The organism is Psychrobacter proteolyticus (genome assembly GCF_003350005.1).
GTDB lineage: Bacteria > Pseudomonadota > Gammaproteobacteria > Pseudomonadales > Moraxellaceae > Psychrobacter > Psychrobacter proteolyticus.
This window is the reverse complement of sequence record NZ_QLKS01000001.1, coordinates 229946-287616: the sequence shown is the minus strand read 5'-3', so window position 1 is coordinate 287616 and position 57671 is coordinate 229946. Positions and strand designations below refer to the sequence as shown.

Below are 57671 nucleotides of genomic sequence, written 5' to 3'. Positions count from 1 at the left end.
CTTTCCAGCTTTCTATCCAAGCTTGGGCGCTTGATTCGATACGCTCGATCACTTCTTCGAAATCATCGTTATCGCCTTTATATGGATCTGGCACATCACTGCCGCAATAGGTAGGGTCTTCTTCACTGAACAGCGCTAGTGTTGCCAAATTATCTTCTGACTCTGTAATGCTGTCTTTGATAGCTTGCAGATCAGCTAAATTCTGTGAATCCATAGCTAAGATTAAATCAAAATCACGAAAGTCATTGGCACTGACTTGACGAGCGACCAGCTTATTGATTTTGTAGCCGTGTGACTTAGCATGACGTTGTGAGCGAGCATCAGGCGCACTGCCAACGTGCCAATCACTGGTGCCTGCTGAGTCTACTTTTATGGATAGTCCAGCAATCGCTGCTTGCTGACGGAAAACTTCTTCAGCAGTAGGGGAGCGGCAGATATTTCCTAAACATACCAATAATACAGACGAGGGAGTACAGGCTTTCATCAGCATAATATGACCTTCTATAACAAAAAAAACATGCTATAAGAGATCAGCATTGTTAATGCGGCTTTTATTAGCATGCAATCGATTGAATCAGCTGCTAGCGTAACGCTTAATGCTTGGAATGGCAAGGATAGAGACTAAACAATAGCGTCATTTAACAATGAAAATTTGGCCATATGATGCATGGCCAAAACGTGAGATAGTGAAACGGTTTTAATCTTGATTACTTTTAAAACGTTGTAGATCGCGGCGTTCTTTTTTGTTGGGTTTGTTGTCAGGGCGAGCAAGGTTGGCCAGTTTGCGCTGTTCGGCATAGTAAGCACGGCGGGTTTCGCTCTCTTTTGTCTCTGAATATAGTACCTCAGCGGCAGTCGCATTGCCACGCTGTGCAGATAGCGCCTCAACAACGACAGTCTTTTCGGTCATCGCGGTCGCTGAGCCTTGACGAATGGTTAGCTCATCTCCGACTGAAATCTCTTTACTGGTTTTTACCCGGCTACCGGCATAGTGTACGCGTCCACTTTCAATCGCTTGTTTGGCTAGGGTGCGTGTACGATAAAACCTAGCTGCCCATAGCCATTTATCGAGACGGATTTTCACCAAACCTTGGTTGTTGTTATCAGTATTTTTTTTCATAAGAGTCACTCTGCATTCGTTTTTATATTAAATCTAGTTTTATATAAACAATATTAGGGCAACTTTAATATTTGCAAATAGATTTGATGACTGTGAGTTAGCTTTGGGTTATATTATATTAAAAGCGACTAATCACATGAGAAGTCGCTTTTGATAGTAGATTCTATAGATGTAATATTAACGTGCTATCTCAAAAATAACTGATAGCCAATGTTGTCATTGACCGTGGCACAGTCATAACCAATATCTAAAAGCGCGTCTTGTAGCTGACGAGAATTGCCTTCAGAGGCTTGCAGGCCAACCAGTACACGACCTTCAGCAGCCCCATGGTTGCGGTAATGGAATAAGGTAATATTGAAGTCATCACCCAATTTCTCTAAGAAAGATAGTAGTGCGCCTGGACGCTCTGGGAATACCACTTGTAGCAATTGCTCGTTTTCGACATGAGCATGACCACCAATCAAATGACGGATATGCGATTTGGCGATATCATCATCAGTCAGGTCGTGGGCAGTATAGCCATCGTCTGACAATTGGTTACTGATGGTTTGACGCTCTTTTTCGCCCTCTTTTAGAGCGATGCCGACGAAGATTGAGGCAGGCTCCATTGAGTCTGGTGACTTTTTGCTGTCAGCACGGTAGTTAAACTCTGTGATATTACGGCCATGTAGACTACGGCAGAAATTTAAGAAAGCCCCTGTTTGTTCAGGAATAGTAACCCCAAAGATGGCTTCTTTTTTCTCACCAATTTCAGTACGCTCAGCGATATAACGTAGGCGGTCAAAATTCATATTGGCACCGCAAATGATGCCGACGCAGTTTTTATCTTGGATATTATTGGCTTCGATATATTTTTTCATACCAGCAACTGACAACGCACCAGCAGGCTCAACGATGCTGCGGTTTTCTTCAAAGATATCTTTAACAGCGGCACACACTTCATCATTGGTACAAGTGATCACTTCAGGCTCAACGATAGGACCTGAGTTATCGCTTTTTTGCGTACGGACGACGTCAAAAGGCAATTCGCCAATCTGCGCGACTGCCACCCCATCGACGAACAATCCTACTTGCTCGAGCTTGACACGCTCACCTGTTTCAAGCGCTGCTTTTAGGCAGGCTGACTGCTCGGCTTCTACCGCAATCACTTTGACATGCGGTGCAACTTCTCCTAAAAATGCGGCAACGCCTGAAATCAGGCCACCACCACCAACGGCAACAAATACATAGTCCATATTGCGCCACTGCTGGGTCAGCTCAAGACCGATAGTACCTTGTCCTGCGATGACCAGTTCATCGTCATAAGGCGGAATAAAGGTCAGTCCTTCGCGTTCAGCACGATCGATCGCATAGCGGTTTGCTTGATCAAAACTATCACCATGCAGATCTACATTGCCACCAAGTGCTCTTACCGCATCCACTTTGATATCAGGAGTCGTGGTTGGCATGACGATGATGTTATTTAATGATAATTTGCGTGCAGAGTAAGCCACGCCTTGGGCATGGTTCCCTGCTGAAGCACAAATCACACCGCGCGCTTTTTGCTCTTCGCTCAACTGACTGATACGGTTATAGGCACCGCGCAATTTAAATGATTTGACCGGTTGTAAGTCTTCACGCTTAAATCGAATGTCATTGGCAAAACGTTGGGTCAGCTTGGGTGCCGTTTCAAGTGGTGTTTGAATAGCAACGTCATAGACGGTGGCTTGTAAGATGGCTCGTACCCAGTGTGACAGCATAGTAATCCCTAAACAGAATGAATATAAAAAGTGTAGATGAATATAAAAAAGAAATAGATTAGCCTATGCCGATTTTTAGTATCTTGCAAGACTCAATTGCAGTTTTCTTAGGATTTCGTGCTTGAATTTACATGAAGTGCAGGTATTTGCCGAAGTTGAGTCTTAGGTAGGCACGATAGGACTCACAAATTAGCGTCATGATGCGCTAACATCCGTTAATATCATCGGTTATAATAGCCGCGCATTTTATCTGTTTTAGCCTTTTACTTTTTTTAAGACCATACGTTTATTTTCCAAGGATTTATGATGAGTGATCAGCAAGCACAAAAGCAAGCCGCGGCCAAAGCTGCTCTAAGCTATATCGAAGACGATATGATACTTGGGGTAGGGACAGGTAGTACGGTCAACTGTTTGATTGAGTTGTTGCCACAATTGAAGCTTGCTGGCGCTGTCGCTAGCTCACAGGTGACAGAAGACAAACTTCGTGCGCTTGGTATCGAAATAGTCGATTTGAACTTTGCTGGCACATTGGATGTTTATATCGATGGCGCTGATGAAGTCAATGAGCACCTGCAACTTATCAAAGGCGGCGGCGGTGCATTGACTCGCGAAAAGATTGTGGCTGCAGCTTCAAATAAGTTCGTCTGTATGGTCGATGATAGTAAAAGAGTTGATATCTTAGGTCGCGCGTTTCCAGTACCGATTGAAGTATTACCACAAGCACGCTCGTATGTGGCTCGCCAATTGGCCAAACTAGGCGGTGAGCCAGTATATCGTGAAGACTTTGTCACTGATTATGGCAATGTCATTCTAGACACCTATGACTTGGATGTGAGTAATCCAATCGCGCTCGAAAAAGAGCTAAATAATATCGTAGGTGTGGTCTGTAATGGTATCTTTGCGGCAAACCAAGCAGACGTTCTGCTAAAAGCAGGTGCTAATGGCGTGACAACGCTCACGCGTTAATCTATTTCTAAATTATTTGTACAACCAAAAAAGCCGTCCAGATCTGGACGGCTTTTTTATTTAGAAACTTATTTAGGAGTGTACTAGCAAGTTATCTTACTATTGATCTCACTGTCTTTTGATAGAATAGCCTAAGTTATGCAGGCAACTTGATTTTGTCTTTAAGTAAAAACTCCATCAATGCTTTTTGTGCATGTAAGCGGTTTTCCGCTTCATCCCAAACGACAGAGCGTGGGTCATTAAGCATGTCATGAGAGATTTCCTCGCCGCGATGGGCTGGCAAGCAATGCATAAACACCACTTCAGGGTCAGCTTTGTCTAATAGAGACGGCGTCACTTGATAAGGGGCAAAACGACGTGCACGCGTATTTTGCTCTGATTCTTGACCCATACTTGCCCACACATCGGTGACAATTAAGTTAGAATCTTTTGCCGCATCTTGTACGTTTTCTACCAAACTGACGCAATGTGAGAAACGTTCCATAAGTTTCGGATCAGGCTCAAAGCCATAAGGCGCTGCCACGCGTAGTTCAAAACCAAACTGATTAGCAGCTTGCATAAATGATGAACACATATTGTTGCCATCACCAACCCACGTGACGATCTTATTTTCGATACTACCGCGATGCTCGTAATAGGTTTGCATATCAGCAAGCAATTGGCAAGGATGATAGTCATCGGTCAACGCATTGATAATCGGTACACTGGAATATTCAGCAAAGGTTTCAACTTTTTCGTGCCCGAAGGTACGAATCATAATGATATCAACCATGCTAGAAATCACGCGTGCTGAATCTTCTAATGGCTCACCGCGACCGAGCTGCGTATCGTTTGGTGATAAAAATATGGCGTTACCACCAAATTGACCCATACCCGTCTCAAATGAGATACGGGTACGCGTTGAAGATTTTTCAAATATCATGCCAAGCGTACGACCAACAAAAGGCTGGTAGATCTCGCCTGCGTGCTGCATCTTACGCAATTCGCTTGCGCGTTTGATTAAGTTTTCTAGTTCTTGTTTGGTTAAATCAGATAAGGTTAAAAAATGGCGCAAACTCATAGTAATCCTAGCAGTCGATCGCAGTCAGTGAAACGTCATCAGTCTTCAATAGCATCGCGTCAGTGCGTATACTGGGTTGACAACAAACTTTTAGTATAGCGTATTTACTTTCAATGTAAACGTTCATTTTTATCAAGATCAAATGGCTTGCCAAATAGACCGAAATCACATTAGCAAGCCACCATAACTTGTACGCTAATGACTGTGCCGCTAATGATTATGCCTGTGTACGGTTTGGACGTATGCTAAGGCGACATAACAGCTCATAGCTAATCGTCCCAGCATGACCTGCAACTTCATCAACACGGGGCGCATCGCCCCAGAGCATGACCTTGCTATCTATAGCAAGACCCTCAGGTGCGCTACTGATATCAATGACAATCATATCCATTGCCACGCGTCCAATCACTGGGCAGCAGTAGTTTTGGCTGTCGTTAGCATCCATGACAGTGACATATGCATCATCCGTGACCACACGTGGATAGCCATCGCCATATCCAACGCTGACCAAAGCGGTTCTGGTGTCTTGCTGCGCACGCCAGCGGCTACCATAGCCGATCGCATCATTGGCGCTAACGGTTTGTAGAGCAATGATTTGAGCAGTAAACTCCATTACGGGCTGCAAGTCTAATTCTTGTGCGCTTTTATCGACGACAGGCGAGCTACCGTATAAGATAATACCTGGACGTACCCAGTCATAATGGTACTCTGGGAAGTTGACGATACCAGCAGAGTTGCATAATGAGCCTTGGATATCTGGGCTAATGGTGTCTTTCAAAGTCGCTAGCACGCTTGAGAAACGCTCAATCTGCATCGCATTTAATGGGTGGTCGTGGTCATCAGCATTGGCAAAATGCGTGGCTAGGATCAGCTGATAACCTGCTTCATTTAGGCGTTTTGCTGCTGATAGCACACCCTCAGCGTTAAAACCCAAACGGTTCATACCTGTATTGTATTTGAGCCAAGCCACTCTAGTTGCACTGCCAGCTGGCGGGATGTTTTGCAGGGCCCATTCTAGCTGTGGTCTGTGGTGAATCACGCAGCTAATCTCATGATCAATCGCTTGCTGCCACTCATCAGCGGTAAATGCACCTTCTACTAGACCGATGGTTTTCTCCCAACCTAACTGTCTAGCTTCTAGCGCTTCAGTCAACGTAGCGACACCGATACCATCTGCTTGCTGCAGGGCTGGCAAGACTGCCGCCACGCCGTGTCCATAAGCATTGGATTTGACCATAGCCAATACCTTAGATTGGGGTGCTCGTTGTTTGACTTGATTTAGGTTATGAGTAAGGGCTTTTGGTTTTATAGTGATTGTGCGCATAATCGCCTTCTGTATGAGTAGAATTATGAAGTTATAAAGCCAGTACTGCATCGATTGGGTTGATGCGGTACTGGCTATTGTATTAAAAACTGATTATATAAAATTATTCATTAACCTATAATTGAAACTGAGTCTATATAAGGCTTAGTCTTTGTTAGGGTTAAATTTTATAAGGTTAGTTACTCATCATTCTCAAAACTCACGCTTTGGTAGTACTCTGGCGTTAGATTGATAAAGCGGGTAAATTGACCTTCAAAGCCTAGACGAATAGTACCGATAGGACCGTTACGCTGTTTACCAATAATGATTTCCGCCACGCCTTTATGGTCCGAGTTTTCATTATAAACCTCATCACGATAGATGAACATAATCAAATCGGCATCCTGCTCAATCGCACCAGATTCACGTAGATCTGACATAATAGGGCGTTTATTCGGACGGTTTTCTAGACTACGGTTAAGCTGTGACAATGCAATCACGGGACATTCAAGCTCACGTGCGAGCGCCTTTAGACTACGAGAAATCTCAGAAATCTCGCCAACACGGTTACCATCTAGACTGGGTACTTTCATAAGCTGAAGATAATCGACCACGATTGCACCCAAACGACCATCATGGTTTTTGGCGATACGTCGGCAGCGAGAACGCATCTCAGACGGCGGTAGGGCAGTACTATCATCAATATATAGATGCTTTGATTGCAGATGTTGAATGGCGTTCATCATCTTTGCCCATTCATCTTCATTCATTTGCCCAGAACGCAGGTGCGTCTGGTTAATCGCGCCCCATGAGGATAGCAGACGCATGACGATAGATTCAGCAGGCATCTCCATCGAAAATACGACGACTGGCAAATCTTCATTAAATAAAATCCCTTCTGCCAAGTTCATCGCAAAAGTGGTTTTACCCATCGAAGGACGTGCAGCAACAATAATTAAGTCACCCGCTTGTAAGCCTTGAGTTTTGTTATTCAGCTCGGCAAATGGTGTCTGCAAACCAATCATGCCGTCAGGGTTGGATTTTAACTCTTGAATCTTATCGATAACATTGGTTAAGACCGAAGTAATACCGACAGGGCCACGCTGTTCCGCGCGCTTGTTGTGCTGCTCATTGATACTAAATATCTTGCCCTCGACATTGTCTAGAATGTCACTAACGCTTTGGTCTTTTGGATTATAGGCAAGCGTCAACATATCATTACCAGTGGTAATCAGTTGGCGTAGGGTTGATAGCTCACGCACACGCTGGGCGTAGGCAGTCAGGTTAAATAATGTTGCAGGACTTTGGCTCAAAATATCAGCCAAATAACTGTCACCACCTGCGCCTTTGAGTAACTTTTGCGCTTCTAACCAGTCGTGTACCATGACCGTATCATAAGGCTCATTCACTGCCGCCAAATGGGCAATGGCATCAAAAATATATTGATGTCGCCCAGCATAAAAGTCATCTTTGGTGACAATGTCGGCAATCTTGTCGTACGCCTCTTCGATACTCATCAAAGACGCGAGCAATGCCTTCTCAATATCAATATTGTGTGGCGGTGTCTGATTGAGTAAGTCGTCGGTTTTGTCGTTTTCTGCCATGAGTGCCTAATGAGTTAAAATGGGTATGAAAAAAGATGTCGATGATAGAGCAATACAAACGTAGCGCGCCTCTACGATAGAAGTACCAAAACGCGGTCTCAGGTTTGTCTGTAAATGCTACAATCAGATGCGAAAGTTTAACACATAATGTGGTTTTTTAGACTTGATAAAGAACTAAATCTGAAGTGATTGTTTTTTATGAAGTAAGAGATACCATACAATATCTAAGTATAAAAACTTATAATGTGAATTATAAATACAATAAAATCAATAATTTGAATAATATAAGGCTATTGTTATGACAAAAGAAAAACGACCGCTATTAATCACCACAGGTGAGCCTGCGGGTATTGGTATGGACGTAATACTAGGACTAGCAGCAGAGGGTAAGTTGCAAGATTTTGCTCGGCCAATTTGGGTGACTGCTGACGCTAAAGCCATGCAAACTCGCGCAGAGGAGTTGGTCGCGGCTGGCATGCTCAAAAGCATACCTAGTTGGCATACTATCAATACAGATATAAATGCCGATAACGTCGATGTTAACTTTTTAGAGCAGATATCGCAGCAAGATATAGACGCTGATAGTGCTTTTATTTTGCTTAATATCCCTTGTGCCGCACCAGTTGTCTGCGGGCAAATCAATATCGCTAACTCAGCTATGGTGGCTCAGCAGTTAGATATTGCTCATAAACTGGCAATAAATAATACAGTCGCTGCCATCGTCACTGGGCCATTGCAAAAATCAGCGTTGATAGATGCTGGTATCAAGCTGTTAGACGGGACGATGTTTAGTGGTCATACTGAATTTTTTATGCAGAAAAGTGGCTGTGAAAAAGTCGTCATGATGCTTGCTAATCAAGCGATGAAAGTAGCGCTTGTCACTACGCATTTGCCATTGAAAGACATCCCTGCTGCGATTACTGCGGATAACGTGCGTCAAACCGTACAAATTGTCATCGATGACATGCGAGAGAAGTTTGGTCTCACGCAGCCTCGTATTTTGGTCTGTGGTCTTAATCCACATGCAGGCGAGGGTGGGCACTTGGGGAGCGAGGAGATTGATATTATCAATCCAGTTCTGAGAGAGTTTATCGATGCAGGTGTCAATATATCAGAGGCGATGCCAGCCGATACGCTATTTACTACCAGACATTTGGCTAATTGCGATGCCGTCATTGCCATGTATCATGACCAAGGATTGCCTGTACTCAAATCACATGGTTTTGGCGATACGGTCAATCTAACTTTGGGCCTGCCTTATATTCGTACTTCTGTCGATCATGGTACGGCGTTAGACTTGGCAGGAAGCGGCGGTGCGAGTGCGACCAGCCTATATCAAGCACTAAATATGGCTAATGAGATGGCGGATAAATCCCTGAGCCATTAGTCACTGCCGATGAATCGCTATACTATTTTTAAAAACACAGTGGCTGAAAACACAGCCTAATTATGAGCTGTGGTATAATTTGCCATTATAAAGTCAGCATATCGCTGCCATTACATTATTATCGCCCATTTATCTTTTATACATTAAGACTCTTTTATGTCCAAAACTTCATTTGATGCTCAAACTATTTCTAACAGCTTACGTGCTGCCAAGCACCAGCCGCGTAAGCGCTTTGGCCAAAACTTCTTGCATGATACCAGCGTTATTCGCGAAATCGTCGAAAGTATTCGTCTAGAGCGCGATGACAATTTGATCGAGATTGGGCCTGGTATGGGCGCATTGACCGAGCCGTTATTGGCAGAAGTGGATGCGATGACCGTGGTGGAGCTGGATCGCGATTTGGCAGATAGCTTGCGTATTCGTATCGGTGCCAATAGCCATCCAAACTTTGAGATTATCAAAGACAACGCGATGCATGTGGACTACCGTGAGCTATATAGTGAAGAGCGCGGTAAGCTGCGCGTTGTGGGTAACCTGCCGTATAACATCTCAACGCCTATCTTATTTCATCTGCTTAGCTATGCCGATGTGATTCAAGATATGCATTTTATGTTGCAAAAAGAAGTGGTCGAGCGTATCACAGCTGATGTGGGTAGCAAGACTTATGGCCGCTTATCGGTCATCATGCAGTACCACTGTGATACAGATTATTTGCTGACCGTTCCTCGCGGTGCGTTTAATCCACCACCAAAGGTGACTAGTGCCGTCTTCCGTCTGACGCCGCATATTAACAAACCAGTAGTCGCAAATGACGAAGAGCATTTTGCCATTGTCGTACGTGAGACTTTTAACCATCGTCGCAAGACGCTACGTGCTATCTTTAAAAAATCAACGTTGCTGCCGACATTGAGCGAAGACGATTTTGCGGCTTGTGGTATCGATCCGCAGGCACGACCTGAGACATTAAGCGTCACAGACTTTGTAAACCTAAGCAATCATTCACAACAGCTAGACGTATAATGTATTTTTGATAAATAAAAGCATGCTACTAACCGTCAATTATAATGGCGGTTTTTTATGCTTTATTTTTGTGATTAGCGCTTAGGTATTTATTTCTTATCGAGCTGTCTTTAACTATCGTGTTTAAATCGTTGAGGTGTTATGAGTTTTCGCCATCAGTATGTTATCGGTGACTTGCAGGGTTGCTATGCTGCGTATCTACAATTGCTAAAAACACTGGATTTCGATCCTGCCCAAGACAAATTATGGTTTGCTGGTGATCTTGTAGCACGCGGCGAGGACTCATTGAACACGCTGCGCCATGTCAAAGCGTTGTGTGAGCAGGGCGCTGCGGCAACGGTATTGGGCAATCATGATCTTAATTTGATAGCAGTCTGGCGCGGGGCCGTCAAGCTTAAAAGTAAAGACAAAACCGCATCTATCTTTGCTGCGGATGACTGTGATGAGTTGCTCGAATGGTTACGCAGGCAGCCGATATTAGCCTATCCTGATGAGCATACTGTATTGGTACATGCGGGTATCCCACCGCATTGGAGTATTGAAACTGCCGCAGGATATGCGCAGCAATTGGAAGCTCAGCTGCAAAGTAATTTGGCGCAGCTCGACCAATTGCTGCCGAATCTATATAGCAAAGAAGCGGATGAATGGCATGCAGGTATCGAAGGATTTACTAAGATGCGGGCGATTGCTAATTACTTTACGCGTATGCGCTTGTGTAGGCAGGATGGATCGCTCGAGTTTAGCTTTTCAGCAGGTTTAGATGAGGCTATGCCAACCGATTTTTTACCTTGGTTTGAGTGGCAAGTACCGCGCACTCGTAAGATACTATTTGGTCATTGGGCTGCGCTAAAAGGCGAGATTGATTTGCCACATGCGCGCGCACTCGACGGTGGCTGCGTGTGGGGTAATTATCTATTGGCTTATAGATTGGGTGATGGCAAGGTAATAACCTCAAGCGCACAGTGCCCGAGCCCATAAAGAGGGTTATAAGCGTCTCAATATACAAGGCTAAATAAACAGTCTGTTATAAGTAGTTCCATTATAGCAGTCTGTTTTAGATGATCTGTTAATGGGTTTGTTGAGTGAAATAACTGGTTCTCTTGGGGTATACCTTAATAAAAATAAACCTAGGTTTTTCTGAAATGATAATCTCTCAAGTTAATATTTACGAATTTGACGGCAGGGGTCACGGTGAATTCTACTATGCTTCATAGAAGGTAACGATAGGTTCGAAAGAATCTCCTATAATTTCAACTATAAATCGTCTATCAGGATATTGCTTTATTAAGTAATACTCCCAATTATGTTTTATTAGCATAGAAATGTTCATTAATGTCTCATCAGTAGAGTTATCTAGATTGTTAAAAAAAATATTTCCAACATTAATACAGTTCCAATCTTTTTGTCTTTCACATTCCGATCGCTTTATAGGATCCTTTTTTTGATAAGCCTCTCTGACGAGAGGCTCACCATCACCGTCAATATCAAAAAATACTTTACCATCAATTTCAAATATCTTTGGCATTAATACTGTCATGAATATTTCTATGTCTTCTGGGTATATTTCCAAACTTCGGTAAATTCTCAAATTATATTCTGTGTCGTAAGGCGATTTTTTCATTTCGCCTTCCCATTTTATGTACTTCCAATTATCAGCATACTGCATCTTTTGGTCCTTTTTAACATATTGAAGTTCTTCAGGGCCTGCTGGACGAGGTTTTACTTTTCCACTAGGGCTATGTACTCTAATAGTGACCCCTGTTATCAAATACATATAACTAAACTTGCGAGATTTTACATAAGATAGCTTAATTACTCATACTATCAATTTTATGGTATGTAAATTTATACCTAATGTTAGTATTTCGATGCCTGTATAGCGCATCGATCAAGAGTACAATACATATGATAAGTACACTATGCAGTACACTGCTGTTAATTCAACAACTCGAACCATTGCTACCACTAGCCTACAGCCGTAGATTCAAGTCCTCACTAGGGAACCGTATCCTTAGGTTGAGCTAAACATATATTTTTGGGCGTACCGGATTTTTTGCCTTACCACCTCACTCTATAAAAAATTCAAATTTCATACTGCATGTCGATCGAATATTAGTTCGATTAGATTAAAAACTTCCTTCTCGTCTAAAATTAATCCATTGTAGAGCATAGGTTTTAATGGTTGTCTTATAGAGCTACCTGCTTTTAGATAGATAGTCAATATCCAGTGATTAGTATGACCGCGAGTTAAAGGGTGTAAATCTAACCTTTCGATATCCCGCCATAATATTAAGTGTTGCTGATTTGACTTAAACACATGAAAAAAAGAGACCCCAGCTTGTTCAATCGTTACTATTGGCTTTTTACCTAACCAAATATAAGATAAAAGTAAAAGACCAAAGCTACCACCTCCTATGAGCAACCATCCAATACTAACTATAATCCAATCTCCTTCTTGCTTAGCGATCGGAGCAACAAAGCAACCTAGCATAAATATAAATATCGAGCCAATTATATTCATGAAATGCTGTTTGACGGTATAAGTCAGTTTGATTGGATAAGGAACCAAGTTGTTACTAATTTTTATCCCCTTTTTGAAATGATTCATAATCTGTTTTAGTATCAACTCTACCTTCAAGTCCTTTTACTAAGTCTATCATCAAATCCTTATCCCCCTGCTAGTCAAAAAATCCAACAAATTGTCAGCTGTATATTCCTTTAAACCACCTACTGAGTCATTCTCTAAAGCATCCACAAGAGAAGCACCCAATAGTATTTTTTGCCGGGTCAGTTTCTTATCTAACTTCTGTTCCTCTTTTAAATCATTACTATCAAGTAAGCTCATATTTTTTCCTTGAATTAGCAAATCTATTTATTCTTATAACGGAAGTTATGGTAAATGACTTTATTATCAACAGTCGATCAAGCATAAAGCCACCGCAACTACCTATTTAACTAGGCAGCTTTGGTGGTTTTTTAGGTTTTGGTAGAGGTGTTTTTGCATCACCAGTTTGCTTGTCATCAGAGTCAGTATGGTGTGGCTCATCACTAACAACATCGCTATCAATCGCACTTATCGTTTTGGTGGCCTTATCGTATTGGATATCATCGGTATAAGGAACGCTGTTTAGTTCGTCATCGACTAATCCATCGTCCAGATCCATTACCTTTTCAGGAGAGCTGTACGGCTGCGTATGCTCATCTGTCGGCTGCTTTTCATAGTTGATGTCGGTGTTGGTCTGGGAATGTTGAGCATCAGCATGTTTAGATTCAGGCAGTATCCTGACATCAGACAGACGCCTTACCACATAATTACTTGGTATAGATTTGCCATTTTTTTGTGCTGAAGTATCATCAAATATCATGTGACCCTGACTATCGATGCGCGCATATTTCATTGGCTTATCACGTGGCCAGAAAAAGTCAGACGGATGGCTAATAATATGGCCAAATACCAGTTTTGTGAGGCGACTCCATTCAAAAAAGCGAACTTCTTTAGAACGTAGGGCGACAAACAGTGCCAGTGAAAAGCTAACGATTAAGTTGACCAGACCAATAAGGGCCACGCCAAGTATAGAAATTAGGATGAGGCTCCAGCTGATGTCATCAGCAGATATATTGAATAGTCCGTGTGCCAAGTTTGCTGAAGCAAAGGCAATGTGACGAATATCAATGGGTAAGCCGAAGATATAGCCGATAGTCGCGGTACTACCTAAGAACACCCCAAATAAGAAGTTACCCATGATAGCGCCCAAGTTGGCTTCTATAAAGCCGCCTAAACGCTGAAGCCATGAACTAGGCAATATGTATTTCAACAATCTGTGACGTTGTATACGTGCGCCTACGTTGTTATAAACTGCCAAGTTATCGTAGTAGCCGGCAATCAAACCAGATAAGAACAGATAAACCCCAGCAATGGCAGCATGGGGCAGTGCTAATGAGTGGAACGGGTCGAGATCATGTAGCAAGTGTCCTGCTTTCTCAGTATCGATCATTGGCGCGCCAGTATATTGCAACCAAGCAAAAGAGATAATCAAAGCGACGGGTACGGCTAACATGACGTTACCCATGATAGCGATAAACTGGGTGCGCAAAATATCGACGACCAATTCTGATAGCTTAGTTAACTGATGTGATTTTTTACCAGAGCCTTCAGAAATGGTGGAAGCGATTGCAGCTGCGGTCATGGCTGGCTGCTTGGTCGCGACTGTGCCGCGAATAACATGAATAAATACGAAGCCCAAACCATAGATCATACTGTTGATGAACGCGCGACCCATGGGCGCGAGCGCTAAGTGATACGCCAGTATTTTTATGGTTGCCATAAATGCGATGATAAAGCCACCGATAGAGGCTTTTTTGAGCATTTTTTGATAGCCAGCTTTATCGGTACTAATATAATGCTCACCGACGCGACTGGCATTTTCTGTGACTTTGCGAGAGAGTAGTTTGGTATTGTTATCAATCAAATAACCAATACTATAGCGCTGATTGGCCGTAGTGATGAGCGCCTGTATCAGTTCGATAACAGCGCGATCTCGCTTTTGATTATCGTCTGTGACCAGCTCAGTCAAAATCCGCATACGCTGCAAGCTTTGATCTAGACGCAGCATCATATTAGTCAAACGAATAGAGATACCAGTTTTATAAATCCGCTTGCGTACGGTAGCGACGATATCTTCGCACTGTTCAAGCATGACCAATAGGGGTGCAGGGTCGACTGCTTGCTCGGGCGTAATATCTGTCAAGGTATCAAGTTCATGTGCTTGACGATATTGATTGACGAAGAGTACGGCTTCTTGGTTTTGTGCAACAAAAGATGCTGAGTAGTTCAGTATTTGTGGATAGGACTCCATCAAATCAGGATGCAAGCCGATACCGCTGATGCGGTAAGATAAGATAATAATGGCGTTTAAAATACTGTTTTTTGCGGTAGCGACTAGGTTTAAATGTTTCTCTTCTACGCGAACCAGCTCAACCAGTTTGTCCCATTTTTCCTTTTCAATATTGGCAAGCCAGCGTTCATCAGAGCGTTTATTAAATAAGTAGCCCACCAGTTCAACGACAGAGTCATCTTGTGGTAATAATGGTAAAAACCGATGGCCAATCAACCGGCGTAAACTGTTAAAAAACCCTTGGTCGGACATGATACCAGTATCGGTATACAACGCAATTTGTCGATATTGGATAATCAGTTTTAGTACAAAACTAGACAGCCCATCTCCATATTCTGGATGCTGATGTATGATATCAATAAGGGATTGAATTTTTTCGTTGGCCAATGCAGGTTCTTTATCACTGACTCGTAGCTCATCAATCAAGCGTTTGAGTACCGCAGGATCTGGCACGTCGCTCAAGGCAGTAATCTGTTGTAAAATGCGTTTTAATTCTGACACGTCGCACCCTTTATCATGGTTGTTTCAATCGTTTTTATTATTTAAGTCGGTATAAGTGGTTGAGTAATGTTTACCAATCGTTCAATTGTAGTCGAGCGACATCTTGTCTTGCGTTATTTTAATCGGAACTGCCAATTGATATTGAATTATTTTGTTAGCAGTTATTTTGACAAAAAAAAGGACAGTAACACGACTGTCCTTTTAATCAAGGTATTTTAGGTGAGTTGTAAAGCTAGCTTAGCTTGCAGGAACGTCGAAATAAGCAAGATCAAAGTTCATCATTGGGTCACTACCAGCTTTGACCATTTGTGCATGAGCATCGATACGCGGTAAGACACGACCGACGAAATAATCCGCAAGCTTAGCTTTATTGGTATAAAACTCGCCTTCTTTGCCATTAGCAGCTTCTACCATCAACGCAAACATGTACGAGTAGGCGAGGTAGCCAAACGCATGCATGTAGTCAACCGCACAGCCATTGATTTCGTTTTTGCGTTCACCGATGTTGTTAAGCACAGTTGTGGTTAGCTCTTCGATGGTATCTGCTGCATTCAACGTAGCTTGTTTGATAGCGTGGTCTGCTTGCATATTGTTAACAAAGTCACGAATCTCACCCAAGAAATGAGTGACGTACTTACCGTTGTTACGAGCAACTTTACGACCTAGTAAGTCAAGCGCTTGAATACCATTAGTGCCTTCATAAATCTGAGCAATACGGGTATCACGAACGATCTGCTCCATACCCCATTCACGGATATAGCCATGACCACCAAAGACTTGCTGACAATCAACAGTGGCTTCCAGTGCTTTATCAGTCAAGAACGCTTTAGCAACTGGTGTCAGTAGGGCAACACGAGCTGCAGCCGCTTTGGCTGACTCAGGATCGGTACTAAATTTCTCTTCATCAAGGTTTTTGGCAACATACATCGCAAAACAGCGCGATGCTTCAGTGTTTACTTTGGCGTTCAATAGCATACGACGGACGTCAGCATGATGAATAATAGCGTCAGCAGGTTTTTCTGGGCTTTGTAGCTGAGTATCGCTACGGCCTTGACCACGGTCATTGGCATATAACGCTGCATTTTGATAGGCAAGCTCAGAACCACCAAGGCCTTGCAAGCCCATAGTGACACGCTCATAGTTCATCATGATGAACATTGATGATAGACCAGTATTTTCCGCGCCAACCATCCAGCCTTTGGCATTATCAAAGTTCATGACACAAGTCGCAGAGGCTTTGATACCCATTTTGTGTTCGATAGAACCGACGGCTAATGTATTGCGCTCACCTAAGCTACCATCTGCATTGACCAAGAATTTTGGTACGACAAATAGTGAGATGCCTTTTGAGCCTTCTGGTGCATTAGGTGTTTTTGCCAATACTAAATGAATGATATTGTCAGTAAGGTCATGCTCACCACCAGTGATAAAGATTTTGGTACCAGAAATATCATAGCTACCATCATCATTAGGCACGGCTTTGGTTTTGATAATACCCAAATCAGTACCAGCATGCGGCTCTGTCAAGCACATGGTGCCCGCCCATTCGCCGTTGTACATTTTTTCTAGATAAGTTTGCTTTTGCTCTTCAGAGCCAGCTGCATTTAAACAAAGCGTCGCACCGACTGTTAGGTTTGGATACAGAGCAAATGATTGGTTGGCAGTGAAAACCATTTCTTCAGTGAGCATGGTAACCATTTTAGGAAAGCCCTGACCGCCGTATTCAGCATTGCCGCTTAAGCCAACCCAGCCTGATTCAGCATATTGCTTATAGGCTTCTTTGAATCCTGTCGGTGTAGTGACGACGCCATCACCTTCGAAAGTTGCGCCTTCTTCATCACCGCTACGGTTAATAGGAAGTAGAATGTTTTTTGACAGTTTTCCCATTTCTTCTAAAATCATATCGACAGTTTCCATGTCGACATGAGCCAAGTTTTCGTTGTTTTGCCAAAACTCTGGCGCCTTGAATACGTCATTTAAGATAAAGCGCATGTCATTAAGAGGGGCATTGTAAACAGCCATAAACATTCCTTTGGTTCAAATAATTAAAATTGAAGTTGTTAAGATTATCAACTGTTCTCTTGGTATAACCTTAGCGATTAATAATCAAAGTTTAACAAATAAGCTTGTGAGCGAGTGTATTTCTTCGTGAATTGTGCGTACACCAAAAGTTAGCAGCGGCTATTGAAGTGCTTGTAGACACCTCACTGATAGCTACAATGTGAGAAGGTAGACAGGTCAGTACTTATAGACAGTTGCTATAGTCAAAACTATGTTGATAGTCGTCATAAGCACGCGCAAAATAAAGCGGCAACACACCGAAGTATATTGCCGCTCAGATTATACGATTGCAAAGTTTAGCGCTTTAATTAAAAGGCAAACTGATCAACGTCCATGCTCATGTATGGCTCTACACCAGTGCTGATACGCTGTACGTGCGTAGTCGTACGTGGCAATAGCTTAGCAAAGTAGAACTGAGCCGTTTTAACTTTAGCGTCATAGAATGCTTTTTCGCCAGTACCGTTTGCGATAGCAGTCTGAGCAACCAGTGCCATACGCGCCCATAAGTAGGCTAGGGTGACATAACCGCTGAAATACATATAGTCTACAGCAGCGCCGCCGACAGCATCTGGCGTTTCAGTTGCTTGCATGCCAATGCGTGCAGTCAAATCGCCCCATTCTTTAAGATGCTTGGCAAGTGGGCGAATGAACTGACCCATCTCGTCATTTTCTTTGTTTTCTTCACAGAATTCTTGGATAACGTTTACAAAGTTCGCAAGTAGCTTACCTTGTGAACCTAGGACTTTACGACCTAACAAGTCAAGCGCTTGAATCTCTGTGGTACCTTCGTATAAGCAAGAAATGCGCGTATCACGTACGTTCTGCTCCATACCCCATTCGCTAACGAAACCATGACCACCATAAACCTGAATACCGTGGTTAGCAGCTTCTAGACCTGTTTCAGTCAAGAACGCTTTAGCAATTGGTGTCAGTAGTGACAACATTTGATCAGCAAACTTCAACTCTTCGCCTTCGCCTTTTGCGACGGTATCTGCAAAGTGTGAGAGATAATACACTAGCGCACGACCACCTTCAGCAAAGGCTTTTTCCGTCAATAGCATGTTACGAACAGCTGGATGTACAATGATAGGATCAGCTGCTTTCTCTGGTGCTTTCGTACCTGATAGTGAACGCATCGCTAAGCGGTCTTTTGCATAAGTCAATGAACCTTGGAATGCATACTCTGCTGCAGTCAAACCTTGCACGGCAGTACCGATACGTGCCACGTTCATAAAGGTGAACATACACTGTAGGCCACGGTTTTCAGGTCCAATCAAGTAACCTGTTGCACCATCGAAGTTCATGACACAAGTTGCAGAGGCTTTGATACCCATTTTGTGTTCGATAGAGCCACAAACGACATTGTTGCTTTCGCCAACGCTACCATCTGCGTTGACCGTCATTTTTGGAACGATAAACAATGAGATACCTTTGGTACCAGCAGGTGCGCCTGGTAGACGAGCCAATACAATGTGGATGATGTTGCTGGTTAGGTCATGCTCACCGGCAGAGATGAAAATCTTTTGACCTGTGATGCTATAGCTACCATCTTCTTTAGGCTCAGCTTTGGTACGGATAATACCTAAGTCAGAACCCGCATGCGCTTCAGTTAGACACATGGTGCCTGACCATTCGCCAGTGACCATTTTTTCTAAGTAGGTTTGTTTTTGCTCGTCAGTACCATGATGCTCGATGGTTTGAATAGCACCATGTGATAGGCCAGGGTACATAGAGAATGACCAGTTAGCCGTACCAACCATTTCATTGATGACAGTAGACAATGAGAACGGCATGTTTTGACCGCCAAAATCTTCTTCAGCAGATAAAGCAGGGAAGCCAAGCTCACAATACGCGTCATAAGCTTCTTTAAAGCCTTTTGGCGTGGTGACCTTACCATTGTCAAACTTACAGCCTTCAGCATCACCGCTTTGGTTCAATGGTGATAGTTCGTTTTCAGCAAAGCTTGCAGCCATTTCAAACAGGCTGTCCATTAGCTCGCGGTCAGCTTCTTGGAACGCAGGCAAAGTTTTGTAGTGGCTTTCACTATCGAGTAGTTCATGCATAACGAATTGGATATCACGTAAGGGCGCTTTGTATTGCATAACTTCCTGTCCTTTTTGGAATGTAACCGATCATAGCCAATAATGAGCATATGGTTGCACTATCCTCTAGTGCGTTATTCTTACCTAGCCAATCTGAAAATCTAAATAAAAGATAAACAGTAAAGCAGGTCAACCATGCTATCGATTACATAAAATAGTGTTGAAAAGAGTGGTGATTGTCAGAGTCAATGAGAGATTAAATGTGCTCTAACAAATTCACTATAAAAGATAGGCTTTCATAGGTGATTATACAAGTTTGGTGACAGGACTGATAAGTCATGAACCTATCTTGCATCGGTTATGCAATCGACGTTAGGCGCTAGGAAACAGCAGCATTAAGCATATGAAAACCCTAACGTTACTAAGACAAATAGTCCTTTATATGATTAGTATTAACATGAAAAAACGACAGCCAAAAAAATAGCGTTCGCCATAAAGACAAACGCATCAGTATAAATTACAACACTATTTGGTAGAACTAAGCATGTAAGCAATGTCACATATATAAATGCGATAAACCGTAATAGGCGTTAAACGTGCTTATATGCTAGGAGTCTTAACATAGTAGCTTATAGCGAATAGCTTAGCGTTTACTCAGAAGCATTTTGTTTAATCAGCATCTCAGTGGCGACATCAGCAGCCACGGGTTTACTAAACCAATAACCCTGACCATTTTTGCAACCCATAGCTAACAACACATCACGCTGCTGCTCAGTTTCGATACCTTCAGCAACGACTTGCATGTCTAGAGCGACTGCTAAGTCTAAAATGGCTTTTACAATCGCGCGCTGGGTACGATCGGTTTCAATATTGGAAATAAAGCTCTTATCGATCTTGATAAAATCAAATGGGTATTCTTGCAAGTAGCTTAATGATGCATAACCAGTACCGAAGTCATCTAGCGCTAGACGCACGCCAAGCTCTCTGAGTGAGTTAAGCTGTTTTTTTACATTGTCATGGCGCTGAATCAAAGACGATTCAGTCACTTCTATATGCAATTGATGGGCAGCAATACTATTTTCTGTTAGCAGTGTGCTCACCATATCAAAGAAGTCAGGGTGGCTAAACTCAGCCGCATCGGCATTGATACAAACATGTTGATGAAACCCTTGCTGTTGCCAAACAGATAATTGTTTGACGATTTTAATGGCAAGTTGCGAAAACAAATCAAAGGATAGCTTGTGCGCGATAATGGCATTGATAAAATGAATAGGTTTGAGCAATCCACGAGTAGGGTGTTGCCAACGTACCAATGCTTCAAAGCCTGTGATAGCCCCAGTCTCTAATGAGAATTTTGGCTGATAATAAGGAACGAACTGGCCTTCAGTGGTAGCAGCTCTAAGCTCAGACTCTAGCTCTAAACTACCAGCAGTGGCGCTTTCAATAGCCTCATCATACCAACGAATATCGTCACCACCATGTTCTTTGACATACTGCAGAGCCTTTTCTGCTTTAGTCAATAAACCAGTTGCTTCGTTATCATCTTTAGGGAAGTAGCTTACACCGACAGAGACATGGTAATAAATACTTGGGTTTGTCACATGGGTTTTAGCAGTAGAAAAGGGACGTTCACACATTTGCATAAGTGTGTCTAATTGGTGGCGTACCATATTGCCATCTTTGCATTCAAAGAGTAGGGCAAAGTCATCACCACCAAAGTGAGAAAAAGAGCGCAAATTATCCAGTTTGAGCTTCTCAACCTCTTTTACAAAGTTTTTGATCAATTCGTTAGCACCGTCAGCTCCCAATAGGCTTGTAAGATTACGATAGCGATCAATATTTAATCGCACAAGGACAACCTCTTGATAGCTATCCAACAGCATATCACTTACTTGACTTAATAGTACTTTCCGATTGGGAAGCCCAGTAAGTTGATCGTAATTAAGCAAATGGGCGACCTGTTTTTGATCTTTAATAACTGCAGACATATCACGCAGCATACCAATATGATAAGCCATTTGATCTATATAAATTCTGCGATAAGTAATATGACAGTCAATATTCTGTCCATAACGGTTGGCCATCGAAAAATCAAGTTCATAAAAACCATGTTCGTTTAAGTTTTTCTTGATATCTTTTAAAATTACTTGCTCTGCTTCTGATAAAAATTCAGCAGCATATATACCAAGTGGACGACCGATTAAAAACTCTTCTTTGTAGCCAATCAAAAGCTCATAGCTAGGATTGACAGATAAATAACGTAGATTTTCGTCTAGTATAAATATGGCATCTTCAATTTTCTCACACAGTTCGGTCATTAACCGTTGCTTAATCGATGCTGGGATAGTGTCAAAATCGCTCATAATAATGGCTCACAAAATAATGGCTTATAAAAATAAAATAAATATGGTGATTCAACTTCTCAACATTGAGCTAAGATCACTTTTAAGTCTACAAAATATAAAACAAAAGTTCTACTTTTAAATTTATTAATGATAATGACTATTATTCTTGGTTATCGTTTCCAGCTATACAAGGCGGATATAGTAGACAAAGCAACCACTGGTGCGGACTCAGTGCGCAACACTCTTGTACCAATTTGCCACGGCATAAAGCCAACATTATTTGCTTGTTTACACTCATCACTACTTAAACCTCCTTCAGGTCCAATCAGTAGTTTAATATAAGGAGTTTGTTTTTTAAGCACATCAGGTAGAGCACTAGGCATGGCAGGTTGCCCTGCTGCTGGTACGCTCATTTGCATACACACATCTGCAAGACCGTCTAATATCTGGTAATAAGGATCTTGACTAAGCACAGAAACGATAGGGCTGACAGTCATCTCATTATGAGTAGAGTCAGTGTTGGTATTGCTTAGCCATTGGGTAATGGATTGTGGTGCAAAAATGAGAGGCGGACGATTAAGTCCGCACTGTTCGCAAGCTGCGATCGCCACTTGTTGCCAATGCAACAGTTTCTTCTCAATTTGTGCAGGTTTTAATGTAACTTCTCCGTGGTGGCTACTGAGTAACTGAATAGCAGTCACGCCAAGTTCGGTCGCCTTTTGTATCGCATAGTCCATACGCTCGCCTCGGCTCATTACTAAGCCGATTTGAGTGATAGTAGGTGCCGTACGATCATCGTCTATATGAGCAAGTAAAGTAGCAGTGGCATTTTTTTTACTAATAGCCTGTAGTTCTACTTTACACTCGCCGCCAAATCCATCAAACAAAATACCTTGGTCACCAATATTTGCACGTAGTACTCGGCACCAATGGTGGACAATATTGTCTGGCAGGTCTACTTGGCTACCTATAGGCAACTCTGTTAGCTTAGGTATTGATCGATTATCATTATTGTCATTGCTAATAGCATAAAAAAAACGTCGCACGTGGCTTTATTCCCATAATTTGATTAAGTGTAATTATTATTAGGGCAATAGAATATCATTTGATTTGGCTAATGGTATAGCTTTTATAAGAGTTCTTGTGCCACAACAGCATTTTTTCTGTAAATAACATTATTGCATAGTGAAGGAAGGATAAAAAATTAATTAAGATAGAGTGTGTTCTATGAGTTATCAGCGGTCAAAACGTATTTTCTGCCAATAAAAAACTGGCGCTCCTAGAAGCGCCAGTCATTAATAATGTATTCAGGAATGATGAAGGGGTATTTTAGAATGCTTACAAATTTAAGCAATCAATCCCAATGCTTCTACTAAGCGTTTGTTTGGCTCAACTTTGTTCATGCTATAAAAATGCATGGCAGGTACGCCCTCGGCAATCAAGCGTTCACACAAACGATAAACCACATCAAAGCCAAACTCACGAATAGCTTTACGATCATCACCAAAATCCGTCAACTGCTTACGTACATAGCGCGGAATATCGGCGCCACAGCTATCAGCAAAACGCAAGAGATTGCTTGAATTGGTAATTGGCATGATACCAGCGACCAAAGGCTGAGCTACTGTGTCAATACCGCGTTTCTCTAACTTATCACGCAAGTACAGATAGCTGTCAGCGTTGTAGAAAAACTGAGTAATCGACGCATTGGCACCAGCTTGGTATTTATTTACCAAGTTATCGATATCAAACTCAAAGCTACGCGCTTGTGGGTGCATTTCAGGGTAGGAGGCCACTTCGATATGGAAGTGATCACCCGAATGCTCACGAATGTACTTTACCAAATCTACCGCAAATGGTAGTTCACCCATGCCCACCTGACCTGATGGCAAGTCGCCGCGTAGCGCTACTAAACGTCTAATACCTAAAGTCTTATAATACTCGAGCAATTCAGCGATTTCACTTTTGTCATCGCCAATACAAGACATGTGCGGCGCGATTTCAGTGGTACCACGCGCACTTAGTGCCTGTACGATATCTAAGGTGCGGCTACGAGTTGAACCGCCCGCACCATAAGTTACCGAAAAATAAGCGGGTGACAACTTATTAAGCTCATCATAAGTGCTGAGAAGCTTTTCGTGACCTTGCTCGGTCTTTGCAGGAAAGAACTCAAAGGAGAAAGCAGGCTTACTCACAGTCAGGCTCCTTTTAGTATTTATAAGCGTCAGGCTTGAATGGACCTTCAACTGGCACACCCAAATACTCAGCTTGCTTTTCAGTTAGCTTGGTTAAAGTGCCGTTAAAGCCTGCAACCATCGCAGCGGCCACTTCTTCGTCTAATTTCTTAGGCAGTACTTTTACGTATAAGTTGTCAGTACGTTGGTCAGCTGGCAAATCAGCGAATTTTTCTTCGAACAGATACATTTGAGCTAATACTTGGTTGGCAAATGAGCCGTCCATAACGCGTGATGGGTGACCAGTAGCGTTACCTAGGTTTACTAGGCGACCTTCAGCAAGCAAGATCAAATAATCGTTCTCATCGTCTGAGCGGAAGATTTGATGAACTTGTGGCTTGATCTCAACCCAGCGCCAGTTATCACGCATAAACTGAGTGTCGATTTCGGTGTCAAAGTGACCGATGTTACATACAACAGCACCAGGCTTAAGGGCTGCTAACATATGTCTATCACAAACATGGTAGTTACCAGTAGTCGTGACGATCATGTCAGTATCTTCAAGCAGACGTTTGTTGATGCTGGCTGCGCCGCCCGTGTTGTCACCGTCGATGTATGGTGATAAGACTTCAAAGCCGTCCATACATGCCTGCATAGCACAGATAGGGTCAACTTCTGAAACACGTACGATCATGCCTTCTTGACGTAAGCTTTGTGTAGAGCCTTTACCTACATCGCCATAACCGATAACCAAAGCGCGACGGCCAGCAAGGAACATATCGGTAGCGCGTTTGATAGCATCGTTTAAGCTATGACGGCAGCCGTATTTGTTGTCATTTTTAGACTTAGTAACCGCATCATTGACGTTGATGGCTGGTACTTTAAGTGTACCTTTGGCAAGCATCTCAACCAGACGATGTACACCAGTAGTGGTCTCTTCTGAGATACCATGAATGCTATCAAGAAGCTCAGCATAATCATTATGAATCAAAGCAGTTAAGTCACCGCCGTCATCCAAAATTAGGTTGGCATCCCAAAGTTGGCCTGATGCTTCGCCGCCAACATGTACTTGCTGACGTAGGCACCATTCATACTCTTCTTCTGTTTCGCCTTTCCAAGCATAAACAGAGATACCAGCAGCAGCAATTGCAGCAGCAGCATGGTCTTGAGTTGAGAAGATGTTACATGATGTCCAGCGTACTTCAGCACCTAGCGCGACTAGTGTCTCGATAAGTACGGCAGTCTGAATAGTCATGTGGATACAGCCAGCGATTTTCGCGCCTTTAAGCGGCTGGTCTGCTTCGTAGCGACGACGCAAACCCATTAGGGCAGGCATTTCGGCTTCAGCAAGGGTAATTTCACGGCGGCCGTAATCAGCAAGGCTGATGTCAGCGACTTTATAGTCAGTGAAAGAGGGATCGATCGTATGGGCAGATGGTGTAGTAGACACTGCGTCCATAATATGCTCCTATCAGTGGTTAACGAATGATAAAAAGAATAAAAACGCAGGTGCCGTTGTTTGCGCTGTGAGCGACCAAAAATATGGTCTCTCGACAGTTAACCGAGCCTAACATAACCTGTGATTGCATAACTATAGAATGTTAATGCAGTAAATCACTGTTATGGCGCAACACCTCTCGGAGGTCGTTATTGTAATAGATGAGTGGTTAATTGTCACCTATTGACTGAGATAAATGATAAGCAGTCATGGCATAAGTACCTGTATGTTTTTCATAGGTATAAAAAAAAGGCCACCTTTAGATGACCTTTTATATTTAGTTAAGCGCTAGGTTTTTAATTGCTAAGTTAGCTTAAGCTTAGTACCAGTTATAAGTTAAAGAGGTGAAGAAGTTAGTGCCGTCAGTATCATAACCAATATCTGTTATATAATCTTCGTTAGTGATATTGTTTAGACGAGCTGTCATAGATAGGTTGTCAGTCAGTTCGTAGCTACCACTAATATTCAGTAACCCATAACTATCCACAGATTGAGCTTTAGTGTTAGCAACTCTGCTGTAATAGTCGCCCACATATTGATACTCAGCACGAATATCCAAACTTGGCAGACGGTACCCGACATATACTAAGCCTTTATGTTCAGGGCGATAAGGAAGGTAATTGCCATTATAATCGATGGTATTCTGATCAAAATCTACTCTACCAGTATAATCGCTCTTATCTTTAGCATCTTGATAGTCATAGCTGCCACCAAACAAATAGCTATTAATAATCCAGTCGGATGTTAACGACATACCTTTAATTTTGGCTTTATCTACGTTGACAGCTGTGCCTTCAGGAAAAGAAATCAAGTCTTCTACATCATTATAGTAGCCAGTTAGGCGTGTAGACTGTAAGGGCGTGCTGTATTCAACAAAGGCTTCATAGTTGTCACTGGTTTCAGGTTTTAGATCCGGGTTACCACCGTATCCAGGATATATATCATTGAAAGTAGGTGCGCGAAATCCTTTTGCATAGCTAGTACCAATACGCCAATTAGGGCTAATATGATAAGCACCGCCTAAGTTATAAGTCGTTTCATCACCGTATTGTGAGTTGTCATCATAACGTAGGTTCGCTTGGCCATCGAATTGGTTGATATCAACTATGTAGCCAAAAAATGCACTGGTTACATCACGATCATCGATTTCATATGCACTGCTGTCCAAACTCTGGTTAAGGTATTCGACCCCATAAAAACCTTGACCAATCGAGATCTGATGTTGACCGATTAAACTTATTTGGTCTTGCTTGGTATCAAATACCCCGCCATATTGACTAGAAGAGTCACTCTTATCAATTGAATGTCCATATTGTAGTTTCAATGAAGAACCTGGCATATACCTCCAGTCTACATAGGCTTGAGCACTACCGTTCTCTTGGTCAGCATGAGCATTATCATAATCACCATCATCAAAATCGGTAGTAGACTTGCTGTATAAAGCACTGGCGCCTGCTAGCCATTGATCGTTAATACGTTGATTTATAGCAATACTCATGTTGTCGCTTTCAAACCCGTCTTCATCTTTATTATAACCAGATGCATTGGGCAGTTTGGCGCTAATACCATCGCTTTCGTTATGACTGGCTGACAAGCTCAGTGTGGTACCAGTATCATTAGCAAACTGCGCACTCGCACCATATAAATATTGATCGTTTGAGCCAACGCCAGCAGTAACCGACATGCTGCTTTGATCTACATTGCCGCCTTTGGTGAATACTTGAATGACACCGCCCATCGCGTCTGCACCATATATACTAGAGCCTGATGCACCATATAAAATTTCGATACGGTCAATTTGATCGGCAGGCAATAAGTTAAGTGCTGCTCCACCATTACTAACAGAACTATAGCGAACACCATCAATCAAGACTAAGATTTGCTTGCTATCGTAACCGCGCATGTAAAAATTTGAAGCTGTACCCATGCCTCCGTTAGTATAATGACTGATACCAGGCTGCTGCTTAAGGACTTCAAAAGCACTTTGACCTTGATAGTGTTTTAGCTCTTCACTATTGACTACACGAGTTTGCGCAATCGTATTGCTAACTTTAGTAGGTGTACGAGTCGCTGTTACTACGATTTCGTCAAGCTCAACTTGTGGTAAGTTACTATCGTCAATTGAAGTGTTTTCAGAGGTGGCTGCCATTGCGGTATTTACTGCAAGTAAGCCAAGCGCGCTCAAAATACTTAAACGAAGATAGGTACGTGAAGATGCACGTGATACAGACATAGTCGATTCCAAAGTAATCAAATGAAAATGCAGAAATAAAAAGTAACTATTATGACGTAGTGGATGTCAAAAATTACAAAAAAAATCATATAAGTAAGACTGCGCTTATTATCTATAAAATCCTTTGATTTATAAACTACTTTAACCTAATGTTTATTCAGGATAGGCTGAATGTTATTCATGAGGATTTACCAAATAGTCAGTTAAAAATTATTTTATTTAATTAGGTTATGAATGTCTCGTCACTTTTATTAAAGATGTTTATAAATCAAGAAACCAAATGCCAATACAGTTAGCTACAAAATTGCGTAATCAAAAGTACTGCTGTTATAAATAATTGTTACTATAGTATGGACGTCATTCGTTATTTATCATGCCATTTCTAAATTAAGAGGTTTGTTTTGTCTATCAAGCATAATCTGACTCCCAGTCCTTCGCCTCATTCGTTCTATTATATTATTAAGATGCCATTTATAGTCGCAATGCTGTTACTGGCTATGCTATTAAGTATTGCCTTGCCAAATAGTGCTTATGCTGTTGAGGCGGGGGCTCTTGGAGTGGGTAATGATAGTAGTGGAGAGGCAGTAAGTACGCCATTGCCTGATTCATTCGGCCGAGATACACCGCGTCATACGGTACAAGGATTTATCAGTGCGCTGGGCGAAAATGACTATCTGCTGGCAAGTAATTATCTCAACTTATCTAAGTCTGACAACCCAACGACCGTTGTGCGACAGTTCAAACAGGCACTGGATGCAGGAGGGCGTTTTCAGCCGGATCTACAGATTAGCAATTCACCTGAGGGTAATCTAACCGATCAACTACCACCTAGCCAAGAAAATGTCGGTGTGATTAATATCGGAGAGCGAAGTGTTCCGTTACTACTCGAAAGGGTAGTTTCAAAACAAAACGAACAATATTGGCAATTCTCTAGCGATACGCTGACCTCAGTACCAGAAGTAATAGAGGACACTGAGCCGACTTTGGTATCGCGCTATACCGTTGATTCGCTAGACGGCAAAAAAGTTTTTGGTTATCAGTTAGCTGACTTAGTCGCTGCGCTGACCATGATTGTGACCAGTTTTGTACTCACTTATATCGCAGTATGGTTGCTGTACCATTTATTAAGAATTGTTTATCCATATTTGCGTGGTACGCCATTGCCATTACCCAATAAGGTGATATTGCCACTTTCTGTGGTCATCATGGCATTGATACTATCAGAGGTTATGGTTTATGCAGGCGTATCGGTGACGTTGCGTGAGCCAGTCAATCGCTTTACAGATATAGCCTCTTGGCTGGCCTTAACTTGGCTACTGTTAAGAGTTGTCGATGCGATATTTACCCGAGCGGTAAATCTTAGCTATAAGAAAAACTACACTGAGCGTGTTTCAATCTTGGGGTTGCTACGTAAGGTTGTCAAAGCGCTACTATTGATATTTGCAGTGATTGTCATTTTTGGCAATCTAGGTTTTGACTTGACTACTGGTATTGCGGCACTGGGTGTGGGTGGTTTGGCGTTAGCCCTTGGTGCGCAAAAGACGATTGAAAACTTAGTTGGTAGTGTCGTCGTCGTCGCAGATTCACCTGTGCGTATCGGTGACTACTGTAAATTTGGTACTTATGAAGGCACGGTTATCGACATTGGTATTCGCTCATCGCGTGTACGTACTTTGACGCGGACGATTGTTACAGTGCCAAACGGTGATTTTTCATCGATGCAAATTGAAAACTTTACTTCTCGTGATATGTTCCGTTTTTTCCATCAGCTATACCTGAAGCGCACCGCTGATATCGATGTCGTTTTCAAGATGGTAAAAGACTTAGATGAATTCTTAAATGAGCACTATTTAACAAACCAAGAATGGAATCAGGTCAATATTTTAGAGCTGCGTCAAGATTGTTATGTGATTCAGCTACAAGCATATATTAATGCCAATGACGTGATGGAATTTTATGATAAGCAAAACGTGGTATTCGTCGATGTATTAAATCAAGTGGCAAAATATAAGGTTGAGCACGCATTGCCAACTCAGCAGCTAATCGTCAATCAGGCTGAACTTGAACATCATATGGAAAATAACACGACTGAAACAGAGGAGGGTGGCCTAGACAGTAATAGCGATACAAATAATAATGAAACAAACGTCGGAATAGATAATGGTGACGGTGTTGATATCACTAAAAACGTTGGTACCACTAAAGACGAAGAAGACAATAGCAACGCTGCCAATGCACCAAGCCAGCATAATCCATCTCTGGCAACAGTAAGCCGAAGTGGGGCACTCAAAGCACTAAAACATAAAAGCCGTATGCTAAGAAAAAGTAAGTTTAAACATACCAAAAGAAAAATTGGATTTTCTATATGGAATCAGCCTTAGAAGAGACTCTTTTCTTATGAGTAGTGGTGAATAACACTGGCTATGTTTTTGCTCAATTAGTTATAAAGGTACTGCGGTTTTATCACGTAATGAGCCGTAGTACGACCAAAGCAATAGACTGGCAGCACTATGATAAGGTGACCAGTGCTGAGTTAAGTCTTTTAGCTGCTTGGGTGTTGGGGGCTCTGCTAAGCCTAACAACTCCATGGCTGCAACTTTAATGGCCAAATCATCGACAGCGAGTATGTCTGCACGTTTTAGCGAAAATAGTAAATACATCTCAGCTGTCCAACGTCCAATGCCTGTAACAGCGGTTAAATTTGTTATGACTTCTTCATTTGGCAAGGCTTCCAATACTGCAAAGTCTATATCATGATCCACTAAAGAGCGTACATAACGAGTTTTTTGCTTAGACAATCCTTGCTTCTTTAAGGTATCGTCTGTCGCTTCACGTATAGCTTGCGGGGTGATCAATTCTGCATCAACCAACCGTTTCCAAATACTAGCAGCGGCGGCAACTGATAACTGCTGACCGACCATCGCTCTCATCAACTGCTCAAACCCACCTGCGTTATGCCTAAGGTTAGGGGTACCAACCTGCTTATAGACAGGGGCGAACCTCGGTTCAAGTACGATCAACGCAGCAATCTGCCGTTCTAGTTCGTTAGTGTTTTCAATAGTCTGTATGCTCATAGTGATTTCGCTTTGCTAATTAGAAGGAGCTCAAGTCAATATATTAATGCAGAATGAGAAGCTAACATCAAATGGAATGTACATTAAAGAGAGCGTTCATTGAAGGAAGCATTGTTACAGTCCATGTCTGAGCCATGGATGATTGATAAAAAAAGGACTGCTTATTCGCAGTCCTTTTTATTTAATACCGTTGAATCAACAATAAAATCTATTCACCATCTGCTTTAGGTTTTTTGAGCAGTACCAATACAGCACCGTTACCACCATCTTTTGGTGGCGCAGAGCAAAAAGCTAATACTTCTGGCAATTGACGCAACCAGCCATTGATACAGGTTTTTAGAATTGCTTCACTACCTTTACCATGGACAATTTTTACCATAGTTTCGTTTTTCTGTTTGGCTTGGCTCAATAATTGAGTCATCGCTTCGCGTGCTTCTTCTATCGTACAGCCATGGATATCTACCGCATCATACCAACGCAGCTTGCCTTTCTTAAGTTGATCAAAGATTTTATTTTGCAGTGTAGGCTGCTTATAAGACAAATAAGCTTCAGCAGCGACTGGGTTTAGTAGTGCTTGCATATCAGACAAGCCTGCGCCTAGATCACTGGCTTCACTACCTTGGGCTGCGGCACGTTTTGATAGTGTCGCTGCATCAGGTTTGCCTGCTCTAACTGCGCTGGCAGGTGAGCGGACATTTTTGTCTTCTAGCTGATTGACACCGTGCATGGCTTGCATAAACAGAACTTTATCGTCATCGATATGTTCACTATCTAGCTGCTTAACTGTCTTTTTTACTTGCTTTTGAGTCGGTAGCGACACCGGCTCAGTTGGCTTTTGATTCTCACCTTCAGGTGAATTGGTATCACGGCCCTTGCTCAGCTGGCCTTTGAGTTCTTTGAGCTGGTCTTGCATTTCTTTTGAAAACAGAGAGTTTGACATAAAAGTTAACGTATCGTTGATTGATGAATGGTTGATTGAACAATGTATATAGCATAGACATTGTTCAAGCTATTGAGCATTTATTGAAGCATAAATTATTGAGTTACTTTACCCGTCTGCTGCGACGCCCGCAAGTAAGGATTGTAACGCTTGCCCTGGATGATCAGTTTTCATAAATTGCTCACCGATCAAAAAGTGCTGAATATCATTATTTAGCATAAGACGAATATCATCACTGCTATGAATGCCACTCTCGGTCACGATAAGTGGTTTTTGTTCAGCGCTATTAGCAGCGAGTGCGTCGTTTAAAATATTCTTAAGATCAAGCGTGGTTTGTAGGTCCACATCAAAGGTATTCAAATCACGGTTATTGATACCGTAGATATTGTGTACTGAACGTGGCAATTGTAGCGCACGCTCAAGCTCAGACTGGGTATGTACTTCTATCAATACGTCCATACCAAGCTCAATACTGAGCGCATGTAGCTCTCGTACTTGGGCATCATCTAGGCAAGCCATAATGAGTAGGATGCAGTCAGCGCCCATTAGGTAGGATTGATAAATTTGATAGACATCAATCATAAAGTCTTTACGTAATATCGGTAGACTTGAGGTATTAGCTGCTTGAATCAGGTAGCTGTCATCACCCTGAAAGTAATCACGATCGGTCAATACAGACAGACAACTAGCGCCCGCTTGCTCATACTGCTGCGCAAATAGAGCAGGGGTAAAGTTATGATTGATAATGCCTTTAGACGGGGATGCTTTTTTAATCTCAGCAATGATACCGATACCATTTTCTTTAGCGCCAGCAGCACGTAATGCCGCGGCAAAACCTCGACGCGGTTTATCATCAGCTGCGACCTGTGCTTGCAATTCCTCTAAAGACAATGCTTCGCGAGCGGCTTTTACTTCTTCTACTTTGGTGGCGACAATGCGCTGTAGCACTGACGGTATGTCTGAATGAGTTGTGGTCATACTGGTATCCGAATATCGTTAAATGTAAATATAGTCAGAGAACTATTAGTAACTACTAAGCGGCTACGGCGTTGCCCGTCCTAGATGTACGACTTGTACAATCTGCGGTTGGCTGCCTTGCATCCATTTTAGATGTCTTTGACTATAGACAGTATATGAGTGCTTATAAGTTAACCTTGAGCGACTAGCTGTTGGGTATAGTTGGCTAAAGACTCAAGTTTGAGTAAAGCATCGCCATTTTGAATAATTTTTTGTGCTCGGCTAACACCGTTAGGGTAGTTGCTGGCAAGTCCTGCAGTGTATATCGCGGCACCTGCATTTAGCGCAATCATATCACGTGCTTTAAGTACGGCACGGTCATGAGTGTCGGCTCCAGATAGTGCAGCACGAATCAACTCAAGGCTTTGTGCTGGAGAGTCGACATCAAGGCCAATAAGGGTTTGAGATCCGATACCCGCATCTTCTGGCATCATGTCATAAACTGATATCTCGCCATCTTTTAGCTCAGCGACTGTGGTCGAAGTCGCAAGACTGATTTCATCAAGACCATCTTTTGCGCCTACTACCATGACATGACGTGCGCCTAAGTTTTTCATCACCTTAGCAATCGGCTCACATAACTGCGCGGTAAACACACCGATGACTAAGTTTGGCGTGCCAGCAGGGTTGGTCAATGGGCCTAATATATTAAAGATAGTACGCGCTTTTAATTCACGGCGTACAGGGTTGGCATAACGCATGGCGCTGTGATGATTAGGTGCGAATAAAAACCCGATACCTTGGTTTTCGATACAGTCTTTTGCTTGCTCTGGCGTGAGCGCAAGACTGATACCTGCTTGCTCAAGTAAGTCTGAGCTACCAGATTTGGTCGAGACGCCGCGATTGCCGTGCTTAGCAACTTGTGCACCAGCCGCCGCAACAACCAATGCCGATGCAGTCGAGACATTAAACAAGTTAGCTCCATCGCCGCCAGTACCGACGATATCTACCAAGTAATCGCAGTTCTTTGGTTCAATATTGGCGGCTAGTGCACGCATGGCACTGGCAGATGCAGTAATCTCGTCGATGGATTCGCCCTTCATGCGTAGGCCTGTCAAGATAGCGCCCATCATGGCGTCGCTACATCTACCTTGCATGATGATGAGCATCACTTGATACATCTCATCAAAAGTTAAATCGATGTGTTGAAATATTCTACCCAAAGCTGTGGTTAGCAATTGATGCGTTTGATCATCAGACAATTTTGCAATACTCTCTGGCGTGTGCGTTTCTTCTATTTTTGTCGTACTCATTATGGTCTCACTTACTATTATTTTTTATATGAATCTGTGTGAAATTTGGCATAGGCTTATGAAAGCAGTGTTTTTTACCGACGTGCTTTTAGTCAAATCTAGCCAACTTGTGGTAGCTCATCGGATGTCAGAGTAGCCAAGCCATGAGTCTGTAAAAAGTTATTGAGCAATTGATAACCTGCTTCGCTCAATATGGACTCAGGATGGAACTGGACACCTTCTACAGCAAACGCCTTATGGCGAATACCCATGATTTCCTCAATACTACCATCGGCATTTTGTGTCCATGCGGTGAGTTCAAGGCAGTCTGGTAGGTTTATCTTATCAATGACGAGCGAATGATAACGCGTAACCTGTGACGGGTTAGGTAATCCAGCAAACACACCTTGCTTGTTGTGATAGATAGCGGATAAGCGGCCATGCATGACTCCCCCAGCTTTGACCACTTGACCGCCAAAGGCTTGACCGATAGCTTGATGACCCAAGCATATACCCAGTATAGGAATAATCCCTTTAAATGTCTCAATGGCTTGCAGCGAAATACCTGCACGGTCAGGATCGCAAGGACCTGGGCCAATCACAATGACATCAGGTGCGAGGGTTTTAATCTGCTCAATGCTGACCTGATCATTACGCCAGACAGTGATGTCCTGCTTTAGCTCACCGAAGTACTGTACGATATTGTACGTAAAGCTATCGTAATTATCGATCATCAAAATCATTAAGGCTTCAACTTATCAGTTTTATTATATTTTTAACATAAAATTGGTTCTCACTGTTATCGAGTCACTTGATTGCCAAACATAAATAGCTATGACTATAACAGAGGGGGTTATTGCGCGCGGTTATCTTACCACTATTTTGTTTTCTATCAAATGTAGGGTATAGGCTATCTAAGTAAGCACCAAGTAAAAACATATTTTTTATTATGGTATCGATCACGAGGATAGTTTGCTCAGGGATAATGTCATGAATTCAGATATTAGCATAGCACCAGAAAATAGCATTTCAATAATTAACATACTTGTATTTGCACCAATTTAGTGCTTTTAGTTCTTAACTGGTGCTCTAATTAAGTGCTATTTTAAAACTGAACTAGATGAGAATTAATTAATATATAACGATATTAATCGTATAAATCACTGTAAATATTGATAATTAAATCTATCTATAACTATATCTGTTATCAGAGTGGCAATACATTGGCATAGCCTTTGCATTATTGCTGTTATGATTATTTTTAAAGCCAAAAAACTGGTCTAAAAATAATTATTAACAAGAGCCCGAAGAGTTCAGTATTATGAGTTGTATATTGCTAGAATGTCGTTAGGATTGAATTGGCGTATGTTAGACCATGTGCACAAATATTGGTCTGATTGAGTAAACGCTTTAGATGAGCATCTTGACTAATACGCAAAATAGTGCTGATAATAAGCATAATATCGAATGCGCTATTTTAGTATTGAGAGCACATCTGACATTCTTGGACAAGAACATCATATTAATAATTTTAAATCGCAATTACGTGATCAACACAACGGAGACTATTCATGTCGAATAAACTATTAGATCTTATCCAATCCTCTAATGCTAAATGGGTTGATTTTCGCTTTACTGATACACGCGGCAAAGAGCAGCACATCAGCTTCCCAGCGCATACCGTTGATGAAGATGTCATGGAAGATGGCAAAATGTTTGATGGCTCATCAATCGCTGGTTGGAAAGGTATCGAAGCGTCAGATATGATCTTGCGTCCTGATCCAGAAACTGCTTTTGTTGACCCGTTCTTTGACGCGGTGACTGTGGTAGTGACTTGCGATATCATCGAGCCATCCACGCTACAAGGTTATGACCGTGACCCACGTTCTATCGCACGTCGCGCTGAAGAGTATTTAAAGTCTACTGGTATCGGTGATACTGCTTACTTCGGTCCAGAGCCTGAGTTCTTTGTATTTGACGATGTTAAATGGTCAGTTGATATGTCTGGCGTTAGTCATAAAATCACGGCTGAAGAAGCAGCATGGTCGACTGGCGAGACTTATGAGTGGGGCAACATGGCGCATCGCCCACGTGTGAAAGGCGGCTATTTCCCAGTACCACCAATCGATAGCTCACATGATATGCGTGCTGTTATGTGTGAACGAATCGAAGAAATCGTTGGTGAAGGATCGGTTGAAGTTCATCACCATGAAGTTGCTTCTTGCCAGTCTGAAATTGGTGTTGCATTCAACACGATGGTACGTAAAGCGGATGAAGTTCAGCAATTGAAATATGTTGTTCATAACGTTGCGCATCAGTTTGGCAAAACAGCGACCTTTATGCCTAAGCCAATCGTTGGTGATAACGGTTCAGGTATGCACGTACATATGTCAATCTCAAAAGACGGTGTAAACACATTCTCTGGTGATGAGTATGCTGGTCTGTCTGAAACAGCATTGTACTTCATTGGCGGGATTATCAAGCATGCTCGTGCGTTGAATGCGATTACTAACCCATCAACGAACAGCTATAAGCGTCTAGTACCACATTATGAAGCGCCTATCAAACTTGCTTATTCAGCATCTAACCGTTCAGCATCTATCCGTATTCCACACGTGAGCAGCCCGAAAGCGGTACGTGTAGAAGCACGTTTCCCTGATCCAACGGCTAACCCATACTTAGCATTTGCTGCATTGCTGATGGCTGGCCTTGACGGTATCCAAAACAAAATGCATCCAGGTGAAGCTGCTGACAAAAACTTGTATGACTTGCCACCAGAAGAAGAAGCACAAATCCCAACGGTTGCAGAGAGCTTAGATGTTGCATTGCAAGCACTGCGTGACGATCATGACTTCTTATTAAAAGGCGATGTATTCACTGAAGACATGCTAGAAGCGTTTATCGCTTTGAAAGAAGAAGAAGTGCAACGTCTGAATGTAACTGTGCATCCAGTCGAGTTTGATATGTACTACAGCTGCTAATTAGTCGCTAAAGCACTCAGTTATTTTGAATCAAAAAAACCAGCTAAGTTATTCTTAGCTGGTTTTTTTATGGAATTTAAACTAATAATTATCCTAAAATAAGAGATTAATACCAAACCCAAAAAATACGATTAGTTGCGTCAAAATCTTTTAGTCTACAATGCGTAGTACTTGCACTTGTTTTCCTTGCTACTCTAATTTTTGTGAATGGTATAAGAATGAATGCTCGATAGTAAATACTGGTCGTAACGCTCAATTTTTCATAATCAGCCATCATGATTATAACAACAGGCACTGCTATGAAGCTTTCAACGTTAAGATTTTTATTAATAATCACCTTGTCACTGTTTCAAATAAGTTGTATGCAACAAGATAAAAAGCAAGATCCTTATAAAGAGGGCGATATCGTTACTTGGAAGATTAACGATCATCTTATTTTAAAGGCTGAAGTCGGAGAAAGGCGAGAGCATTTTGTCACACACAATGAACGAGTAGAAAGAGATTTTTATCGGCCACAGTCTGAGCGTTATATTGGGCAGTTTCCTATTGATTATCAACCTACAAGATTTGACAAGATAAGCGAGTCAGAGGCAAGAGACATGCCTATCTCTAAGCACTCAGGCAGAAGATATGAGTTTAATCTGATGCTCAATGGCTCATGGGTACAAGCGTCGGATAGAAGTGTCTACTCTAACGACACGTTAGATCATCCTGATCAGGTGAAGGTTGTCGTAAATAATTATTCTCTAGGGGGGAATACCAAGCAGTCTTTTGATAATTACACAATGTTAGAGTTAGAGGCTGATTCTGCAGAAACTAACAATGGAGTGACTTGTTATCGGTTTAAGGGAGAAAAAGGCGAATATAACCATCAAAAATGTTTTGGTCAATCTGAAAACTCACTCATTTCAGGTTATGAAATTTATATTCCAATAACTAAGCAAGTTCCAATGTTTGTTGAATATAGAGAGTCCATTTACAACGGTGTAAAAATTAACTGGTATGCTGATCGCAAGAACCTTGACCAAGCACAAGCCATTGATGCTGCCATTTGGAGATTGCTAGATACATGGAATATATCGTCGATAGAGTAAGTGCTGAGTACTTGAATCAACCATCATAATTATAATAACAGGCACTGCTACGAAGCTTTCAATGTTTAATACTCAGATTGTGGACACGCTCTAGGGCGTGTCTTCAATTCAATCAATAGACATCTAAATGGGTTAAAAACGGCTAAATCTTGCCAAACGGCGTCAAATAGCTGACTAATATCTCGATATTATTTGCGCTATTTTCTTTGTTTGACTGCAATTTATCTCATTTTTATTACCATTTTTAAAATGAAGACACGCCCTAGTGTTATTCGCTGAAAAATACCCCATAATGGTACTATCATATTTGTTAAATACGCGCACTTATTAGGTTGACTGACTATGCACTCACTCTCAAAACATTCCCGTTTGATTCAGACCGCCATGACCATACGCAGTCATACAAAAAATAAGGTATTATTTACAGGCTTGCTCATCTTCACAGCCAGTCTCTACGCCCCTTTGGCAAATGCCTCTGCTATTTACAAAGTCGTTGATGAAAAGACAGGTCAAGTGACCTTTACCGACCGTCCACAGAACTATGAACAGCAAGCAGACAAGCAAGTCACTCAGACCAGCGTGATGACTAGAAATGATACGCTTAACTCAAGTAACAATAGCAATACGAGTGGTCAGTCTAGCAGTACTGCGCAAGCTGCCAGCACAGAGACGACGATTACACCTGATGCTGATAGTTCAACCGTCAAAACCGCGGTCAATTATCAGCTTACGATCACTGAACCAAGCGAAGAGCGCGCTTATCGTCGTCCTGCCCAAAATATCGCTGTAAATGTACAAGTAAAGCCATCTTTACAAGCAGGCGATAACGTGAGTATTTATCTGGACGACAAAGAAGTGGCACAAGGGCTGAGTACATCGATTGGCACTATAGATGTATTGCCAGGTGCTCATACAATCAAGGCGGTTGTACAAAGCGAAACTGGCCAAACACTTGAGCAAATCACACGTACTATATATGTGATTCAAAATACAACCACATTGCAAGACAACAAAAGAAAGGCAGCGCAGTTGTTGGCTTATCAAAAACTAGCTTGGTATCAAAAATTGATGCTAAAACTGCGTCAACAGGAAGTTGCTCAGTCACAATAATGGTCTCAATAATGATTGAATATAATGGATAGATATCGCTAGCAAAATAAAAAGGCAAGCACCGTTAACGATGCTTGCCTTTTTTAATGTAAATCACTTATTTTAGTTTAACTATAAGCTGTCTTATTTAGTTAACTCGATAGTACCGTTAGCAGTCACGGAAATAGTGCTATTACCAGACTCAAAGCTTTGGCTTGGTACTGATTCGTCTGCCATTCCTGATTTCATGCTCATAGCGCTATACATCGGACGTGGATAGTTGCTACCTGTGTTTAGGTTAACATTGACGACGCGATAGCCACGAGCATCCCAAGCACGGGTAAGGCTCTTAGCTTGCTGCTGAAAAGCGCGAGAAGCTTCGGTCATTAGCTTTTGCTCTAGCGCGTCTTTTTTGGTATCTGATACACCAAAGTTAAGATTATCCATCACTAAGGTTTCTTGCAAGTCAGCAATGAGTTGGCTAGTCGCTGAAAAGTCTGTGCTTTTTAAGTCTATGTTTGCTTGACCTGTCCAGCCAATGATTTTATCGTTTTTGTCGTAGCGTGGATAGGTGCGCTGTTGCCCTGTGCTCACGGTCACGCTAGGGTAGCGCTTGGCAATTTTCATGGCATTGTTGATTGAGGTGTTAAGCATTGTGGCTAAAGTCTTAGAGTCAGTGGCCTGTGCTTTTTTGTACAAGCTGGCGCGTACTTCGTCGTTCTGAATCTCTTCTTTTATTTCTGTTTGAAACGTCAGTTGATCATAGCCTGTTGGCTCTGCATGGGCGCTACCCATCATCGCTGTCATAAGACAAACCGTGCCAGAAGCTAGTGCTGCTTTACTCAATAAAGTATTTTTCATTATTATCTCCTCAGTTGATTCTAATAATATACAAATGACAATTATCAACGCTCATTTATACATGAAAAGTTGTCCCTATTGTTCTCTAGAAATCGACATGGGTACAACTTCATTCACTAAAATAGCAAAATTTATATAAGTTGCTGTGAGAATTTTGTGACCTAAGTTACTGATATAATTTGTGCTCATACATTGCTGACATGAGCTAATGAACTAAATGACAGTGCTATTTAGGGTCTAAAGCAAACAGTTTTAAGATAGGGGTTGTAAAATTAAAAATTTCTTGTATAATTTGCGACTGGTGGCTCCATTGGTAGCCTCGCAACATTGTTCTATGAATCCCGCCAGGACCGGAAGGTAGCAACGGTAATAGTTATAGTGTGTGCCGAGGATGTGCTGATGGAGTCGCTTTTTTTTGCCTAAAATTTGATCATTATATTTATAAAGTACGAAATATCTATTTGTGATGTATTAAGCCCTTCATTGTAAAGGGCTTTTTTTTGGTCAAAATTTTGTCTGATTATTATCTATTTGCTTATGTATTTTTCAATTTAATTTCCGGTTCGATTTCCTTTGTAGTTCCGATCTAGTTCAAGGTTTTATTGATTAATATGAGTTAAAATACAATGTATTAACTTTTTATTAAGATTCTAGACACCTTGGAGTTTGATTATGAAGATGTTTGTTTGGTTATTCATTGCATTTGTGGTGTTAGTAGTTGTGTTTGGGGTATCCATTTTTAATAAATTGGTACGCGCACGTAACCAAGCAAAGAATGGCTTTGCTCAAATAGATGTGCAATTAAAGCGTCGTCATGATCTGATTCCAAACTTGGTCAAAACCGCCAAGCGTTATTTGAGTTATGAAGAAGAAACACTCACTCGCGTCATTAGCGCGCGTAATCATGCCCAAGATCTACAAGACTCAAATAAGCATCAGCCAGACTCACTAGAGCATATGGCACTATTTGCAAAAGCAGAAGGTATGTTGTCCAAAGCGTTGAGTCAATTCTCCGCTGTCGTCGAAGCCTACCCAGAGCTAAAAGCCGATAGTATGATTAAGGAGCTCATGGACGAATTAACCAATACGGAAAATCGCATTGGATTTGCGCGTCAGCATTATAATGACAGCGTGATGTTTTATAATAACGATCGCGAAGTATTCCCGAATAATCTCGTTAGTACGACTTTTGGCTTTCGTCCACTCAGTCAGTTGGTATTCGAAGATAGAGAAGCGATTGCTCAGGCACCGATTGTCAATATGGGCTAAGGTTTAGATAATTTTGGCGAACTCTAGGCAGCCTAATCTAATGGATTTTTTTGGTGAACAGCGGATACGTACGCGGCTCAGTCTATTACTCTATGGACTGTTTTTCCTGATTGTACTTGCTCATATGGCTGTAGGACTGGCTGTCATGTCTATAATGCTGACAGTATTTACAGGCGGTATATATCATTGGGCATTGGTTCTGGTCACTGTCTTGACGTTAGGCAGTTTCGTTGGTGGTAGTTTTTTAGAGTATCGACGCCTGCGAGCAGGTGGCCGCGCTATTGCCCAGCGAGTAGGAGCAGTTAGGCTGTTCATTGATAAAAGTCAAGAAGCATGGGAGCACAGTCAAGGAGTCGCTCATCAATATGAAGCTGAAGAAAAGGTTCGCTATCGTTCACGTCATATAGCAGTACGTGACGAGCGCGATTTTCCGCCCGTTTATCGTCGCTATTATGAAATTGCACAGCAACTGGCCATTGCTTCAGGTTTACAAACCCCTATTTTGTACGTGCTACCTGACGAGCAGGGTATCAATGGTTTTGTCGCTGGTCGCCATAGTCAAGATATGGTACTTGTCGTTACCCAAGGTGCGCTAGATAAACTGTCTGATGAGGCGCTATACGGGCTCATCGGTCATGAATATGGTCATATATTGCACGGCGATGCTACGTTCAATTTACAGCTGATGGTGGTATTGGCAGGCTTGCAGATACTATACGACTGGAGTGACCCAATATCCAATCATATCTCTAATTATAGTCACTTTGATAGCGATAATATCTCCCAAAAGTCTTTATCACAAAGACAGGTTGATATGCTGGCACGCAATACAGAAGCGCAAACGGACAATTTCAACACGCATAGTGAATGGGTCGCCTACTGGCAGCAGCAATCACAACAACAGCAGTCCTCAGCCAAGCGTCAGTCTAAATGGGTGCAAACGTCACCTATAATAGATCGTCAAGCCCCACGTAGCGTCTGGACATTGCTACTGCATGGTTTAAGCTTCTCTAGCATGGCAAGCGCGCAGTTGATTAAGCACAGTTTTAATCGTGAGCGTGAGCTACTTGCTGATGCCACCAGTGTTCAGTTAACACGTACGCCTGCGATTATAGAAAGCTTAAAAGCCATTCATCAAGACTCGCTCGGCTCACGTTTGTCTAGCATCGCTGATATCAATGGGCTCAGTCATTTTTTCTTTGCTAGTAGTGGGGCAGACTTAGGTGATGTGTCGTGGTTTGCCACCCATCCAAGCTTGACTGAGCGTATGAGCGCTATTAATGCGGATGCTTATCATCAGTTCGCGGTACAAGTCGCCAAAGAAAAGCGAATAAATCAGCAAAAGGTCAAAGAAATATATAGGCAACGACGCTTAGGTAATTGGGGCGCAACAAAAGAAAATAGCCTAAGTAAAGATTTCCCAGAAAAAAATACGCGGCACTCGTCAGTATTTGAGACGCAAACAGCTGCAACGATTAATACAGGTGACACTAAACAGCCAAATGATAGAAAAGTTCTTGCTGAATCTATAAGCGAAAATCGTAATAAAGATAATGGCGAATCAGAGATTGATGACGGTTTAGAGTTTGCCGTAGAAGCTGATGTGGTGGTCGATGGGCGGCTTCAAGTACAGGCCGAAGACGTTGGCGTTCATCAGCTATTAAAACCGTGGCAGTCCAAACCTGACGCTGACCTACCAGAAAACACACTAATTGGATTTAATGATATTCAAAAGGTATCACTACCTCAGTACATACTAAACCATAGTTATCATCCTCTAGGTGCGCTAGCATTAGTCGAAGCTGTCTTGCTTTGTCATCAGCATCAACCATTATCAACGACTGCCACTTATAGTTTGAATGATATTTGGAATGATGGCTTCCCTGCTGCGACTGACTCGACTTCCCATGAGCAAGTATTGCCACATAAGATAGATACTAAGCTGATGACAGTAGTAGCCAGTTTGGACAGGCGTTTAGACAGCGCTTTGATTGAGCTCGCCTTAAACCAATTGCATCAAAAGAGTTTATCTGAACTATGTATCGAAAATCTAAAGCTCAAAAGTAAAGACGATCATAGTCACGACAGTCATCAGTACTATAAAAAACAAGAGAAATGCCGTACGATGTTGTTGCGTTATCAGCAGGGAATATTTGAGTTATTTAACCAACAGCTGGCATCTGACTTAACCAAAAACTTAGCCTACGATTCATCAGATCAAAATATACCTAGTGACAACTCTAATGCTATTGCTCTGAATACCCCGTTAGCTTTAACACTTCAAAAATCGCCAATATTATCACTATGGCAAGCGTTACATTTGCAGCAGTTACTACCGATATTGTCTAAAGTTTTACAAGATACAGACGCGCAGTCTCTATGGCCGCAAATACTGAAGACTGGTATGGAAGACGTAAAATCGCAACTAGATCCTTCAAGTCAGGTGTTTACAGGACTTAGTAAATCAGAAGTATCAGTTGTTGTCTTATTGGCTTATAGACTATCAAAAGATGCCAAAGGCCAGATGATCTCAATGCATGACCGATCGTTATTGAGTGAGGGTAATGACAGTGTGGCGCATTATATTGTAGATTTGAGACGGCATGCGCGCTTGATTGATATTGATCTCGTGACAGCAAGGGATGTTAATTTGCAGTGGCTATTATTGACCGCACAGCACTTGAATAGCATTCAGTTATTGGCGATTATTTCTGCGGTTCCTGTCTCTGCCAATCACTCTATCAAGCGCTTGGTAGGTGATCAGAATGCTGATAATTATCGAGAGAAGCAACAGGATGGTAGCCAAATAGATTATAATGAAAGTGAGATGAACCAGCCTACTCATAATGAGTATCGCCAATGGCTAAGTACGTTGCATACGGTAATGTTACACGATACGATAATCAGCCAAGATGAATACGATTGTTTGCTGGCAATATCAGAGCGTTGGCTAGGCATTCGACAGCTGTTTTGATGGGTATGTACTTAGTACTTAATTGATAGTATGACGAATGCTTAATAAAAGCTGCCAAAATAATAAAAACATCTATAAATGATATAAACAAAATTAGTAGGATAGTAGAGTCGAATGAGTGATACCCAAGACCCGCTAAGTGTATTACAGCGCCGAGTGCAGCAACGCCAAATTCTAGCGATGATGGGTATCAATCAGTGGGTGCAGCCTGAGTCAAAAACCATCAATATGGCTGATATTGCGACAGCTTCGGTGGAGCAATCAAATGCTAACTCTATTGATATTGAGTCTAATAACAATGAAGTAGTGAGCGCTAAAGCTGTAGGGACAGTTGATCAACCGACTGATGGTTATGATATCAGTAATTATAATGCTAACGGCTATGTTGCCGATGAGTATGATACTGATTTACAAGCTACCACTGAACAGACGGCTAGCGAGCAAAGCCCTGTTACTTATAGCTTTGATTCCGTTGACTCAAATACGGTCAGTTCAGATGCTGTTAGTTCAAGTGCTGGGTCTATCTATCATGACATCCCAAGTACTGCATCGAACCAAACTGTTGCAGTCTCGACTAATGCCCCTATTGAGCAACCTCAATTTGCGCAGAGTAATTTTCTGCAGAGTACTAGTGATGACAGCATAAATGATGATAGCTTAAAAAAAGTAGCACCATTTGACCTGCAAGGTGGCCGCTATAATGACTGGGTAATATTGGTTGATATCAAAGCGCTAAATAGTGACAGTCAAAAACTATGGCAAAACATCACTCAAGCGCTATCAATCACTTGCGAGACAACATCATTCCCGATTTGTGATGGTATGGATACTGCTGAGCTTGCCAATGCCAGTCTTGCAGGATATATCTTTCGAATTGGCCGAAGCGAAGAGATAAAAGTTGCTGCACTGACAGCGTTACCTGACGGCCTCCAACATCACAATCTGACCGCTGTGCCGACATTAGAAGAAATGCTCGCAGACAGTGATGCTAAACGTCAGCTATGGGAGCAGATATCTCATTGAGTTGTATAAAAACTAACATCGATACCAATGCCTTTATCAACAAACTGAAATAAAAAAATCCTTTTATTTCATCATACCTAGGACTGTGATTATGCCTACAACCCCAACGTCTACAGCAACTGCAACACCGCATCGCTTGCCAAATTTTTGTGCTGGCCCTGCTACCATGCCAACAGCCGTATTAGAGCGCGCACAGAGTGAACTGCTTGATTGGCAAGGTCGCGGCCTATCGGTCATGGAAGTCAGCCATCGTAGTAAAGAGTATATGGCCATTACTGACAAAGCAGAAGCTAAGCTACGCACGCTTATGGAAATACCAGATAACTATAAAGTGCTGTTTTTGCAAGGTGGCGCAAGTTTGCAGTTTTCTGCGATTCCATTGAACCTGTTAAATGGTGGACGCGGTGACTATTTGACGACAGGCGCGTGGTCAGGCAAAGCAATCAAAGAAGCCAAGCGCTATGAAGCATTGGGTTTGGGCGAGATTAACTTAGTTGCAACTGGTAAAGAGAATAACTTTACTGACGTACCAGCGCAAAGCGATTGGAACATTAGTAAAGACGCGGCTTATTTTCATTATTGTGCCAATGAAACGATTCATGGTCTACAGATATTTGAGCCGCCACAAGTAGATGCGCCAATCATTGCTGATATGTCATCTTGTATCTTGTCACAGCCGATAGATGTGTCTAAATTTGGCATGATCTACGCGGGTGCGCAGAAAAACATCGGTCCTGCAGGTCTGGTCATTGTCATCATCCGTGATGATTTGATGGGGCAAGCAAGTGAATGGTGTCCTATGCTGCTGAACTATGAGCATCAAGCTGACAAAGAGTCTATGTCTAACACGCCAGCGACGTACTCTTGGTACTTAGCAGGGCTGGTGTTTGATTGGTTGGAAGAGCAGGGCGGTGTGGCTGCTATCGGTAAAATCAATCAGCAAAAAGCCGACTTACTTTATAAGACAATCGATGAGAGCAGTTTTTATAATAATCCTATAGATTCTAAGTATCGTTCTATCATGAACGTGCCGTTTACTTTAGCAGACAGCAGCCTTGATAAAGTATTCTTAGAAGAGTCAGAGAAAGCTGGCTTGTTAAATCTAAAAGGTCATCGTGACGTAGGCGGTATGCGAGCCAGTATCTACAATGCAGTGCCACTTGAGTGGGTACAGCAGCTGGTTGACTTTATGATTGCTTTTGAAAAAAAGCACGCTTAAGCAAGATAATAACTGATAGCGTATAAAGTCTTGCTATATAAAATGTAAATCAAGAAAGGCGTAACTAATCATGGTTGCGCCTTTTTTATATTTATAAACAGACAGTTTGGTCATGCTAGCGCGTAGTAATAATAGAGCAATGCTATCACCATTAAACGATATCCATGGCAAAGCATTAGGTTAAAAAACCTAAGTTTGTTATGATAAAATTTTGCTATAACGCTGTTTTGCTGTCAGGCTTTACGTTTTGATATTTATATTGGTTAGCATAGAGGTTTGTTATAACGTCATGATAATAAAAAATGCCCTGTTAAAAGCTATATTGCTAACCATCACCGTCAGCTGGATACCGAGCAGTATCGCTGCACCTATCACGACGACCGCGCTTGGTCACAATAGCCCTACTGAGTACATCAATGCACCTTACTTACCTTATGCCAATCCAAAAGCGCCATCAGGGGGGACGCTGTCTCTAGATGCTCGCGGTACGTTTAATAGCGCCAACAAATGGATGACCACAGGCGTCGCGATGATTGGTACAGACTATCTGTATGATACTTTAATGACTGGTTCATTAAATGAAGCATTTACCATGTATCCACAGCTGGCAAGTAAAGTGACATATGATCCAGATAATACAAGCTGGATTATCTATCATCTCAATCCTAATGCTCGTTTCTGGGACGGGTCTGCTGTGACCAGTCGCGATGTCAAAGCGACTTTTGAGGCGATACTAAATAAAGGCCCCATGTATATTCGCAGCTATCTTAGCGATATTAAAGACATTCAAATCATTGATGATCAACAAGTAAAGTTTGTCTTTACATCTGCTGAAAACAAAGAGATTTTACTGACCGTTGGCCAGTTCCCTATATTTGCCAAATCTTCCATTGATACCGATTTTGAAAAAATCAGTCTGTCACCATTAATGGGTAGTGGTCCTTATAAATTGGGTCGCGTCGATGCGGGACGTTCGGTAAGTTATATACGTGATCCCAATTATTGGGGTCATGATTTGATGGTCAATCGTGGCCGCTACAATTTTGATATGATCAAGTTTGTTTATTATCAAAGTGATGAGATTGCCTTTGAAGGTTTTAAATCCGGTCAATACCGCTTTCGCCCCGAAAATAAAGCATCTAACTGGGTGACTGGGTATAATTTCCCTGCCGTGAAAGCAGGGCTTATCCAAAAAGAGACGATAACCAGCCAAAATCCAGTACCGATGCAAGCGTTGGTGATGAATATGCGTCGCCCAATCTTTCAAGATATCAAAGTTCGCCAAGCACTGACAGCTGCTTATGATTTTGAATGGATGAATAAAACCTTATTTCATGGGCAATATGAACGCTTGCAAAGCTTTTTTCATGGCTCAGAGCTCGCCGCAATGGGTACGCCATCTGACGCAGAAATGCAGGTATTGACGCCGTTATTGTCTGAGCTTGAACCGACTCAGCGTAAAGCAACATTAGCAGAATGGCAGCTGCCCACCAGTGATGGGAACGGCTTTAATCGTCAAGGGTTATTAGAGGCGCGTAAGCTATTGTTAGAGGCTGGGTTTTATTATGAGGATATGAAACTATATCAACCTGATGGATCGCTTGCCCAGATTGAGATTTTGATGACAGGCGAGACCATGGGTCGTGTCTTGTTGCCTTATATTCGTAATCTAAAACGCTTGGGATTTGATGCAACATTGCGCCAAGTCGATGGGCCGCAATATTATGAGCGTATGCGCCGTTTCGATTATGATATGGTCGTGGATGTATTTGCTCAAAGTCTATCTCCTGGTGCTGAGCAAGCGGCATTCTGGGGGAGCGCTGCTGCTGACGAGCCGGGTAATCATAACAGTGCTGGTATCAAGAATGCAGCTGTCGATAAGGTCGTTGCTGCCCTTGGTAATGCTAAAAATCGTGACGAGATTGTACTGTATACGCAGGTGCTAGATCGGTTGTTGCGCGCAGGGCATTATGTCGTACCGCTATACGGCAAGTCTGGTACCAATGTCGCCTATTGGGATCAGTATCGCCATACCGAAAAACTACCCACCAATGCTGTTGGTATTGATTATTGGTGGGTCGATAAAGAGGCAGAAGGGCGTATCAATAAGTATTTAAAGCAGTAGACAGTATTTACTATAAGGTTTTACCTTGTAACAACGGACAGCTGAGCCTATATGATATTGCTATCAAATAACAGTTAGATTAGGGCGTGTCCTCATTTTAAAAATGGTGATAAAAATGAGATAAATTGCCGTCAAACGAGGAAAATAGTGCAGATAATATCGAGATATTGACCAACTATTTGACGATGTTTGGCAAAATTTAGCTGTTTTTAGCCCATTTAGAGGACACTCGATTGAATTGAGGACACGCCCTAGATAACTCAAAATAACACGTAACAAAAATAACTACCGGTAAGGATTTAACATGAGTATTCGTATTCACCCAATCAAAGCATTTAGCGATAACTATATCTGGACATTGATCAATGAAAATAATAAGCAGGCGATTGTCATTGATCCAGGTCAAGCCCAGCCGGTCATTGATTATCTAGAGACGCATGAGCTTGAGCTAACCTCGATTTGGACGACTCACCATCATCATGATCATATCGGCGGCGTCGCAGAGTTACAGGAATCGTATCCGATGACTCATCTGGTTGCGCATAGTGAGCATGGTGTCGATGAGGATCAAACTATCAAAGACGGTAGCACGGTAAGCGCATGGGGCTGCTCTGCGCAAGTCTGGGATGTTTCAGGGCATACCGCTAGCCATATGGCCTATATCTTAGATATCGATGGGCAAAAGCACTGCTTTTGCGGTGATACGTTGTTTAGTGCAGGTTGCGGGCGTGTGTTTACTGGTACGATTGATCAATTGCATGAGAGCTTTAAACGTTTGAACGGCTTGCCTAGTGAGACACTGCTGTATCCTGCGCATGAATATACAGCGAGTAATCTGCGTTTTGGCCTGTCTATTGAACCTGACAACGAAGCGATGCAACAAGCATTAGCACGAGCAGAGGTGCAAACTGAGCAAGGCATGGCAACGCTACCAGTGACACTAGAGCATGAGCGCGCGGTAAATGTGTTTTTACGTACACAAGAGCCGAGTGTAATCGCAGGGGTTAAATCAAAAATGCCTATCGATGATGAGAAGTCATTGACGGTATTTGCAGCGTTACGTGAGCTAAAAAACAACTTTTAAAGCAGATGTTGAACAAATAGTTTGCTTTCAAGCATCTCTTTAACACAAGCAATTCGCTGCTGAACGTCATTGTTATCTCTCTTTACTTAGGAAGTCGCCATTATGGGTCGTTATATCTTAAAAAGACTACTACTTATATTGCCGACACTATTTTTGATCTTGCTTGCCAACTTTGTGATCGTACAAGCAGCACCTGGCGGGCCTGTTGAGCAGCAGCTGGCACTTATCGAGCAGGGCGCAAAAGACAATGCGCTTGGCGGTAATATCGGCGCTGGCAGTGCAGGTGGCAATGGCAGCACTTATCAAGGCACGCGTGGTCTCTCTGAAGAGATGGTCGCCGCAATCAATGCCCAATATGGCTTTGATAAATCTGCCCCAGAGCGATTTTGGCTCATGTTAAAGAACTACGCTCAGCTAGATTTTGGTGAGTCGTTTTTTAAAGGGCAGTCGGTGACCGATCTTATCGTAAAGAAGTTACCAGTCTCGATATCGCTTGGGCTGTGGAGTACGTTGCTCATCTATATGATCGCTATTCCGCTAGGCGTCTATAAAGCGATGCATCATGGCTCAGGCATTGATAAAGCCACGGCTATGCTGCTGGCGATCGGACATGCGATACCTGTATTTGTCTTTGCTGTGATTTTATTGGTGTTTTTTGCGGGTGGCAGCTATTGGAATATCTTTCCATTACAGGGATTAACGTCCGAAAATTTTGATCAGCTAAGCGCGCTTGGTAAAGTAAAAGATTATTTTTGGCATTTGGCGTTACCGCTGCTGGCGAGTACCGTAGGCGGTTTTGCAGGTTTGACTTATCTGACTAAGTTCAGCTTTTTAGAGGAACTGGGCAAGCAGTATGTACTGACCGCTCGTGCTAAAGGCCTAGGTGAGCGTCAGGTGCTATATGGCCATGTGTTTCGCAATGCAATGTTGATTATCATTGCCGGTATTCCAGCCGCAATCGTTGGTATCTTCTTTGCGGGTAACTTTTTGATTGAGATTATCTTTAAACTAGATGGCTTGGGTTTGTTAGGGTTTGAAGCCATTCAACAACGCGATTATCCAGTGATATTTGGCACGCTATTTATCTTTACCTTAGTGGGGCTGCTACTGCAATTAATCAGTGATTTGAGTTATCACTTAATTGATCCTCGTATTGATTTTGAGGGCCGCTAATGTCAAATAATCAACCTTCATCAAAGAGCAGTCCTATTAATAGCGAACCAGATAAAGCGCCAATGCCTGAGCAGATATCTACCATAAAAAAGCAACGCTTAAACCCTATATGGCAAGCACGACTCAATCGCTTTCGCCAAAATCGACTTGGGGTGATATCGCTGCTTGTTTTCGCTGTAATATTTGTTATCTGCATGGCCGCGAATGTCATTGCCAATGACAAACCCTTACTAGTGCAGTATCAAGACAATTATTACTTTCCGGTATTAAAGGCCTATCCTGAAACGACGTTTGGCGGTGTATTTGAAACCGAAACCAATTATAAAGACCCTGCAGTGCAGTCGCTGATTGATGAGCAAGGGTTTTATATAATGCCGCCTATTCCGTTTGCTGATCAGACGCCCAATGTCGAGCTTGGTTTGCCTTATCCAGCAGCGCCCAATGCCCAGAACTGGCTTGGTACTGATGATATGGGGCGTGATGTGCTGGCACGGATACTTTATGGTATGCGAGTGTCGTTACTGTTTGGTCTGGCCTTGACGCTTGCAGGCGCACTGATTGGGATTATCGTCGGTGCGGTACAAGGCTATTACGGCGGCTGGGTTGATCTGGCAGGACAGCGCTTTATGGAAGTGTGGGGCGGTATGCCTCAGCTATTTATGATTATTATTTTGGTCAGTCTGTTTAGTCCCAGCATCATTATGTTGTTCGCTATGATGCTACTGTTTGGTTGGATGGGTTTGGTTGGTTTGGTACGGGCAGAGTTTTTGCGAGCTCGCAACTTTGACTATGTGCGAGCTGCACGCAATTTGGGCGTTTCGGACAGCCAAATCATGCTCAGACATATCTTACCCAATGCATTAGCTTCTAGCTTGTCGCAGTTACCATTTATTCTAACGGCTAATATTATCGCTTTGACTGCGCTGGATTTTTTGGGATATGGATTGCCACCTGGCTCGCCGTCTCTTGGTGAGCTAATGGTACAAGGAAAGAACAACCTTGATGCACCTTGGCTTGCTTTGTCAGGATTCTTTAGTTTGACCTTTATTTTGTCATTGCTCATCTTCGTCGGCGAAGCGCTGCGTGATGCATTTGATCCGAGGCGTTCTTAACATGACTAAAAATATTGTCGCCACCAAGCAAAACAGCGCACCAAGTCAAAGCCCTAATCGTGCACAAGATAAGCTCATGCTAACCGTAGATAGATTAACTATCACGACGACTACAGGCATCCAGTTGGTCGATGCGCTGTCTTATGAGCTAAGACAAGGGCAAACTTTGGCTATCGTTGGTGAGTCAGGCTCTGGTAAATCGATTGCCAGTCTTGCGCTACTAGGCCTGTTACCAGATAGTTTAACGATTACTGGTGAAGTTCATTTGGCAAGTACGGCAGGTATGTCTACCTTGCCCATAGTGAATGATAAGGCGCGTAATGCTGCACTACGGTCTATTCGTGGACAGCGTATCGGTATGGTATTTCAGGAGCCGATGACTGCATTAAATCCGTTGCATACAGTCGCTAAACAAATTGCTGAATCGTTGCGTCTAAGCGGCGTACCTAAGAAGCAATGGAGAGACACTAGCATCGATTTGCTAGATGATGTCAATATTGCAGATCCTGCTGACAAGTTGAACCGTTACCCGCATGAGTTATCGGGTGGTCAGCGTCAGCGAGTGATGATTGCCATGGCATTGGCTCAGCAGCCTGATATTCTAATTGCTGATGAGCCAACGACTGCGCTCGATGTTACCTTGCAGCATGAGATTTTGGCGCTACTAGATGATCTCAAACGCAAGCACAATATGGCGATGATATTAATCAGTCACGATCTCAATCTGGTTAGGCGCTATAGTGATGAGGTCATCGTTATGCGCCAAGGTCAAACGATTGAACAGGGTAAAACATCTTCGGTATTCGATCAGCCTAAGGCCGATTATACTCGCACACTTATCAAGCAAGACTTTGGGCAAGCATTAACCATAGAAGACGATAACGTAGATAAGCAACCAAGCGTACTAGAAGTGCAGCGCCTTAACGTACAGTTCCCAATTGAAAAAGGTCTGTTTGGTGGTACCAAGCGCTGGTTCGATGCGGTCAAAAATGTCGATATGACACTGCAAAAAGGTCAGGCATTGGGTATTGTCGGTGAGTCTGGCTCTGGAAAAACCACCATTGCACTGGCGCTTAGTCAACTACTGAGCAACCAAACACGTGTGAATGGGCAGATAGTGGTCAATGATCAAGATATCTCAGCATTGTCCAAAAAAGCGCTACGTAACTTCCGCTCGCAGATACAGATGGTATTTCAAGATCCATTTGCCAGTATTAATCCGCGTATGACGGTCATGCAAATCGTGGAAGAAGGATTGTTAGTACAAGGCGTAGCTAAGGTCGCCCGTCAGCAAGCGGTGCTAGATAGTCTTGCTACGGTACATTTGCCTTTAGCATTTGCGCAGCGTTATCCTCATGAGCTGTCAGGTGGTCAGCGTCAACGCGTGGCACTGGCGCGTGCCCTCATTATGAAACCAAGCTTACTTATATTGGATGAGCCGACCTCTGCGCTCGACAGTACCACACAGGTAACAGTAGTTAGATTATTACGTGAAATTCAAGAAAGACTGCAAGTCAGCTATGTCTTTATCAGTCATGATCTCAAGGTAGTACGTGCACTGTGTCAGCATATCATGGTTTTGAAACAAGGCACTTGCGTAGAGTCTGGACGTACCGAAGATCTCTTTAATCACCCACAACATACTTACACTCAGCAACTGTTAAAGGCAAGTACTGACTAGTTTAAACGACTTACTGTAGCCACTCAGACTGATCAATCAAATTAAGCGACTAAAATAAGCGGCTTGGTATAAAACTGACACATCGCAGTTCATAATAATAGCGACATATTGAAAAGAGCAGTGGTACAATAATTTTAGAGAGCTGCCCATTTTATAATGCTGTGATACGTATCTTTATACATTCTGGCGCTCGTAAATTAGTAATATTTAACTGGCTGCCCAAAACGGTCTTTATTGCCGTTAAAACCATCATTAAAAAGGATTTTTGTGCTCATGAAAACACAAAACAGTATTACTAAATTGGTAAAGAACAACAGCTTGCAGCATGCTGGTTATTTGGCTGTCGCTAAAACTCGGGCGAAGGTATTAAAAGCAGTGTCTTATGTGATACCTATCAGAAGACCGATGTTATTCATTGGTGAGACTGCCTGTGATGAGCTATGCGATATGCTTATCAATGAAGGCAATACCAATGTGTTTATTGTCACGGATACGGTGCTCAACAAACTGGGCATACCTGCAAAAGTTACCGATTATCTAGATGCGAAAAATATCAATTATCACATCTATGACGGTATTACGCCAGATCCTACTTTTAAAGTAGTTGAAGAAGGGCTCCGTCAGTCTATAGAGGCCAATTGTGACTCTATCGTAGCTATTGGTGGCGGTTCAGTGATCGATGCGGCCAAAATGATTGCCATGTCTCAAGGCAACAAGTGCAAGCCAAAGCAGCTAATCGGTATTCTTAAAGCAAGAAAGCCCGCGACGCCGTTATACTGCGTACCAACGACGGCTGGCACGGGTTCAGAGGCAACACTTGGCGCAGTAGTATCGGATGATAAAACGCATCAAAAAGCATTGTCTATCGACCCAAGAATGGTACCACTAGCTGCAGCGATTGACCCAGTTATCATGAAAGGCATGCCAGCCCATATCACCGCAGATACTGGTATTGATGTATTGACCCATGCACTAGAAGCGTGGATGAGTGCCAATGCCAGCGTAGAGACAGATTATTATGCAGCCTCTGCCGTAAAATCTGTCATGCATTATCTACCGCTAGCTTATAAAGACGGTAGCAATCTAAAAGCAAGAGAAGAGATGGGTATCGCTGCTCATTATGGCGGGATTGCCTTTAACAAAGCAGGTCTAGGCTATGTGCATGCTATCGCGCATCAGTTAGGCGCTTACTATAGTATTCCTCATGGTCGTGCCAATGCCATCGTGTTGCCTTATGTGCTCGACGTCAATCGTAAAGCGAGCGAAAAGAGACTGGCTGCATTGGCTAAAAGAACCGGTATGGTACAGGATGGTCAAGCAGCTAATGGCGATAGTGAGATAGCAGATAACCTGATTGCGCAAGTTAGAGACTTGATTGCAGATCTAAATATTGATCCAACTGTCAATGGTATGCAAACCAGCGACTTTAATGATATCGCAAAGGCAGCAGCAAAAGAAGTCAGTGACACCTATGCCGTGCCAACCTATCTGTCAGCAGCTGAAATCAAAGAAATTCTAACGAAGATTAAGCAGGCAAGTGACGAACGTTCTAATAAAGATAGCTAAAAATCTTCATGACCCTATGTTTACATTGACAACCTTACGATAAATAAAAGCCCATTACTTTTTTGATAATGGGCTTTTTTAATGCATTGAGGTAATAAAGTTTTCGTCTTATTTCTATAGTTAACTCATACTAAAATATATAACCATTATCAAATAATCGTTTAATTTATCTTGTGATTACACTCAGTTGATAAAAAATATCTTAATAAACTGTAAATATATAACAGTGTAGGAATGTTTCAGTGATACAAAAGCGTTAGGATACTTAAAGGACATTACGCTTAGGAGATTTTTATGAATCGCATATTACCATCTAAAATTATAGGGTTAGTTATCATAGCGAGTAGTGCGATTTACGCAGGCTGTGCATCAACTGAAAACAGCTCTACTGTAAAGAACACAACTGCCGCTAATCCATATGCACCGACTACACCAGGATTGGCAGTAGCCACGGTAGCCGGTGGGTGTTTTTGGTGTGTTGAAGCAGGTTATGAAAAAATCCCTGGCGTGGTAGAAGTCGTATCTGGCTATACGGGTGGCACCGCTGAGAACCCAACCTACAAGCAAGTATCAGCAGGTGGTACTGGGCATACAGAGGCAGCGCAGGTGTATTATGATCCTAAGAAAATTACTTACAATGGCATAGTACAGGCGCTATGGAGAATCGCTGATCCTACTGATGATAAAGGGCAGTATGTTGATCGCGGCACACAGTATCGTCCAGCAATTTTTTACAACAATGCGCAAGAAAAGCAAATCGCAGAAGCGGCCAAGCAATCACTGCAAGCATCTGGTGTGTATGACAAACCAGTAGTGATCGAGATTGTTCCTGCTAGCACTTTTTATCCTGCTGAAGAGTATCATCAAGATTATTATAAAAAGAACCCAATACGCTACAAAGCTTATACCTTCAATTCTGGTCGTTATCAGTTTATCGAGAGTGTCTATGGTAAAAACTATGAGCTTGATTTTAGTAAGTTTACGCCTGAAGCAGATAGCACACAGCAAGTGACGTCAAATAACACATCGGATAGTAATGTAGGCAAAGGTTTTAACCCAGATACATTCGTAAAACCTTCACAAGATGCGCTAAAGAAGTCGCTTAATGATATTCAGTACAAAGTCACTCAAAAAGAAGGTACTGAGCGTGCCTTTGATAATGAGTACTGGGATAATAAAGAACCTGGATTATATGTAGACGTCGTATCTGGTGAGCCACTGTATTCTTCGCGTGATAAATATAAGTCTGGTACGGGTTGGCCGAGCTTTACTCGTCCATTGGATACGAGCTTAGTGGTTGAAAAGCCAGATCGAGGGATATTTGGAACCCGTACTGAAATTCGTAGCCGTTACGCGGACTCACACGTGGGTCATGTGTTTGATGACGGTCCAGCACCGACAGGCAAGCGTTATTGCATGAATTCAGCAGCACTGCGCTTTATTCCACTTGCAGATATGGAAGCTGCTGGTTATGGCGATTGGATCGACGAGGTTAGACCAGTTGGTTAATTAATATTGATTTATTAAATAAAAAAACGCTCACTATTGTCTAGACGGCATAGTGAGCGTTTTTTTGTTATTTATAATAATATTGCTAATAGTATTTAAAAATGTTCTTTTGAGGTTTTTTGTGTAATATAATTACTGTAATGTACAATTTTAGTTAATTTTGTAATCAAAGTTTCTGTTACTAATCGTGAAACTACTTCGAAGGACGCAAGCTATGTTGAAAAAATCACAAGGTATGGTTGCATCTGCAACAACAGCTATTTCTACTTGTAAAGAAGATCACAAAGCAAGTAAGAAAGCATCATATTTGGCAATCAGTATGTTAGCTATTAGTGGTATATGTCTAACAGCAGAAGCCGTAGCAGCAGATTGGACAACTATTGCCAACTGTGTAGATTCTTATGGGGGCTATTCTAATTGTGACGCACAATTGGCAGAACTGACAACTAATCAAGGTATACAAGGTGAGACAGGCCCCAAGGGCGATACTGGCGCTAAGGGTGATACAGGCGACATCGGTCTGACTGGTGCCAAAGGCGATACTGGCGCTCAAGGCGACATCGGTCTGACTGGTGCCAAAGGCGATACTGGCGCTCAAGGCGAGCAAGGTCTGACTGGTGTTAAAGGCGATACTGGCGCTCAAGGTGAGCAAGGTCTTCAAGGTTTGACTGGCGCTAAAGGTGAAACTGGTGCTCAAGGT

The 57671-nt window shown here is 42.4% G+C and carries 42 protein-coding genes, 1 other RNA gene and 1 pseudogene (1 of these 44 cut by a window edge); 21 read left to right on the top strand and 23 right to left on the bottom strand.

Annotation, left to right across the window (positions count from 1 at the left end; all coding sequences use genetic code 11):
• From DXK30_RS01105 to ilvA, 3 genes are all read right to left on the bottom strand, one after another.
• A protein-coding gene (locus DXK30_RS01105) for a low molecular weight protein-tyrosine-phosphatase (protein ID WP_114700090.1) crosses the window boundary here: on the bottom strand, nucleotides 1-490 show its 5' portion. Its footprint begins 8 nt before the window's first position; the window shows 490 of its 498 coding nt (coding positions 1-490); the start codon lies at nucleotides 488-490; the stop codon falls past the left edge of the window.
• Between the two features lie 207 nt (nucleotides 491-697).
• Complete coding sequence (locus tag DXK30_RS01100) at nucleotides 698-1120, bottom strand: RNA-binding S4 domain-containing protein (RefSeq protein WP_114700089.1); 423 nt, start codon at nucleotides 1118-1120, stop codon at nucleotides 698-700.
• A 185-nt stretch (nucleotides 1121-1305) separates the two neighbouring features.
• A complete protein-coding gene (gene ilvA / locus DXK30_RS01095) occupies nucleotides 1306-2859 on the bottom strand; it encodes a threonine ammonia-lyase, biosynthetic (protein WP_114700088.1) in 1554 nt (517 codons plus the stop codon).
• A gap of 306 nt (nucleotides 2860-3165) precedes the next feature.
• On the opposite strand from ilvA, the gene rpiA reads away from it, so the two are divergent.
• On the top strand, nucleotides 3166-3825 hold the full coding sequence (gene rpiA / locus DXK30_RS01090; RefSeq protein ID WP_114700087.1) for a ribose-5-phosphate isomerase RpiA: 660 nt from the start codon (nucleotides 3166-3168) through the stop codon (nucleotides 3823-3825).
• A 136-nt stretch (nucleotides 3826-3961) separates the two neighbouring features.
• Here the strand turns inward: rpiA and argF are convergent, their stop codons facing one another.
• From argF to dnaB, 3 genes are all read right to left on the bottom strand, one after another.
• A complete protein-coding gene (gene argF / locus DXK30_RS01085; protein WP_057760398.1) occupies nucleotides 3962-4885 on the bottom strand; it encodes an ornithine carbamoyltransferase in 924 nt (307 codons plus the stop codon).
• Between the two features lie 217 nt (nucleotides 4886-5102).
• Nucleotides 5103-6209, bottom strand: a complete 1107-nt coding sequence (gene alr, locus DXK30_RS01080; RefSeq protein ID WP_114700086.1) for an alanine racemase — start codon at nucleotides 6207-6209, stop codon at nucleotides 5103-5105.
• Nucleotides 6210-6388: 179 nt separating this feature from the next.
• On the bottom strand, nucleotides 6389-7792 hold the full coding sequence (gene dnaB, locus DXK30_RS01075) for a replicative DNA helicase (protein WP_114700085.1): 1404 nt from the start codon (nucleotides 7790-7792) through the stop codon (nucleotides 6389-6391).
• A gap of 298 nt (nucleotides 7793-8090) precedes the next feature.
• Here dnaB and pdxA point away from each other — a divergent pair, with 298 nt between their 5' ends.
• The 3 genes from pdxA (at nucleotide 8091) to DXK30_RS01060 (ending at nucleotide 11177) form a co-directional block, all read left to right on the top strand.
• Complete coding sequence (pdxA, locus tag DXK30_RS01070; protein ID WP_114700084.1) at nucleotides 8091-9179, top strand: 4-hydroxythreonine-4-phosphate dehydrogenase PdxA; 1089 nt, start codon at nucleotides 8091-8093, stop codon at nucleotides 9177-9179.
• A 156-nt stretch (nucleotides 9180-9335) separates the two neighbouring features.
• Nucleotides 9336-10199 carry a 16S rRNA (adenine(1518)-N(6)/adenine(1519)-N(6))-dimethyltransferase RsmA gene (gene rsmA, locus DXK30_RS01065; RefSeq protein WP_057760387.1) on the top strand — a complete coding sequence of 288 codons (864 nt, stop codon included), beginning with the start codon at nucleotides 9336-9338 and terminating at the stop codon, nucleotides 10197-10199.
• 141 nt (nucleotides 10200-10340) lie between these two features.
• Nucleotides 10341-11177, top strand: a complete 837-nt coding sequence (locus DXK30_RS01060) for a symmetrical bis(5'-nucleosyl)-tetraphosphatase (protein WP_114700083.1) — start codon at nucleotides 10341-10343, stop codon at nucleotides 11175-11177.
• Between the two features lie 223 nt (nucleotides 11178-11400).
• On the opposite strand, the gene DXK30_RS01055 is transcribed toward DXK30_RS01060, so the two are convergent.
• The 11 genes from DXK30_RS01055 to DXK30_RS01005 all read right to left on the bottom strand — a co-directional run bounded on the left by DXK30_RS01055 (nucleotide 11401) and on the right by DXK30_RS01005 (nucleotide 27948).
• Nucleotides 11401-11865 carry a hypothetical protein gene (locus DXK30_RS01055; protein WP_114700082.1) on the bottom strand — a complete coding sequence of 155 codons (465 nt, stop codon included), beginning with the start codon at nucleotides 11863-11865 and terminating at the stop codon, nucleotides 11401-11403.
• A 423-nt stretch (nucleotides 11866-12288) separates the two neighbouring features.
• Nucleotides 12289-12807: a hypothetical protein gene (locus tag DXK30_RS01050; RefSeq protein ID WP_114700081.1), complete on the bottom strand. Its 519-nt coding sequence runs from the start codon at nucleotides 12805-12807 to the stop codon at nucleotides 12289-12291.
• Nucleotides 12808-12858: 51 nt separating this feature from the next.
• A complete protein-coding gene (locus DXK30_RS01045; RefSeq protein ID WP_114700080.1) occupies nucleotides 12859-13044 on the bottom strand; it encodes a hypothetical protein in 186 nt (61 codons plus the stop codon).
• A 106-nt stretch (nucleotides 13045-13150) separates the two neighbouring features.
• Nucleotides 13151-15595: a site-specific recombinase gene (locus tag DXK30_RS01040; protein ID WP_114700079.1), complete on the bottom strand. Its 2445-nt coding sequence runs from the start codon at nucleotides 15593-15595 to the stop codon at nucleotides 13151-13153.
• A gap of 237 nt (nucleotides 15596-15832) precedes the next feature.
• On the bottom strand, nucleotides 15833-17617 hold the full coding sequence (locus tag DXK30_RS01035) for an acyl-CoA dehydrogenase C-terminal domain-containing protein (RefSeq protein WP_102092994.1): 1785 nt from the start codon (nucleotides 17615-17617) through the stop codon (nucleotides 15833-15835).
• 347 nt (nucleotides 17618-17964) lie between these two features.
• Complete coding sequence (locus DXK30_RS01030; RefSeq protein ID WP_114700078.1) at nucleotides 17965-19758, bottom strand: acyl-CoA dehydrogenase C-terminal domain-containing protein; 1794 nt, start codon at nucleotides 19756-19758, stop codon at nucleotides 17965-17967.
• 590 nt (nucleotides 19759-20348) lie between these two features.
• Nucleotides 20349-22061: a putative bifunctional diguanylate cyclase/phosphodiesterase gene (locus DXK30_RS01025; RefSeq protein ID WP_114700077.1), complete on the bottom strand. Its 1713-nt coding sequence runs from the start codon at nucleotides 22059-22061 to the stop codon at nucleotides 20349-20351.
• Between the two features lie 152 nt (nucleotides 22062-22213).
• Nucleotides 22214-23089, bottom strand: a complete 876-nt coding sequence (locus DXK30_RS01020; RefSeq protein WP_114700076.1) for a 16S rRNA (uracil(1498)-N(3))-methyltransferase — start codon at nucleotides 23087-23089, stop codon at nucleotides 22214-22216.
• Nucleotides 23090-23389: 300 nt separating this feature from the next.
• Nucleotides 23390-24238 (bottom strand): methylenetetrahydrofolate reductase [NAD(P)H], encoded by an 849-nt coding sequence (gene metF / locus DXK30_RS01015; protein WP_114700075.1) that lies wholly within the window; start codon nucleotides 24236-24238, stop codon nucleotides 23390-23392.
• A 13-nt stretch (nucleotides 24239-24251) separates the two neighbouring features.
• Nucleotides 24252-25676 carry an adenosylhomocysteinase gene (ahcY, locus tag DXK30_RS01010; protein ID WP_114700074.1) on the bottom strand — a complete coding sequence of 475 codons (1425 nt, stop codon included), beginning with the start codon at nucleotides 25674-25676 and terminating at the stop codon, nucleotides 24252-24254.
• Nucleotides 25677-26034: 358 nt separating this feature from the next.
• Nucleotides 26035-27948 carry a TonB-dependent receptor plug domain-containing protein gene (locus DXK30_RS01005; RefSeq protein ID WP_114700073.1) on the bottom strand — a complete coding sequence of 638 codons (1914 nt, stop codon included), beginning with the start codon at nucleotides 27946-27948 and terminating at the stop codon, nucleotides 26035-26037.
• A gap of 464 nt (nucleotides 27949-28412) precedes the next feature.
• On the opposite strand from DXK30_RS01005, the gene DXK30_RS01000 reads away from it, so the two are divergent.
• Nucleotides 28413-30329, top strand: coding sequence for a mechanosensitive ion channel family protein (locus DXK30_RS01000; protein ID WP_114700654.1), 1917 nt, complete (start codon nucleotides 28413-28415; stop codon nucleotides 30327-30329).
• A gap of 60 nt (nucleotides 30330-30389) precedes the next feature.
• On the opposite strand, the gene DXK30_RS00995 is transcribed toward DXK30_RS01000, so the two are convergent.
• From DXK30_RS00995 to DXK30_RS00975, 5 genes are all read right to left on the bottom strand, one after another.
• Nucleotides 30390-31022 (bottom strand): DNA-3-methyladenine glycosylase family protein, encoded by a 633-nt coding sequence (locus tag DXK30_RS00995; protein ID WP_114700072.1) that lies wholly within the window; start codon nucleotides 31020-31022, stop codon nucleotides 30390-30392.
• A gap of 208 nt (nucleotides 31023-31230) precedes the next feature.
• Nucleotides 31231-31962 carry a Smr/MutS family protein gene (locus DXK30_RS00990; RefSeq protein ID WP_114700071.1) on the bottom strand — a complete coding sequence of 244 codons (732 nt, stop codon included), beginning with the start codon at nucleotides 31960-31962 and terminating at the stop codon, nucleotides 31231-31233.
• A gap of 108 nt (nucleotides 31963-32070) precedes the next feature.
• Nucleotides 32071-32940: an indole-3-glycerol phosphate synthase TrpC gene (gene trpC / locus DXK30_RS00985; RefSeq protein WP_114700070.1), complete on the bottom strand. Its 870-nt coding sequence runs from the start codon at nucleotides 32938-32940 to the stop codon at nucleotides 32071-32073.
• A 170-nt stretch (nucleotides 32941-33110) separates the two neighbouring features.
• Nucleotides 33111-34232 (bottom strand): anthranilate phosphoribosyltransferase, encoded by a 1122-nt coding sequence (gene trpD, locus DXK30_RS00980; protein ID WP_114700069.1) that lies wholly within the window; start codon nucleotides 34230-34232, stop codon nucleotides 33111-33113.
• A 98-nt stretch (nucleotides 34233-34330) separates the two neighbouring features.
• The gene (locus tag DXK30_RS00975; RefSeq protein WP_114700068.1) at nucleotides 34331-34954 is read right to left on the bottom strand and encodes an anthranilate synthase component II; all 624 of its coding nucleotides are present in this window, start codon (nucleotides 34952-34954) and stop codon (nucleotides 34331-34333) included.
• Nucleotides 34955-35782: 828 nt separating this feature from the next.
• On the opposite strand from DXK30_RS00975, the gene glnA reads away from it, so the two are divergent.
• The 3 genes from glnA to DXK30_RS00960 all read left to right on the top strand — a co-directional run bounded on the left by glnA (nucleotide 35783) and on the right by DXK30_RS00960 (nucleotide 39396).
• Nucleotides 35783-37192 carry a type I glutamate--ammonia ligase gene (gene glnA / locus DXK30_RS00970; protein ID WP_114700067.1) on the top strand — a complete coding sequence of 470 codons (1410 nt, stop codon included), beginning with the start codon at nucleotides 35783-35785 and terminating at the stop codon, nucleotides 37190-37192.
• A 299-nt stretch (nucleotides 37193-37491) separates the two neighbouring features.
• Entirely contained in the window at nucleotides 37492-38286 is a 795-nt protein-coding gene (locus tag DXK30_RS00965; protein ID WP_114700066.1) for a hypothetical protein, read from the top strand.
• 342 nt (nucleotides 38287-38628) lie between these two features.
• Nucleotides 38629-39396: a DUF4124 domain-containing protein gene (locus DXK30_RS00960; protein WP_227670728.1), complete on the top strand. Its 768-nt coding sequence runs from the start codon at nucleotides 38629-38631 to the stop codon at nucleotides 39394-39396.
• Between the two features lie 123 nt (nucleotides 39397-39519).
• On the opposite strand, the gene DXK30_RS00955 is transcribed toward DXK30_RS00960, so the two are convergent.
• Entirely contained in the window at nucleotides 39520-40236 is a 717-nt protein-coding gene (locus DXK30_RS00955; RefSeq protein ID WP_114700065.1) for an SIMPL domain-containing protein, read from the bottom strand.
• A 308-nt stretch (nucleotides 40237-40544) separates the two neighbouring features.
• On the opposite strand from DXK30_RS00955, the gene ffs reads away from it, so the two are divergent.
• The 13 genes and pseudogenes from ffs to DXK30_RS12805 form a co-directional block, all read left to right on the top strand.
• Nucleotides 40545-40641, top strand: an RNA gene (gene ffs / locus DXK30_RS00950) — signal recognition particle sRNA small type.
• A gap of 267 nt (nucleotides 40642-40908) precedes the next feature.
• Nucleotides 40909-41505, top strand: a complete 597-nt coding sequence (locus tag DXK30_RS00945; RefSeq protein ID WP_114700064.1) for a LemA family protein — start codon at nucleotides 40909-40911, stop codon at nucleotides 41503-41505.
• A gap of 13 nt (nucleotides 41506-41518) precedes the next feature.
• Nucleotides 41519-44479, top strand: a complete 2961-nt coding sequence (locus DXK30_RS00940) for a M48 family metalloprotease (RefSeq protein WP_227670727.1) — start codon at nucleotides 41519-41521, stop codon at nucleotides 44477-44479.
• Between the two features lie 114 nt (nucleotides 44480-44593).
• Nucleotides 44594-45502: a DNA polymerase III subunit psi gene (locus DXK30_RS00935; RefSeq protein WP_114700062.1), complete on the top strand. Its 909-nt coding sequence runs from the start codon at nucleotides 44594-44596 to the stop codon at nucleotides 45500-45502.
• Between the two features lie 91 nt (nucleotides 45503-45593).
• A complete protein-coding gene (gene serC / locus DXK30_RS00930; protein ID WP_114700061.1) occupies nucleotides 45594-46721 on the top strand; it encodes a 3-phosphoserine/phosphohydroxythreonine transaminase in 1128 nt (375 codons plus the stop codon).
• Nucleotides 46722-47013: 292 nt separating this feature from the next.
• On the top strand, nucleotides 47014-48846 hold the full coding sequence (locus DXK30_RS00925; RefSeq protein WP_114700652.1) for an extracellular solute-binding protein: 1833 nt from the start codon (nucleotides 47014-47016) through the stop codon (nucleotides 48844-48846).
• Between the two features lie 304 nt (nucleotides 48847-49150).
• Nucleotides 49151-49930 (top strand): hydroxyacylglutathione hydrolase, encoded by a 780-nt coding sequence (gene gloB, locus DXK30_RS00920; RefSeq protein ID WP_114700060.1) that lies wholly within the window; start codon nucleotides 49151-49153, stop codon nucleotides 49928-49930.
• Nucleotides 49931-50032: 102 nt separating this feature from the next.
• Entirely contained in the window at nucleotides 50033-51103 is a 1071-nt protein-coding gene (gene yejB, locus DXK30_RS00915) for a microcin C ABC transporter permease YejB (protein ID WP_114700059.1), read from the top strand.
• A gap of 62 nt (nucleotides 51104-51165) precedes the next feature.
• Nucleotides 51166-52215 carry an ABC transporter permease gene (locus DXK30_RS00910; RefSeq protein WP_114700651.1) on the top strand — a complete coding sequence of 350 codons (1050 nt, stop codon included), beginning with the start codon at nucleotides 51166-51168 and terminating at the stop codon, nucleotides 52213-52215.
• Between the two features lies 1 nt (nucleotide 52216).
• Nucleotides 52217-53896: an ABC transporter ATP-binding protein gene (locus DXK30_RS00905; protein WP_114700058.1), complete on the top strand. Its 1680-nt coding sequence runs from the start codon at nucleotides 52217-52219 to the stop codon at nucleotides 53894-53896.
• A gap of 273 nt (nucleotides 53897-54169) precedes the next feature.
• Nucleotides 54170-55462 carry an iron-containing alcohol dehydrogenase gene (locus DXK30_RS00900; RefSeq protein WP_114700057.1) on the top strand — a complete coding sequence of 431 codons (1293 nt, stop codon included), beginning with the start codon at nucleotides 54170-54172 and terminating at the stop codon, nucleotides 55460-55462.
• Between the two features lie 294 nt (nucleotides 55463-55756).
• Entirely contained in the window at nucleotides 55757-56971 is a 1215-nt protein-coding gene (msrB, locus tag DXK30_RS00895; protein ID WP_114700056.1) for a peptide-methionine (R)-S-oxide reductase MsrB, read from the top strand.
• A 214-nt stretch (nucleotides 56972-57185) separates the two neighbouring features.
• A pseudogene (locus DXK30_RS12805) lies at nucleotides 57186-57671 on the top strand (collagen-like protein); the annotation flags it as partial.

Bases quoted from the DNA above. Each gene is read 5' to 3' on its own strand.
- argF (WP_057760398.1), bottom strand. From the start codon at position 4,885: ATGAGTTTGCGCCATTTTTTAACCTTATCTGATTTAACCAAACAAGAA.
- rsmA (WP_057760387.1), top strand. From the start codon at position 9,336: ATGTCCAAAACTTCATTTGATGCTCAAACTATTTCTAACAGCTTACGT.
- DXK30_RS00905 (WP_114700058.1), top strand. From the start codon at position 52,217: ATGACTAAAAATATTGTCGCCACCAAGCAAAACAGCGCACCAAGTCAA.
- DXK30_RS00945 (WP_114700064.1), top strand. From the start codon at position 40,909: ATGAAGATGTTTGTTTGGTTATTCATTGCATTTGTGGTGTTAGTAGTT.
- DXK30_RS00910 (WP_114700651.1), top strand. From the start codon at position 51,166: ATGCCTGAGCAGATATCTACCATAAAAAAGCAACGCTTAAACCCTATA.
- alr (WP_114700086.1), bottom strand. From the start codon at position 6,209: ATGCGCACAATCACTATAAAACCAAAAGCCCTTACTCATAACCTAAAT.
- msrB (WP_114700056.1), top strand. From the start codon at position 55,757: ATGAATCGCATATTACCATCTAAAATTATAGGGTTAGTTATCATAGCG.
- glnA (WP_114700067.1), top strand. From the start codon at position 35,783: ATGTCGAATAAACTATTAGATCTTATCCAATCCTCTAATGCTAAATGG.
- DXK30_RS00965 (WP_114700066.1), top strand. From the start codon at position 37,492: ATGAAGCTTTCAACGTTAAGATTTTTATTAATAATCACCTTGTCACTG.
- yejB (WP_114700059.1), top strand. From the start codon at position 50,033: ATGGGTCGTTATATCTTAAAAAGACTACTACTTATATTGCCGACACTA.
- trpD (WP_114700069.1), bottom strand. From the start codon at position 34,232: ATGAGTACGACAAAAATAGAAGAAACGCACACGCCAGAGAGTATTGCA.
- ilvA (WP_114700088.1), bottom strand. From the start codon at position 2,859: ATGCTGTCACACTGGGTACGAGCCATCTTACAAGCCACCGTCTATGAC.
- DXK30_RS01045 (WP_114700080.1), bottom strand. From the start codon at position 13,044: ATGAGCTTACTTGATAGTAATGATTTAAAAGAGGAACAGAAGTTAGAT.
- rpiA (WP_114700087.1), top strand. From the start codon at position 3,166: ATGAGTGATCAGCAAGCACAAAAGCAAGCCGCGGCCAAAGCTGCTCTA.
- DXK30_RS01060 (WP_114700083.1), top strand. From the start codon at position 10,341: ATGAGTTTTCGCCATCAGTATGTTATCGGTGACTTGCAGGGTTGCTAT.
- DXK30_RS01030 (WP_114700078.1), bottom strand. From the start codon at position 19,758: ATGCAATACAAAGCGCCCTTACGTGATATCCAATTCGTTATGCATGAA.
- DXK30_RS01000 (WP_114700654.1), top strand. From the start codon at position 28,413: ATGCCATTTATAGTCGCAATGCTGTTACTGGCTATGCTATTAAGTATT.
- DXK30_RS00990 (WP_114700071.1), bottom strand. From the start codon at position 31,962: ATGTCAAACTCTCTGTTTTCAAAAGAAATGCAAGACCAGCTCAAAGAA.
- ahcY (WP_114700074.1), bottom strand. From the start codon at position 25,676: ATGGACGCAGTGTCTACTACACCATCTGCCCATACGATCGATCCCTCT.
- trpC (WP_114700070.1), bottom strand. From the start codon at position 32,940: ATGACCACAACTCATTCAGACATACCGTCAGTGCTACAGCGCATTGTC.
- gloB (WP_114700060.1), top strand. From the start codon at position 49,151: ATGAGTATTCGTATTCACCCAATCAAAGCATTTAGCGATAACTATATC.
- DXK30_RS00935 (WP_114700062.1), top strand. From the start codon at position 44,594: ATGAGTGATACCCAAGACCCGCTAAGTGTATTACAGCGCCGAGTGCAG.
- DXK30_RS01035 (WP_102092994.1), bottom strand. From the start codon at position 17,617: ATGGCTGTTTACAATGCCCCTCTTAATGACATGCGCTTTATCTTAAAT.
- DXK30_RS01100 (WP_114700089.1), bottom strand. From the start codon at position 1,120: ATGAAAAAAAATACTGATAACAACAACCAAGGTTTGGTGAAAATCCGT.
- DXK30_RS01050 (WP_114700081.1), bottom strand. From the start codon at position 12,807: ATGAATCATTTCAAAAAGGGGATAAAAATTAGTAACAACTTGGTTCCT.
- DXK30_RS00900 (WP_114700057.1), top strand. From the start codon at position 54,170: ATGAAAACACAAAACAGTATTACTAAATTGGTAAAGAACAACAGCTTG.
- DXK30_RS01025 (WP_114700077.1), bottom strand. From the start codon at position 22,061: ATGAGCGATTTTGACACTATCCCAGCATCGATTAAGCAACGGTTAATG.
- pdxA (WP_114700084.1), top strand. From the start codon at position 8,091: ATGACAAAAGAAAAACGACCGCTATTAATCACCACAGGTGAGCCTGCG.
- DXK30_RS01005 (WP_114700073.1), bottom strand. From the start codon at position 27,948: ATGTCTGTATCACGTGCATCTTCACGTACCTATCTTCGTTTAAGTATT.
- DXK30_RS00960 (WP_227670728.1), top strand. From the start codon at position 38,629: ATGCACTCACTCTCAAAACATTCCCGTTTGATTCAGACCGCCATGACC.
- DXK30_RS00955 (WP_114700065.1), bottom strand. From the start codon at position 40,236: ATGAAAAATACTTTATTGAGTAAAGCAGCACTAGCTTCTGGCACGGTT.
- DXK30_RS00995 (WP_114700072.1), bottom strand. From the start codon at position 31,022: ATGAGCATACAGACTATTGAAAACACTAACGAACTAGAACGGCAGATT.
- serC (WP_114700061.1), top strand. From the start codon at position 45,594: ATGCCTACAACCCCAACGTCTACAGCAACTGCAACACCGCATCGCTTG.
- dnaB (WP_114700085.1), bottom strand. From the start codon at position 7,792: ATGGCAGAAAACGACAAAACCGACGACTTACTCAATCAGACACCGCCA.
- DXK30_RS00975 (WP_114700068.1), bottom strand. From the start codon at position 34,954: ATGATTTTGATGATCGATAATTACGATAGCTTTACGTACAATATCGTA.
- DXK30_RS01055 (WP_114700082.1), bottom strand. From the start codon at position 11,865: ATGCAGTATGCTGATAATTGGAAGTACATAAAATGGGAAGGCGAAATG.